Source organism: Pseudarthrobacter oxydans (genome assembly GCF_030812335.1).
GTDB lineage: Bacteria > Actinomycetota > Actinomycetes > Actinomycetales > Micrococcaceae > Arthrobacter > Arthrobacter oxydans_B.
This window is the reverse complement of record NZ_JAUSSN010000003.1, coordinates 341,496-399,048: the sequence shown is the minus strand read 5'-3', so window position 1 is coordinate 399,048 and position 57,553 is coordinate 341,496. Positions and strand designations below refer to the sequence as shown.

At 67.8% G+C, this 57,553-nt stretch carries 52 protein-coding genes and 1 tRNA gene (2 of these 53 only partly in view); 38 read left to right on the top strand and 15 right to left on the bottom strand.

Annotated elements, in window-relative coordinates; translation table 11 throughout:
- The 6 genes from J2W14_RS07070 to J2W14_RS07045 form a co-directional block, all read left to right on the top strand.
- Positions 1-437, top strand: the 3' end of a protein-coding gene (locus J2W14_RS07070) for a glycerol-3-phosphate dehydrogenase/oxidase (protein WP_307460363.1). 1,315 nt of this gene lie to the left of the window's left edge; the window shows 437 of its 1,752 coding nt (coding positions 1,316-1,752); the start codon falls outside the window, past its left edge; it ends in the stop codon at positions 435-437.
- 70 nt (positions 438-507) lie between these two features.
- Positions 508-996 carry a PTS sugar transporter subunit IIA gene (locus tag J2W14_RS07065; protein WP_307460361.1) on the top strand — a complete coding sequence of 163 codons (489 nt, stop codon included), beginning with the start codon at positions 508-510 and terminating at the stop codon, positions 994-996.
- An 80-nt stretch (positions 997-1,076) separates the two neighbouring features.
- Positions 1,077-1,955, top strand: a complete 879-nt coding sequence (locus tag J2W14_RS07060; RefSeq protein WP_307460358.1) for an SURF1 family protein — start codon at positions 1,077-1,079, stop codon at positions 1,953-1,955.
- Complete coding sequence (locus tag J2W14_RS07055) at positions 1,952-2,464, top strand: DUF3817 domain-containing protein (protein ID WP_307460355.1); 513 nt, start codon at positions 1,952-1,954, stop codon at positions 2,462-2,464. The genes J2W14_RS07060 and J2W14_RS07055 overlap by 4 nt, the downstream gene beginning before the upstream one ends.
- Positions 2,465-2,571: 107 nt before the next feature.
- Positions 2,572-4,161: a glutamine-hydrolyzing GMP synthase gene (gene guaA / locus J2W14_RS07050; RefSeq protein ID WP_307460353.1), complete on the top strand. Its 1,590-nt coding sequence runs from the start codon at positions 2,572-2,574 to the stop codon at positions 4,159-4,161.
- Between the two features lie 273 nt (positions 4,162-4,434).
- Positions 4,435-8,565, top strand: coding sequence for an AAA family ATPase (locus tag J2W14_RS07045; protein WP_307460351.1), 4,131 nt, complete (start codon positions 4,435-4,437; stop codon positions 8,563-8,565).
- A 79-nt stretch (positions 8,566-8,644) separates the two neighbouring features.
- Here the strand turns inward: J2W14_RS07045 and J2W14_RS07040 are convergent, their stop codons facing one another.
- The 3 genes from J2W14_RS07040 to J2W14_RS07030 all read right to left on the bottom strand — a co-directional run bounded on the left by J2W14_RS07040 (position 8,645) and on the right by J2W14_RS07030 (position 10,623).
- Entirely contained in the window at positions 8,645-9,244 is a 600-nt protein-coding gene (locus J2W14_RS07040) for an RcpC/CpaB family pilus assembly protein (protein WP_307460348.1), read from the bottom strand.
- Between the two features lie 341 nt (positions 9,245-9,585).
- Positions 9,586-9,837 (bottom strand): FmdB family zinc ribbon protein, encoded by a 252-nt coding sequence (locus J2W14_RS07035; RefSeq protein ID WP_024367438.1) that lies wholly within the window; start codon positions 9,835-9,837, stop codon positions 9,586-9,588.
- A 147-nt stretch (positions 9,838-9,984) separates the two neighbouring features.
- Positions 9,985-10,623 (bottom strand): 5-formyltetrahydrofolate cyclo-ligase, encoded by a 639-nt coding sequence (locus J2W14_RS07030; protein WP_307460341.1) that lies wholly within the window; start codon positions 10,621-10,623, stop codon positions 9,985-9,987.
- Between the two features lie 98 nt (positions 10,624-10,721).
- Here J2W14_RS07030 and galU point away from each other — a divergent pair, with 98 nt between their 5' ends.
- From galU to J2W14_RS07005, 5 genes are all read left to right on the top strand, one after another.
- Positions 10,722-11,639: a UTP--glucose-1-phosphate uridylyltransferase GalU gene (gene galU / locus J2W14_RS07025; protein ID WP_307460338.1), complete on the top strand. Its 918-nt coding sequence runs from the start codon at positions 10,722-10,724 to the stop codon at positions 11,637-11,639.
- Between the two features lie 5 nt (positions 11,640-11,644).
- Entirely contained in the window at positions 11,645-12,265 is a 621-nt protein-coding gene (locus J2W14_RS07020; RefSeq protein ID WP_307460336.1) for a GNAT family N-acetyltransferase, read from the top strand.
- Positions 12,266-12,381: 116 nt separating this feature from the next.
- The gene (locus tag J2W14_RS07015; RefSeq protein WP_307460333.1) at positions 12,382-13,368 is read left to right on the top strand and encodes a hypothetical protein; all 987 of its coding nucleotides are present in this window, start codon (positions 12,382-12,384) and stop codon (positions 13,366-13,368) included.
- 120 nt (positions 13,369-13,488) lie between these two features.
- On the top strand, positions 13,489-14,289 hold the full coding sequence (locus tag J2W14_RS07010; protein ID WP_307460331.1) for an SDR family oxidoreductase: 801 nt from the start codon (positions 13,489-13,491) through the stop codon (positions 14,287-14,289).
- Positions 14,290-14,335: 46 nt separating this feature from the next.
- Positions 14,336-14,411: transfer RNA gene (locus tag J2W14_RS07005), tRNA-Ala, on the top strand.
- 115 nt (positions 14,412-14,526) lie between these two features.
- On the opposite strand, the gene J2W14_RS07000 is transcribed toward J2W14_RS07005, so the two are convergent.
- The 3 genes from J2W14_RS07000 to J2W14_RS06990 all read right to left on the bottom strand — a co-directional run bounded on the left by J2W14_RS07000 (position 14,527) and on the right by J2W14_RS06990 (position 17,035).
- Positions 14,527-15,177: a hypothetical protein gene (locus J2W14_RS07000; RefSeq protein ID WP_307460330.1), complete on the bottom strand. Its 651-nt coding sequence runs from the start codon at positions 15,175-15,177 to the stop codon at positions 14,527-14,529.
- A gap of 309 nt (positions 15,178-15,486) precedes the next feature.
- Positions 15,487-16,662, bottom strand: coding sequence for a hypothetical protein (locus J2W14_RS06995; protein WP_307460327.1), 1,176 nt, complete (start codon positions 16,660-16,662; stop codon positions 15,487-15,489).
- A gap of 91 nt (positions 16,663-16,753) precedes the next feature.
- On the bottom strand, positions 16,754-17,035 hold the full coding sequence (locus tag J2W14_RS06990) for a hypothetical protein (RefSeq protein WP_307460326.1): 282 nt from the start codon (positions 17,033-17,035) through the stop codon (positions 16,754-16,756).
- Between the two features lie 515 nt (positions 17,036-17,550).
- Here J2W14_RS06990 and J2W14_RS06985 point away from each other — a divergent pair.
- From J2W14_RS06985 to J2W14_RS06960, 6 genes are all read left to right on the top strand, one after another.
- Complete coding sequence (locus tag J2W14_RS06985; RefSeq protein ID WP_307460324.1) at positions 17,551-18,096, top strand: PadR family transcriptional regulator; 546 nt, start codon at positions 17,551-17,553, stop codon at positions 18,094-18,096.
- 4 nt (positions 18,097-18,100) lie between these two features.
- Entirely contained in the window at positions 18,101-19,813 is a 1,713-nt protein-coding gene (locus tag J2W14_RS06980; RefSeq protein ID WP_307460321.1) for an ABC1 kinase family protein, read from the top strand.
- Between the two features lie 36 nt (positions 19,814-19,849).
- Positions 19,850-20,317 carry a GatB/YqeY domain-containing protein gene (locus tag J2W14_RS06975; protein ID WP_307460318.1) on the top strand — a complete coding sequence of 156 codons (468 nt, stop codon included), beginning with the start codon at positions 19,850-19,852 and terminating at the stop codon, positions 20,315-20,317.
- Positions 20,318-20,478: 161 nt separating this feature from the next.
- Positions 20,479-21,600, top strand: a complete 1,122-nt coding sequence (locus J2W14_RS06970; RefSeq protein ID WP_307460618.1) for a class I SAM-dependent methyltransferase — start codon at positions 20,479-20,481, stop codon at positions 21,598-21,600.
- A 58-nt stretch (positions 21,601-21,658) separates the two neighbouring features.
- On the top strand, positions 21,659-23,251 hold the full coding sequence (locus tag J2W14_RS06965) for an ABC-F family ATP-binding cassette domain-containing protein (protein WP_307460316.1): 1,593 nt from the start codon (positions 21,659-21,661) through the stop codon (positions 23,249-23,251).
- Between the two features lie 119 nt (positions 23,252-23,370).
- Entirely contained in the window at positions 23,371-23,685 is a 315-nt protein-coding gene (locus J2W14_RS06960) for a hypothetical protein (protein ID WP_307460314.1), read from the top strand.
- A gap of 122 nt (positions 23,686-23,807) precedes the next feature.
- Here J2W14_RS06960 and corA read toward each other — a convergent pair whose 3' ends face one another.
- The gene (corA, locus tag J2W14_RS06955; protein ID WP_307460312.1) at positions 23,808-24,803 is read right to left on the bottom strand and encodes a magnesium/cobalt transporter CorA; all 996 of its coding nucleotides are present in this window, start codon (positions 24,801-24,803) and stop codon (positions 23,808-23,810) included.
- Positions 24,804-24,878: 75 nt separating this feature from the next.
- Positions 24,879-25,376 carry an Lrp/AsnC family transcriptional regulator gene (locus tag J2W14_RS06950; RefSeq protein WP_307460310.1) on the bottom strand — a complete coding sequence of 166 codons (498 nt, stop codon included), beginning with the start codon at positions 25,374-25,376 and terminating at the stop codon, positions 24,879-24,881.
- A gap of 178 nt (positions 25,377-25,554) precedes the next feature.
- Here J2W14_RS06950 and J2W14_RS06945 point away from each other — a divergent pair, with 178 nt between their 5' ends.
- Positions 25,555-26,793 carry an MFS transporter gene (locus tag J2W14_RS06945; RefSeq protein WP_307460306.1) on the top strand — a complete coding sequence of 413 codons (1,239 nt, stop codon included), beginning with the start codon at positions 25,555-25,557 and terminating at the stop codon, positions 26,791-26,793.
- A gap of 50 nt (positions 26,794-26,843) precedes the next feature.
- Here J2W14_RS06945 and J2W14_RS06940 read toward each other — a convergent pair whose 3' ends face one another.
- Complete coding sequence (locus J2W14_RS06940; protein WP_307460300.1) at positions 26,844-27,350, bottom strand: Lrp/AsnC family transcriptional regulator; 507 nt, start codon at positions 27,348-27,350, stop codon at positions 26,844-26,846.
- A gap of 132 nt (positions 27,351-27,482) precedes the next feature.
- Here J2W14_RS06940 and J2W14_RS06935 point away from each other — a divergent pair, with 132 nt between their 5' ends.
- Positions 27,483-28,646, top strand: a complete 1,164-nt coding sequence (locus J2W14_RS06935; RefSeq protein ID WP_307460297.1) for a trans-sulfuration enzyme family protein — start codon at positions 27,483-27,485, stop codon at positions 28,644-28,646.
- A gap of 43 nt (positions 28,647-28,689) precedes the next feature.
- On the opposite strand, the gene J2W14_RS06930 is transcribed toward J2W14_RS06935, so the two are convergent.
- Entirely contained in the window at positions 28,690-30,033 is a 1,344-nt protein-coding gene (locus tag J2W14_RS06930; protein WP_307460294.1) for an MFS transporter, read from the bottom strand.
- 90 nt (positions 30,034-30,123) lie between these two features.
- Here J2W14_RS06930 and J2W14_RS06925 point away from each other — a divergent pair, with 90 nt between their 5' ends.
- Complete coding sequence (locus J2W14_RS06925) at positions 30,124-31,107, top strand: LysR family transcriptional regulator (RefSeq protein WP_307460290.1); 984 nt, start codon at positions 30,124-30,126, stop codon at positions 31,105-31,107.
- Positions 31,108-31,119: 12 nt separating this feature from the next.
- Here J2W14_RS06925 and J2W14_RS06920 read toward each other — a convergent pair whose 3' ends face one another.
- A complete protein-coding gene (locus J2W14_RS06920) occupies positions 31,120-32,166 on the bottom strand; it encodes a nitronate monooxygenase (RefSeq protein WP_307460287.1) in 1,047 nt (348 codons plus the stop codon).
- A gap of 36 nt (positions 32,167-32,202) precedes the next feature.
- Here J2W14_RS06920 and J2W14_RS06915 point away from each other — a divergent pair, with 36 nt between their 5' ends.
- The 9 genes from J2W14_RS06915 (at position 32,203) to J2W14_RS06875 (ending at position 41,236) form a co-directional block, all read left to right on the top strand.
- On the top strand, positions 32,203-33,135 hold the full coding sequence (locus J2W14_RS06915; protein WP_370871210.1) for an N-acetylglucosamine kinase: 933 nt from the start codon (positions 32,203-32,205) through the stop codon (positions 33,133-33,135).
- Positions 33,136-33,180: 45 nt separating this feature from the next.
- Entirely contained in the window at positions 33,181-33,633 is a 453-nt protein-coding gene (locus tag J2W14_RS06910; protein WP_307460285.1) for an NUDIX hydrolase, read from the top strand.
- Between the two features lie 315 nt (positions 33,634-33,948).
- Positions 33,949-35,115 carry a ribosome small subunit-dependent GTPase A gene (gene rsgA / locus J2W14_RS06905; RefSeq protein WP_307460612.1) on the top strand — a complete coding sequence of 389 codons (1,167 nt, stop codon included), beginning with the start codon at positions 33,949-33,951 and terminating at the stop codon, positions 35,113-35,115.
- A gap of 261 nt (positions 35,116-35,376) precedes the next feature.
- Complete coding sequence (locus J2W14_RS06900) at positions 35,377-36,471, top strand: ABC transporter ATP-binding protein (RefSeq protein ID WP_307460281.1); 1,095 nt, start codon at positions 35,377-35,379, stop codon at positions 36,469-36,471.
- On the top strand, positions 36,471-37,211 hold the full coding sequence (locus J2W14_RS06895) for an ABC transporter permease (RefSeq protein ID WP_307460278.1): 741 nt from the start codon (positions 36,471-36,473) through the stop codon (positions 37,209-37,211). Before J2W14_RS06900 ends, J2W14_RS06895 begins: the two co-directional genes overlap by 1 nt.
- A complete protein-coding gene (locus J2W14_RS06890; protein WP_307460274.1) occupies positions 37,208-37,951 on the top strand; it encodes an ABC transporter permease in 744 nt (247 codons plus the stop codon). Before J2W14_RS06895 ends, J2W14_RS06890 begins: the two co-directional genes overlap by 4 nt.
- Positions 37,948-38,910: an ABC transporter substrate-binding protein gene (locus J2W14_RS06885; protein ID WP_307460272.1), complete on the top strand. Its 963-nt coding sequence runs from the start codon at positions 37,948-37,950 to the stop codon at positions 38,908-38,910. Before J2W14_RS06890 ends, J2W14_RS06885 begins: the two co-directional genes overlap by 4 nt.
- A gap of 175 nt (positions 38,911-39,085) precedes the next feature.
- Positions 39,086-40,306, top strand: coding sequence for a pyridoxal phosphate-dependent aminotransferase (locus tag J2W14_RS06880; protein ID WP_307460270.1), 1,221 nt, complete (start codon positions 39,086-39,088; stop codon positions 40,304-40,306).
- A gap of 75 nt (positions 40,307-40,381) precedes the next feature.
- Positions 40,382-41,236 (top strand): PPK2 family polyphosphate kinase, encoded by an 855-nt coding sequence (locus J2W14_RS06875; protein WP_307460267.1) that lies wholly within the window; start codon positions 40,382-40,384, stop codon positions 41,234-41,236.
- 13 nt (positions 41,237-41,249) lie between these two features.
- Here J2W14_RS06875 and J2W14_RS06870 read toward each other — a convergent pair whose 3' ends face one another.
- Together J2W14_RS06870 and xseA are read right to left on the bottom strand one after the other, a co-directional pair.
- Positions 41,250-41,480, bottom strand: coding sequence for an exodeoxyribonuclease VII small subunit (locus J2W14_RS06870; RefSeq protein WP_307460264.1), 231 nt, complete (start codon positions 41,478-41,480; stop codon positions 41,250-41,252).
- A gap of 53 nt (positions 41,481-41,533) precedes the next feature.
- The gene (xseA, locus tag J2W14_RS06865) at positions 41,534-42,820 is read right to left on the bottom strand and encodes an exodeoxyribonuclease VII large subunit (RefSeq protein WP_307460261.1); all 1,287 of its coding nucleotides are present in this window, start codon (positions 42,818-42,820) and stop codon (positions 41,534-41,536) included.
- Positions 42,821-43,056: 236 nt separating this feature from the next.
- Here xseA and J2W14_RS06860 point away from each other — a divergent pair, with 236 nt between their 5' ends.
- Positions 43,057-43,899, top strand: coding sequence for a hypothetical protein (locus tag J2W14_RS06860; protein WP_307460258.1), 843 nt, complete (start codon positions 43,057-43,059; stop codon positions 43,897-43,899).
- A gap of 67 nt (positions 43,900-43,966) precedes the next feature.
- A complete protein-coding gene (locus tag J2W14_RS06855; protein WP_307460256.1) occupies positions 43,967-45,058 on the top strand; it encodes a 4-hydroxy-3-methylbut-2-enyl diphosphate reductase in 1,092 nt (363 codons plus the stop codon).
- A 67-nt stretch (positions 45,059-45,125) separates the two neighbouring features.
- Here J2W14_RS06855 and J2W14_RS06850 read toward each other — a convergent pair whose 3' ends face one another.
- Entirely contained in the window at positions 45,126-46,421 is a 1,296-nt protein-coding gene (locus J2W14_RS06850; RefSeq protein ID WP_307460252.1) for a DNA recombination protein RmuC, read from the bottom strand.
- Between the two features lie 119 nt (positions 46,422-46,540).
- On the opposite strand from J2W14_RS06850, the gene ychF reads away from it, so the two are divergent.
- The 4 genes from ychF to J2W14_RS06830 all read left to right on the top strand — a co-directional run bounded on the left by ychF (position 46,541) and on the right by J2W14_RS06830 (position 52,548).
- Positions 46,541-47,626, top strand: a complete 1,086-nt coding sequence (gene ychF, locus J2W14_RS06845) for a redox-regulated ATPase YchF (RefSeq protein WP_307460249.1) — start codon at positions 46,541-46,543, stop codon at positions 47,624-47,626.
- A 324-nt stretch (positions 47,627-47,950) separates the two neighbouring features.
- Positions 47,951-49,732, top strand: coding sequence for an ABC transporter family substrate-binding protein (locus J2W14_RS06840; RefSeq protein ID WP_307460246.1), 1,782 nt, complete (start codon positions 47,951-47,953; stop codon positions 49,730-49,732).
- A 180-nt stretch (positions 49,733-49,912) separates the two neighbouring features.
- Positions 49,913-51,454, top strand: coding sequence for an ABC transporter permease (locus J2W14_RS06835; protein ID WP_307460243.1), 1,542 nt, complete (start codon positions 49,913-49,915; stop codon positions 51,452-51,454).
- Positions 51,451-52,548: an ABC transporter permease gene (locus tag J2W14_RS06830; protein WP_307460240.1), complete on the top strand. Its 1,098-nt coding sequence runs from the start codon at positions 51,451-51,453 to the stop codon at positions 52,546-52,548. The genes J2W14_RS06835 and J2W14_RS06830 overlap by 4 nt, the downstream gene beginning before the upstream one ends.
- A 33-nt stretch (positions 52,549-52,581) precedes the next feature.
- Here the strand turns inward: J2W14_RS06830 and J2W14_RS06825 are convergent, their stop codons facing one another.
- The gene (locus tag J2W14_RS06825) at positions 52,582-53,211 is read right to left on the bottom strand and encodes a PH domain-containing protein (RefSeq protein ID WP_307460238.1); all 630 of its coding nucleotides are present in this window, start codon (positions 53,209-53,211) and stop codon (positions 52,582-52,584) included.
- A 79-nt stretch (positions 53,212-53,290) separates the two neighbouring features.
- Here J2W14_RS06825 and J2W14_RS06820 point away from each other — a divergent pair, with 79 nt between their 5' ends.
- The 3 genes from J2W14_RS06820 to J2W14_RS06810 all read left to right on the top strand — a co-directional run.
- Positions 53,291-55,120 (top strand): ABC transporter ATP-binding protein, encoded by a 1,830-nt coding sequence (locus J2W14_RS06820; protein WP_307460234.1) that lies wholly within the window; start codon positions 53,291-53,293, stop codon positions 55,118-55,120.
- Between the two features lie 251 nt (positions 55,121-55,371).
- Positions 55,372-57,057, top strand: a complete 1,686-nt coding sequence (locus J2W14_RS06815) for a peptide ABC transporter substrate-binding protein (protein ID WP_307460232.1) — start codon at positions 55,372-55,374, stop codon at positions 57,055-57,057.
- A 138-nt stretch (positions 57,058-57,195) separates the two neighbouring features.
- A protein-coding gene (locus J2W14_RS06810; protein WP_307460229.1) for an ABC transporter permease crosses the window boundary here: on the top strand, positions 57,196-57,553 show its start. Its footprint extends 572 nt past the window's final position; only the first 358 of its 930 coding nucleotides appear in the window; its start codon is at positions 57,196-57,198; its stop codon lies beyond the right edge, outside the window.

Genomic DNA, 57,553 nt, shown 5'->3' with positions numbered 1-57,553 from the left:
ACCGGATGGCGGAGGAAACCGGAGTGCACGTGGCGCGGATCGAGCACCTGCTCAACCGCTACGGTTCGATGGCCCGGGAGGTGCTGGCGCTCATCACCGAGAACCCGGAACTGGGCGAACCGCTGCCCGGCGCGGACGACTACCTCGCCGCCGAGGCCGTGTACGCCGCCACCCATGAGGGGGCCCGGCATGTGCAGGACGTGCTGACCCGCCGGACCCGGATTTCCATCGAGGCCTGGGACCGCGGTGTGTCCGCCGCACCGGTAGTCGCTAAACTGATGGGAGATGTCCTCGGCTGGAGCGATGCGCAGCGCGAGGGCGAGATCAAGCACTACCTGGCCAGGGTCGACGCCGAACGGCTCAGCCAGGAGCAGCCGGACGACGAATCCGCTGACGCCGCACGCCTGGGCGTCGAGGACATCGTTCCGCTGCGCTGACCGGCAGCGTCCGCCGGCAGCCTCGACCCGAGACTGCCGGCGCATTGACGCCACTTCGAAGGGATACCTCTTGGCGGAACCACTGGACCGGTATGACGCCGAGCTCACCACCCCGGAAATGGTGATCCTCGAGATGGACGCCACCGACAAGCTCGACGCCACGGCCCAGCTGGCGGAGCGGATGCACGCCGCCGGACGCATTTCAGATCTTCCGGGCTTCCTCAAGCACGTCAACGCCCGGGAACACCAACTGGCCACCGGTCTTCCCGGCGGCATCGGCCTGCCCCACGCCCGCAGCGAGTTCGTCTCCCGGACCACCATCGCGGTCGGCATCACCAAGTACGGCAGGGCGCTCGACTTCGGCGCCGCCGACGGGCCGGCGACTGTGGTCCTCCTGATCGCGACCCCGGCCAGCTCCTTCTCCGAGCACCTCGAAGTGCTGGCCACGCTGGCGAGGTCCTTGTCGAAGGAGTCGTACCGCGAATCGCTCCGCCGGGCCTACGACCCCGAAGTGATCGCGGAACTCATCAACTCCAGCCTGGTCTTCTTCGACCACTGAGATTGGGCAGGGGCTATCCTTTCTGCCCACTCTTATATCCCCGTTCGTTGTTCTACACGCCGACGAAGTACGGTTAAGGGGTGCTGAAAACTGCCCTCCAACCCCGCTGGATCGCCGGACTCGTGTTCGCGATCGTCGTGTCAGGGGTGTTTGTGCTGCTCAGCCAGTGGCAGTTCGGCCGCTCGACCACGCCTGAGGTGACGGTCTCCGCCACGACCGAGGATCCAAAGTCCCTCACCACGGTGCTCCAGCCCGGGGATTTCTTTCCCGGGTCGGTCGCTGACCAGGTCGTCACCGCCTCCGGCAGCTACGACCCGCAGAAGCAGGTCCTCGTCCCGGGACGGCTGAACGACGGCGCCACGGGCTACTGGATCGTTTCCGCCCTGGCCGTGGACGGCGCCCCCGTCCTGACCGGAGCCGGCGCTTCCCCGCAGACCTGGATCCCGGTCGCCCGCGGCTGGGTCGCCGACCCCGCGGACGTACCCGCCCCGCCGTCGGGCACCATTGAACTGACCGGACGGCTGCTGCCCTCCGAAGCCCCGCTGACCGGGACCGACGCCGGCCCCGGCCGGGCCAGCGCCGTCTCCGTCGCGGAGCTCATCAACATCTGGGAAGTCAGCAGCTACCCCGGCTTCGTCGCCGCGAGCTCCGAGGCCGCCGGCGGCAGCGATGTCAGCGCCGCCGCGTCCGGCGGCGAGGTCAAGCCGCTGAACATCGGACCGCAGCCTCCGGCCGAAAAGGTCAACTGGCTCAACCTGTTCTACGCCGCGGAGTGGGTCGTGTTTGCCGGCTTCGCGCTGTTCATCTGGTGGCGCCTGGTCAAGGATGACTACCGCCGCGGACTCGAGGACGCCCTCGACGAGGAGCACGACGCCGCGGCGCCGGAGCTCTCTGAACCGGGCCCCAACCAACCGGACCGCAACGAACCGCACCCCACCGAAACGAAAGTGCAATCATGATCGAGCCCCAGCCGGCCGTCCAGCCGCAGCAGTCCAACGCCCCGGGAAGCGGACGCGGCAAGAAGCGCCGCTTCGGCGGAACCGAGGCCCAGATCCGTTCGGCGCTGAAGTTCTACAAGGTGCTCGCGTACATGACCGGGACCATGCTGCTCCTGCTCTGCGCCGAACTGATCGCCCGGTACGCCTTTGGCCAGTACCTCTTCCTCGGCGGCACCAACGCCGTCACCGGTGAGCCCTTCGGCTTCGGATTCGCCGACGCCGAGCCCCCCGGCGTCGTCGGCGGCGTGAACCTCTCCGTCGCGGTCCTGATCGTGCACGGCTGGATGTACGTCGTGTACCTCATGTCCAACTTCCGCCTGTGGTCGCTGATGCGCTGGCCGTTCGCGAAGATGATCCTCCTGGCGCTCGGCGGCGTCGTGCCGTTCCTGTCCTTCTTCGTGGAGAAGAGGGTCCACGCCGAGGTGGAGGCGGAACTGGCCGCGAACCCGCAGGCGCCGCAGCGCTACTGAGCGCACGACGTCGGGCCCGTGTGAGTTCGCTTACCCGGCGGCCGTTCCCGGGCCCGGGCGGCCTTCTCAATGTGCGGGCGGACGGCGCCGCAAAGTAGGCTAGTACGGTGACTACTCCCTCTGCATCCCAGACGTCCCACAAGCCCGTGCTGGTTGTTGACTACGGTGCCCAGTACGCGCAGCTGATCGCCCGCCGCGTCCGGGAAGCGAACGTGTATTCGGAAGTGGTTCCGCATACCTACAGCACCGAGCAGCTCCTGGCCAAGAACCCCGCCGCGATCATCCTCTCCGGCGGCCCCGCGAGCGTCTACGCCGAAGGTGCCCCCGGCGTCGGCGCGGAGCTGTTCGAAGCCGGCGTCCCGGTCTTCGGCATCTGCTACGGCTTCCAGGCCATGGCCAACGCCCTCGGCGGCAAGGTGGCCCAGACCGGTCTCCGCGAGTACGGCGCCACCGAGACCACGACCATCGGCGAAGGCCGCTCCATCCTGAACGGCATGCCCCAGCACCAGAGCACCTGGATGAGCCACGGCGATTCGGTGCACGAGGCCCCGGAGGGCTTTGAGGTCCTCGCGACGACGGCCGGAGCCGAAGTTGCCGCCTTCGCCAACGAGGAGAAGCGCCTCTACGGCGTGCAGTGGCACCCGGAGGTGAAGCACTCCGCCTACGGCCAGCAGGTGCTGGAGAACTTCCTGTTCAAGGGCGCCGGGCTGGAACCGAACTGGACCGCCGGCAACATCCTCGAGGAGCAGGTCGACCGGATCCGCGAGCAGATCGGCGACGCCCGGGTCATCTGCGGCCTCTCCGGCGGCGTTGACTCCGCCGTCGCCGCCGCCCTGGTCCAGCGCGCCGTCGGCGAGCAGCTGACCTGTGTGTTCGTGGACCACGGACTGCTGCGCGAAGGCGAAGCCGAACAGGTCGAACGCGACTTCGTGGCCGCCACCGGCGTCAAGCTCTACGTTGCCAACGAGCAGGAGCGCTTCCAGGCGGCCCTGGCCGGGGTCAGCGACCCCGAGACCAAGCGCAAGATCATCGGCCGCGAATTCATCCGCGCCTTCGAGGAAGCCGAGCTGGCGATCATCGCCGAGGCGGCAGCGCACGGCGAGAAGATCAAGTTCCTCGTGCAGGGCACCCTGTACCCCGACGTCGTCGAATCCGGCGGCGGCGAAGGCGCGGCGAACATCAAGAGCCACCACAACGTGGGCGGACTGCCGGAGGACCTGCAGTTCGAACTCGTCGAACCGCTGCGCGCCCTGTTCAAGGACGAGGTCCGCGCCGTCGGCGCCCAACTGGGCCTGCCGCAGGAAATCGTGGGACGCCAGCCGTTCCCCGGACCGGGCCTCGGCATCAGGATCGTCGGTGAAGTCACCAAGGAGCGGCTGGACCTGCTGCGGAAGGCGGACGCCATCGCGCGGGCCGAACTGACCGCCGCCGGGCTCGACAACGAGGTCTGGCAGATGCCGGTCGTCCTACTGGCCGATGTCCGCAGCGTCGGCGTCCAGGGCGATGGCCGCACCTACGGCCATCCGATCGTGTTGCGCCCGGTCTCCTCCGAAGACGCCATGACGGCGGACTGGTCGCGGCTGCCTTACGATCTGCTGGCCAGGATCTCCAACCGCATCACCAACGAAGTGGACGGCGTTAACCGCGTCGTGCTCGACGTGACCAGCAAGCCGCCGGGAACCATTGAATGGGAATAGCCCGGTAACGGGTTAGTCGGGTGGCCGGTCTCCTGGGGAGGCCGGCCATTTTCGGTCTGTCCCGGGCTGCCCGGCCCGGACCCCGGCGGCAGCATTTGGCGCAGGCCGGCGATCATGTGAATTCGGTCGAATTTATGGTCCGCCAGTGTTGCGGAGCCTCACCGGGGCCGGATTCGGGCTACCCTCGAATGCATGCCGGTATTGTTCAGGACGTCCCGCGCGAGCACGGAAAACGTGAGCACAGTAAACGCGAGCACAGAAAAGAAGGCAGCAGTGTCAGTTGGTCAAGGCCACCCCGAGGGCTCCGAGGAGCTCAGGAAATGGCTGTCCGGGCTCAAACCCGTCACCGGAGCAGACACCATGCTGCGCTTCACCAAAACGCCTGAGGGCTCCATCGACCTGACCCACGCGCATCCGTCCGGACTGGCGCAGCTGATGGCCGGCCGCCGCACCCGGCTCTCCACCCTGATCCGCGACCAGCAGCAGTACGTCGTCGCCGCGAGGGCCTCGCGCAACCTGCGGTCCAAGATCTTCGAACTCGCCAACGACCGCGGCATCGACGCGGGCTACTTCTCGGCCGGCACGGTGGTCTGGACCTCCGCCGTTGGCGGCAAACCCCAGCGTGTGTCTGCCCCGGTCATGCTGGCCTCCATCTCCCTCACCGTGCGCCCCGGCGAGGACGACTACGAACTGCAGCTCACCGAGCAGGCCAGGATCAACCCTGCCCTGATCCGGCACCTGAAGACCATCCACGGGATCGTCTTCGACATCAACGCCGTCACCCGCATGGCGTACAGCACCGCCCGGTTTGACCCCCAGCCGGTCCTCGACCGCCTGGGCACCCTCATCCAGCCCATCCACGGCGCCGAGATCGAGCACAACCTCCTGGTCTCCACATTTGCGGACCTTTCCGGGAGTCTCGAGGATCCGTGGATCAACGAGAACCACCCCCTCGTCGGGGCGCTGGGGCGTGCCGCTGCCGGCGGGACCGTGGAGGTTCCCGAGCTCAAGGCCGGGCGCTTCCCGAGCACCGACGAGCGCGATCCCGCCGATGAGCTGCTGCTGCTCGACGCCGACGCCGACCAGCAGTACGTCATCGACGCCGTCCGCGCCGGTGACTCGCTCGTGGTCAGCAGCCCGCCGGGCACCGGCCAGACCCAAACAGCCATCAACACCATCGGCGCCCTCGTCGACCAGGGCAAGACCGTCCTCGTGGTGGGGGACCGGCGGGCCAGCCTCGGCGAGATCTCCGCAGAGCTGGACACCCTGGGGCTGGACTCCACCCTGCTCCAGCTCGCCGGCAACACCACCCCACTGCAGCTCAAGGGCCAGCTGGTCCGCGCCATCATGCGCAACGAAAAATCCCTGCAGCCGCAGCTCAGCAACCTGCACACCACCCTGACCGAGCACCGCCACGCCCTTCGGGACCACGTCGCGTCGCTGCACAACGTCCGCCAGCGCTGGGGCTGCTCGCCCTACGAAGCCATGCAGTCGCTGGCCGAACTGACGTCGCTCCAGCCTGCACCGGCGACCACCGTCCGGCTCAAGCGCAGCGTGCTGGACAACATCCGCGACCGCGAGGAACTCGCCGGGCGGCTCCACCGCGCCGCCGAACTGGGCAGCTTCAGCCGGTCCTCGACGGCAAGCCCCTGGCACGGCGCCCGCCTCCTGACCCGCAAGGAAACCCAGGAAGCCCAGCAGGTGGCCCGCACGGTGGCCGGCAAGCTGCCGCAACTGCGCGAACTGATGAACGGCGTCGCCGACCACGCCGAAATCCGCCTCGGACGCACCTTCGCCGAATGGGGCGACCAGGTCGAGCTGCTCGTCGCGGTCCGCGAAAGCCTCGACAAATTCACCGCCGACATCTTCGACCGCCCGGTCCATGACCTCATCTCCGCCACCGCCGCCTCCTCCTGGCGGCGCGAACGGAACATCGAGATGCCGTCCATGCAGCGTTCCCGCCTGCGCCGGGTGGCCAAGGAATATGTCCGACCGGGCGTCCACATCGCCGACCTGCACAGCTCCCTCGTTCTCGTCCAGGAGCAGCGGGCCGCGTGGTCCGGCTATGCCACGACGCAGCGCCACCCGGCGGTCCCGTCCGGCCTCGGCGAGATCATCGCCCTGTACCGCGAGCTGGAAGCGGAGCTTGCCGAGCTCGGCCAGGCCGTCCGGCACACCGCCGCGGGCGGCGAGCTGCACACCACGCCTTATGAAGAACTGATGGAGCGGCTGGAACGGCTGGTTGCCGACACCGGGACGCTCGAGACGCTGCCGGAGCGGACGCTGCTGGTGGAAAACATGCGCGAGCATGGGCTCGGCGAGCTGCTCGCCGACCTTGCCGAGCGTGAGGTGCCGGCCGAGTCGGTCGCCACGGAGCTGGAGCTCGCCTGGTGGCAGTCGGCCCTGGAAGCCATGATCAGCGGGGACGACTACCTCGCCATGTCCGACGGCGACGCCCTCCGCCAGCTCGAAGCCGAATACCGCCTCGCCGACAACGCCCACATCGCCAGCGGAGCGGCCCGGCTGCGCTGGCAGCTGGCCGAACGGTGGCGGGCGGCCATCGCGGAGCACCCGCGCCAGGCGGAGCTGCTGCGCAGCCTGCTCAAGGACGGCCGGGTAACGCTTCCGGCGCTGACCGGACAGGCCGCGGAACTGCTGCCCATGCTGGTGCCGGTGTGGTCGGTGAGCCCGTATCTCCTGACGGCGGTCCTGCCCGTGGAGCAGCGGTTCGACGCGGTTGTCATCCTCGACGCCGAAGCGACGTCGCTGCAGGCTGTCCTGCCGGCCATCGCCCGCTCCAAACAGGTCATCGCCTTCGGTGACGACCGGATCGCCAGCCCGCGGACCTTCACCGTGGGTGTGGAGCGGCTTGCCGCCGGCGAGAGCTCCCACCAGGGTGTGGAGAGCGCCTACCAGGCTCTGTCGACCGTGTTGCCCACCTGGAGCCTGCACACCGTCTACCGCGCCGTGGATGAAGACCTCGTCCGGCAGTTGAGCAAGGGCTTCTACGACGGCGGACTCCGCCGCCTGCCGGAAGGCCAGTCAGCGACCGGGCTGGACCGCGCCCTGACGGTGGAATACCTGCCGGACGGCACGGGACTGCCCAGCGCCGACCAGGACGGTGTCGAATCCGTCGTGGCAGAGGTCAACCGTGCGGTGGAGCTGGTCTTCGAACACGCCCGGCTGCGGCCGCGGACGTCGCTGGCTGTCGTCACCGGCAGCCTCCGGCACGCAGCCCGGATCGGCGAGTCCATCCGGCTGCAGCTCCCGAATTACCCGATGCTGGCCAGTTTCTTCACCGCCGGCGACGAATCCTTCCGGGTGGTGGACCTGGAACGTGCCCAGGGCCTGGTCCGGGACCATGTGATCTTCTCCCCGGGGTACGGACGCACTCCGCACGGGCGGGCCCTCCACAGCCTGGGACCGCTGTCCCTGGCCGGAGGACGGGCCAAGTTCGCCCTCGCCATGACACGGGCACGCCGGTCGCTGCACGTGCTGAGCTGCTTCCGCCCCGAGGACCTCGACGTGACCCGGTTGAACCACGGCGCGGTCGACTTCTACGAACTGCTGGACCGTGAAATCGCAGGCAACTCCGATCTCGGCAGCCCGGCATCGCGGGCCGCCGCCAGCGAACAGGCCCTGGGGGCTGACCCTCTCGTGGCGGACCTCGGCGACCGCCTGCGGGCCCGGGGTGCCCGGGTCTGGCACCAGTACGACGGCGCCCTGAATATGGTGGCCGCGGCCGACCCGTTGAGCACCCTCGGACAGGACGACGCCGAGATTCCCCGGCCCGTGGCGATTGAGTCCGACGGCACCGAGCAGTACCGGCGGCTGACCGTCCGCGAACGCAGCAGGCTCCGCCCGCAGCTCCTGGAACGACTCGGCTGGCGCTACATGCCACTATGGACCATAGAGGTCTTCACCGATCCGTCGGCCTGCGCCGACCGCATCGGCGGATATCTCGGCCTGGAAAAGCCGGCAGTGACGCACCGGAAACAGGCCGAGCCGGGATTCTTCGACGACGACTTCGAGAACCTCGCGGTCAGCGAAGCGCAGGCCTCGGAGCGGCGGGCCCCGGCCGGACCGCCGGACCGCGCGCATCAGGACAGAACAGATCAGGGCAGTAAGGAGGCCGGCGGCATGACTGCGGACGGCGATACCCACAACCACAGCGCTACTCGGAACCACAGCGATGACCAGAACGATCGCGGCAGCCAGACCAGCGGCGAAGCCCAGGACGGCAACGGGGACAATGCGACGCACCAGCCCGCACCGGCGGCAGCCGCGGCCGGTGTGCTGCCGAACAAGGCCGCTGAGGATGATCCGAGGCGCTGGGGCGACGAGCCGGGCGGCTACGACCACGACTCCTGGCTCGAGGAACAGAAGCCTCCGCACTGGGGCTAAGATCCTTCCCGGCCCGGACCACGCGGGCGTCGCCTTCCGAGAGGGCCCCTGCCACGGGATCACCCGCCGGGAGACCCGGCTAGTCATGGGCGGCCGCCACGAGGACAAAGAATAGCTTCCCCTGCGTGGAAGCACCGGCGAGGCGACCGGCCTGATCAGCGTCGGCAGCGACGACCAGGAGGCTGTCTGTCTCCCCGGTTGCCAGCCATTGGCCGGCCCCGTTGCCGTGCTCGGAGGTCCACAGCACCGGCACCGCGGCGGCCAGCACCTGCGTTGCTGCCGGCTGGTCAAAGCCGTTGCCGGTGGTCATCACGACGTTGACAAGTTGCCCGGGGGCGAGCAGCTGGATCGAGGCGGGATCGGCCATCCGGAGCGGCACGGCGGCAGATCCCGGAGGGCTTCCTGCCAGCAGGCCGGGACCAAGGAGCTGGGCGTCAGATAGTAGTTGGCCCTTGCGCAGGGCCACCGCCAGCTGTTTGCCCTGCAGGGACTCGGCGCTGCCGTAGCTGCCTTCGGGCACCAGCCCGCGCGGGACACTCAGCGCCGTCAGGTCATCCGGGCCCAGTGTTTGCCCGGCGGGGAGGTCCCGTGCGGCGGCGAAAGCGGAGACCGTAAAGGCCGGGGCCGGGGTCAGCTGCTGGACAGTAAGACCGGCCGCCACGCACAGCAGCAGCGCCACGCCCAGCCGGAGGTTGCGGGCCAGCCACCGGGCCAGCCGCCTGCGGGGAGATTGCCCAGCGGGTCCTGGCCGGCGCCGCGGACCTGAAGACGCCGACCGGACTGGGCGGCGCCTGCGGGCCCCGCCGTTTCGGAGAACCGACAAGGGGTGCCACGAGCCACGAAAAAATGCCCGGGGGCTGACCTCAGGGACGACGCCTACGGACAGGGCGGGAAGGGCGGGGATGGACATAGCCCGACACTACGCAGCGGCGCGGACACCGGACAGGCGTGCTGTGGGCTATGTGGACAAACAGGCCGGCAGGCACCGAACCGGAACGGGGGAGCAGCCCCCGGCAGGTCCTAGCTTGCGGAAGCGGCGGCGGGCGCCGGAGTTGCGGCCGGGGCGGGCGCCGGTGAGACGGTGCTGCCTTTGGCGTCGCGGGAGTCCGTCCGGTAGAAGCCGGAACCCTTGAAGACGACGCCGACGCTGTTGAACTTCTTGCGAAGGGTCCCCTGGCACTCGGGGCAGGACGTGAGGGAGCTGTCGGTGAACGACTGCACGATCTCGAAGGCGTGGCTGCAGTCCTTGCAGGCGTATGCATACGTGGGCACTGGAAATCCTCCTCTGGGACAAACGAGCAGGTCCCGTGCTGTCCGGTGGGGACCGCAGCCGACGTGTCCGTCTCCGCAATCCGTCCCTTAGCAGTCGCAGGGCCTGAGTGCTAATTCTATCACCCCTGCGGCGCGTCCTTTTATGAGCTACCCCTCCTGCAGCGTGAGCAGGCCCGCCGGGGTCAGGGCGGCGGCCACCTTCCGATCAAAGGGCTCTGCCGGGATGCTGCCGGCGGGCAGGACCTCGCCGTCGTACACAACCGCGGCGGTCGGCAGGGGCGGCAGCAGCCCGCCGTCGGCCGCCGGGGCCCCGGACCCGAGGAGGGCGGTCAGCGCCGCCAGGAACTTGTCGTAGTAGCCGCCGCCCTGGCCGATCCGGTTGCCGGAGAAGTCGACGGCGGTGGCCGGCAGGAAGATGCCGTCGGTGTGCTGCATGATGGCAGTGCCGTGGCGTTCCCCGGCAGGCTCCTGGATCGGCGCGTAGCGGCTCCGGATAAATTCCGAGGCCGGTGTCCAGTACACCCAGCTCAGCGCCAGGCCGGGCTCACAGACCGGAAGCAGAACCTGATGGCCGGCCTCATGCAGGGCTGCCAGCAGGGGAGCGGTCGGCGGCTCGGAACCCACCCCAAGATAGGCGGCAAAAGTGCCCGGGCTGCCACCGGTCAGGCCGGATGCCCAGGCAAGTCCGTGCCGGGCAATTCCGGCCCCGGCGCTTTCCAGCAGGTCCGGCCTGAGCACGGTACGCCGGGCGCGGTGGCTTTCCCGGATCTTTTCCTTCGACGCCATGCCCGTGTTCCTTAAGTGTGATGCGGCCCGGTAAACAGCTGTTCTCCCGGCGGCTCGAATAATTACCCAATGTTTGGTCCCTCCGTTAGATTAGTCGAGTGACTACACCCAACGCTCCCGTCCGCAAGGCCGTCATCCCCGCAGCCGGCCTCGGCACCAGATTCCTTCCGGCCACCAAGGCCATGCCCAAGGAAATGCTGCCCGTCGTCGACAAGCCGGCCATCCAGTACGTCGTGGAGGAAGCCGTCAAGGTAGGTCTGAACGACATCCTGATGATCACCGGCCGCAACAAGCGCGCGCTGGAGGATCACTTTGACCGCGTCCCCACGCTGGAAGCCATGCTTGAGGCCAAGGGAGACACTGCCAAGCTCGAGTCCATTCAGGCGGCCAGCAACCTGGGGGACATCCACTACGTCCGCCAGGGCGATCCGATGGGCCTGGGCCACGCCGTACTCCGGGCAAAGCAGCACGTGGGGTATGAGCCGTTTGCGGTCCTGTTGGGCGATGACCTGATCGATGCCCGCGACGACCTTCTCAGCACCATGATCGAGGTCCAGGCGAAGACCGGGGGATCGGTGGTCGCGCTGATCGAGGTTGAGCCTTCTGAAATCAGCGCCTACGGCTGTGCCGATGTCCAGGCGATCGGCGGCGAAGAGTACGTACGGATCAACCACCTGGTTGAGAAGCCTGACGTCAAGGACGCGCCGTCGAACCTGGCCATCATCGGCCGCTATGTCCTCCACCCGGCGGTCTTCGAGGTGCTGGAACGCACGGCGCCGGGCCGCGGCGGCGAAATTCAGCTCACCGACGCGCTGCAGGAGCTCGCCGCCGGTGACGGCGAGGGCTACGGCGTGTACGGCGTCGTCTTCCGTGGCCGCCGCTACGACACCGGCGACAAGCTCAGCTACCTCAAGGCCTGCGTCCAGCTGGCCTGCGACAGTGACGATCTGGGTCCCGGCCTGCGGGAATGGCTGCCGGGCTTCGCCGCGAGCCTGGCTCCCAGCCTGACCAAGTAGCCCCGGTGGGGGGCAGCTTCCACTGGCCGGTGACGCTCGAAAGCGGCGACCTTGTGCTGCGCCCGATCCGCTACCGGGACCGCAAGGAATGGACCGAGGTCCGTTCCCGCAACAGCGAGTGGCTGGCCCCCTGGGAAGCGTCCAACCCCGTTCCCGGGGGTGGCCTTCCCGACTACCGCCACATGGTGCGTTCCCTCAAGGCGCAGGCCGCCCAGGCCACGGCCCTGCCGTTTCTGATTACAGAGCGGGCCCCGGGCTTCCGGGAGCCTGTCATCGTGGGACAACTGACGGTCTCCTCCATCGTGTGGGGCTCGGCCATGATGGCCACACTCGGTTACTGGGTGGACAAGGACCGGGCAGGGCACGGGATCGCGCCGACCTCAGTGGCGCTGGTGACGGACTACTGCTTCCAGAACCTTGGGCTGCATCGGATGGAAATCAACATCCGGCCCGAAAACGGGCCCAGCCTCCGGGTGGTCGAGAAGCTCGGCTTCCGCGACGAGGGCTACCGGCCGAGGTTCCTGCACATCAATGGCGAATGGGCCGACCATCGGACCTTCGCGCTGACCGCTGAAGAAGTGCCGGAGGGGCTTCTGGCGCGGTGGCAGCAGAGCCGCCCCGCGTAGCCGTCAGACCCGTCCTGACCAGCGCTTACGTCATCAATCCCGCCAATTGACAGTTCCCCCGCGACACACCGGGGACAATGCGGCCCCGGACCCCGTATTGCTCATACGGTTTTGGTGTGGATATCCCTCTTAGCAGCTCTGTGATCCTTGTCATTGCTGTTGCGCTCTGGATTGTGTGGGTTGCCCCCTACATGCTCCGGAACGGACGCCACCACCTGCAGCCCGCGGGCGAGCTTGCAGCGGACTTCATCGATCTCGAAACAGCAGCCCCCCAAGCCGGGAACGTCATGAAGATGGCGGCCCAGCAGGAGAAACCCATGACCAGCACCCAGCGCACCGAGTCCGCCCCGGGAACCACCGGACACGACGGCGGCCCCACGACGGCAGTGACCGGCCCGGCGTTCAGAATCCGCTACGGCCGGTTGGCCCTCGCCCTGGCCGGTCTGCTTTCCCTGCTGACCGGCGTCGTCTCAGCGGCCCTGCGAATCTTCGGCCTCGGTGCACCCTGGCTGCCGTTCGTTGCGTTGTTGGGCGCCGTCGCCGCGGTCTTTATGCTGCGCTGGCTTGCCGTCCGGGACCGCCGCCGAAAAATGAACGCCGCGTTTCGCGCGGCCATGAGTGCACCGGCCCGCCCGGCCGAAACCGCCCCGGAGCGCGCCCCGCTGCGGGAGCCGGCGGGCCTGCCCCGCGAACGCGCCGAGAGCCCGCTCTTTGACGCCCAGGCCGACGCCGTCGAGCGGAAGCCGGCACCGAGGCCCCTGACCGCCCAGGAACTCCGCCAGGCGGCGCTGGCGGAAGCCATGGCCTCGGGCGACACGTCCGTCCGCGGCGCCGCGGGCGCCCGGCCCGCCGAAGGATCCAGCTGGGAACCGGTGGAAGTCCCCAAGCCGACGTATGTGGAGGCTCCGAAGGCCGAGCGGGCCGCCCCTGAGCCGCTCGATCTGCCGGAAGCGCCGAAGGCAGTCGGAAAACCGTCGCTGAAGCAGAGCCTCCCGCAGACGCCGGCTGTCAGCCTCGGTGCGGACGCCGAGCAGAAGCCGATGGGCAAGGCCCAGAGTGCCCTGAGCAACCTGGACGACGTCCTGCAGCGACGCCGGGCCTGAATCCCGTCCCCCCAGCCCCGGGCAGCCAGCAACGGCCGCCCGGGGCTTTTTTGTGCCCGGCGGATCATGGCCGGCGGTCCACTGCGGCGCAGAACCCGGCGGGGGCGGTAGCCTCAGGGCATGACTCGAATTTGCGTTGCCGGGGGAACCGGCCAGGTGGGCCGCGAGGTGGTGCGGCAGGCCGTCGCGGCGGGGTCCGGGGTGGCGGTCCTCTCCCGGAATCCGCCTCCTGCCGGGGACCCCGCCCGGACCGCCGGCGCGGAGTACTTTCCGGCCGACGTGACTACCGGGGCGGGGCTGGCCGCGGCGCTGGCCGGGGCCGACGTCGTGATCGACTGCCTGGAGGGGCGGTCCGGGAAGGCGCTGAAAGACTTCGCCGACGGCGGCGCACGGCTGCTTGCCGCCGCCCAGGACGCCGGCGTGCCCCGGGCCGTGGTGCTGTCCATCGTCAACTGCGACCGGAGCAGCTTCGGCTACTACGCCTCGAAGGCAGCCAAGGAGCTGGTCTACGAGCGGTCCGGACTCGAGACCGTCGCGCTCCGGGCGACGCAGTTCCATTCACTGCTCGCGACCACTTTCGCCGCCGGCTCGAAACTGCGGATCATCCCCGTGGTCGCAGGCGCCCGTTTCCAGCCCATTGCACCCGCCGATGTCGCGGCCGCCCTGCTCGAGGAGGCCCTGAAACCGGCAACGGGACGGCGGCACAGCGTCAGGACCGTCGGCGGCCCCGAGATCCACGGGATGGGGGAGTTCGCCCGGCAATGGAAGGCAGCCACCGGCTCCCGTGCACGGCCGGTGCGCCTGCCGCTGCCCGGGGCGATGGGAAAATACCTGCGCGCGGGCCTGAACCTGGCCCCGGAGGAACGCCACGCCGGTGAGACTTTCAGCGGCTGGCTGGCAAAGAAGGCGGATAGTTTGTAGCCTAGGGACACCGGCAACGCCGTTCCTTCGGGACCGGCGTTGCTTCGGGGCTATAGCTCAGTTGGTAGAGCGCTTCGTTCGCATCGAAGAGGTCAGGAGTTCGAATCTCCTTAGCTCCACCATTTGCAGGGGGTTCCTGACCACCGGACTCCTGAATTAAACTCTTAACGAAGAGTCTTCATGTTCATGTGTGCGGAGGGCCCGACTCAGCTCCCCCGAACCGTGCACCGATGCTGCCTAAGGGAAAATCACCGGGATCAGTTCATCCAGTGGCGTTTTGGTGCGACGGGCCCAGGCGCCCGCGGCGGCGGCCAGCGCCAAGGCGGAGCCGAACAGGACCCGAGATGCACCGTGGCGACTGACCAGCTCTGTCGCCGAACGCGATGCCCGTCTCTTCCCTGCCAGGGCCAGGACCTCAGTTGCCGCCTTCTCGCCGTTCCAGTGACCCGGCGGAAGGGTGCTGTCTTTGACGGGGTCCCCAGGTACCCAATCCGAGGCTCCGGCGAACCAGCTATCCAGCAGACCAAGGGCCGCACCGATGCAGCCGGCTACGGTCGGCGCTGTGCCGTCCGGCGATTCGGGCGGTATGTCTTCAAGTAGATCAGTGGCGTATCCGGTGGCGCCGCTGAGCATGGCGCCGACGACCTCCCGCAATATGTCAATCGCCAGGTCGCGCGAAGTGCCCACCGGGCTGAATAACTCCAAGTTGCGGCGTTCACTTGCGTTGGCCATCGCTCGATGGAGCTCTTGCATATCGACGGGCTGTCCGCCGCGGTAATCGATATCTTCAGCTGCAAACAACGACTCAAGTTCTGCCATCCCCGGTGCTTGATTAATCTCAGGGATTCCGTCCGGTTCCGCGTCGCGCCGTTTGTAGCCGTCCGTCATTCGTCCATCGTGCCAGCATCGAAAGAACAGCGACAGGCCAACACACAAATCCGTACGGCGGCCTTCTACTGCGAACTCTTCCCACGGAAGTCCGCTACATGAGGATGTCTGTCGGCACCTGGCCGCTTGTCGCGATCATCGTCCTGACCACAATCATCGCGGTCGTTGCCGTCGCAGCCGCCAAGGAATCGAAGGACCTTGACCTGGACACCATCGGCAAAACACCGAAACAACCGGCAGCGCGTCGCGTCAGTCAAGGGGCCGCCTGGCGACACGTGGGGCCGCCATCCGGCCACGGCTCCCTGAGTGTTACCGATTTTGTTGGTAGCCCCAGCTGAGGGCGTCCCGCACGCAGCGGGTACTGAAACCGGGGTGATCCGCCGTGAGCCGTTCCACTTGCTCGGTAGTTTCGGACGGTGTCCAGGCGTAGCGGGATCCGTCCCCGATGAGTTTCTCGGCCTTGGCCATCGCATCGTCGAGGTCGGCCCGGGAGTGGAGATCGCCGAGCGTTCCATGGATAGGGATGGCCCCGAGGAACTGCCCTTTGGAGAACCGCCTGTTGAAGTAGAAAAGGGCGAACACTCCGTCGAGGAGATCGGCGGATCGCGCTGATGCGATGAGTTCTTTCCGGCGCCGCTTCTCTGCGTCCCGGTTGCCCTGGATCATAAAGGTTCCGTAGGCGAGGGTCCGGCGGTAGGTGTCGCGAGAGAAGCCCGGGGCATCGCTTTTCATCCGGCTCAGCACGGACTCGACGGTTTCGCCGTCGAGGTGGGCCGTGCCGTAAGTCGACGCATGGAACAAGAGCCGGTCTGCCCGGTTTTCCAGATCTTCCAGTTCAGCGGGCCGCACGTTTGGGAAAAGTCCAGGGACCGAGAGCTTCATGTATGCGTTGTGGCGAAGCACGGCACGTCGACGATTGTGTAGCACAATGACGAAGATGGAGTCCGGCAGGTCCAACCCCCATGACTCTTCGACCGCTTGCCGGCGAATGGACGCCTCGGCCCAATCAAGCCGGCTGTGAAAGTTGGGCGGCCTCGACGCTCCCTGGTAGCCGAACGAGGACAGCGTGTATGACTCATTCCCGCCATCTATGACGTCCTTAACAACGAAATGACCGTCCTGGAACGACAGGCCGTCGTACCACGACCCGAAAACGAGCAAGGCTTCGGCGGCCAGGCGATGGGCAAGAATCCGGTCCGATTCCGACAATGTCGACGCGTTCAGTCCACTGTTCCTCGCGTATCGGCTATCACCCAAGGACCGGATATGAACGTGGACCTGGTTCTGGCCCAATTCGCGGTCGACCGCGTTTTGGCTGAACGCGACGATCGGTATCAGGCGGTCCTGCCATGTCAGCAGGAAAAGGTCTCCGCCGGTTTGCGCGGCGCCGTTGATCAGTTCCAGCCGGGCCCGGCGGTCCTGGTCAACAATGCGGCGCCGCGCGCCACACATGTAGCCGTCCGGCTGGTCCCCAATTGTGAACATTTATCCCCCCGAAATGCGGCCGAAGCCAGCCTCTTACACATGCATCATAGGGGTGGGTGGTCCGCGTCCCCGCGCACTTGTCCGGATGCTTCTATTTCCAGGCTCTGACGTAGTCGACCTTCACGGTGGAGGCTTTCCCGTCCACGGTGCTGGTCTTGGCCTTGCCGATATTCAAGACGAGGTACTGCGGGGCGTTGCCGTCGTCGGTGCGGAAAGACTTGACCTTGACGCCGTCCACGTAGACCTCGGAGAGGTTGTCCTTGCGCCAGAGGCCGTGGGTGTGGAACTTGTCGCCCCAATAGCCCGGAATCGGTCCTTGGTTGTGCGTACGGGAGCTTGAGTGGTCATTGGACGTCAGCTTTCCCTCGAGCACGCTGTCGCCGCGCAGGCAGCATCCCCGGACACGCCGTCAACCGCCAGTCCGGGCACCCACGACTGCCCGTCCACTGACGGCGGCGTGCCGCCCTGCGAACCCGGCCTTGCGGCAGCCCCCGCTGCCGCTGCGCAACTTGCTTCGACCAGTCCGCGCCGGTGCCCGTGGGGGTCCCCGGCGCGTGGACCCAGGCCGAAGGACGCGGTGATGGACAGCGCGGCCCCCGCCGCCGTTCCGGAAAATAACGTGGTGAGTTTCTTCATGACTACTCCCGGAGCTCGCGTTCGGTTGCTGGCGTCATCCCGCGGTGCAAAGGGCGCGGGGCAAACAGAAATACGCCTTTTTCTATGGTGGCACCGAACCGGTGAAGTGGCCGGAAATAGTGCGGCCGAAGATTTATGCGTCCGCGGTGGAGCGGGCCCTTGAGCGGGCCGGCGCCGCTCTTGGTTTCGTGAGAATTTCGGATGTATCGTTAACTATCGTTGTATATCGTTCGCGATCTTCCAGAGGAGAGCATGTTGCACAATTCATTCCCGGCAGGCGGATTCCGCGGCAACAATGTCGACAGCATGTGGCAGGCCGTTGAGGAGTTGCGTTCGAGGTTCGAGAAGCGCTCGGGTTCCCGTGCGGGGCGGGGTGAGGTGCGCTCGGCCGTGCTGGCACTGCTTGCCGAGCGGCCGATGCACGGCTACCAGATCATTCGTGAAATCGAGGAGCGCAGCGGTGGCAGCTGGAAGCCCAGCGCGGGCTCCGTCTATCCCACGCTCCAACTGCTGGCCGATGAGGGCCTGATCCGTGCCGAGGAATCCAACGGCCGCAAGATCTATTCCCTGACGGAAGCCGGCCGGGAGTCTGTCGCGGGTGCCGATGCGTCAGCGCCCTGGGACTCGGCGGCACCGGCGTCGGGCGGCGGTTTCGCGGCGCTGCCCAAGGCGGGCGTCGAGCTCGCCCAGGCCGCGTCCCAGGTGGGCCGCACCGGCACGCCGGAGCAGGTGCAGGAGGCCGTGGCGGTGCTCGACGACGCGCGCCGCCGGCTGTACGCGATCCTCGCCAAGGGCTGACGGGGTGACGTCGGTTCGCCCGGAGCGCGCAGATCCGCTTCCCCACGGCCGGGCCTACCGTGCCCGGTACCGTCGCATCCTGCGCTTCGCCGCGTGGCATCTCGCGGTGACCTGGTGGTTTGAGCTGTTCCTCCCGCGCCTCGGGCTGGTCCGGGTTGCCGAGCGCACCAGGGCGAAGAGGATGCTGCTCTTCGCGCAGCGTTTCCATGTCCTGGCAGTGGACCTCGGCGGCCTGATGATCAAGGTCGGTCAGTTCCTGTCCTCCAGGCTCGACGTGCTCCCGCCCGAGATCACCACGGAACTGGAGGGGCTGCAGGACGAGGTGCCCCCGGTGTCCTTCGCCGCGATCCGCACCCTCGCCGAGGCCGAGCTGGGCGCGCCGCTGGAGCAGTTGTTCGACTCCGTGGAGGAGACACCGATCGCCGCGGCGTCGCTCGGGCAGGCCCACCGGGCCAGGCTTCGCCCGGGCGACGCCGCCGACACCGGGCTTGATTGTGTTGTGCTGAAGGTCCAGCGGCCGGGCATCGACGCCATCGTCGACGTCGACCTGGCGGCATTGCGCAAGGTCGGCGGCTGGCTCAGCCGGGTGCGCCTGGTGTCCGACCGGGCCGACATGCCCGCCCTGGTTGAGGAGTTTGCGCAGACCAGCCTGGAGGAGATCGACTACCTGCATGAGGGGGCAAACGCGGAGCGGTTCGCGGATGAATTTGCCGATGACGGCCGGGTGGGCGTGCCCGACGTCGTCTGGGAGCGGAGCACCCGCCGCGTGCTCACGCTCGAAGACGTCACGGCGATCAAGATCACGGACTCGGCAGCGCTGCTGGCCGCGGGCATCGATCCGGCGCAGGTTGCCCCGGTTTTCGCCTCGGTCATGTTCGACCAGATGTTCACGACCGGGTTTTTCCACGCCGATCCCCACCCCGGCAACATCTTTGTCACGCCGGATAACAGTCCGTCCGCGGAGCGCCCCTGGAAGCTGACGTTCATCGACTTCGGCATGATGGGCGAGGTTCCGGCGAGCACGCGCAGCGGGCTGCGGAAGCTGCTCATCGCGGCTGCCTCGCGGGACGGCGAGGGGCTGGTGGCCGCCATCCGGAACGTGGGCGTGCTGGTGCCCTCGGCCGACACGGTGGAGCTGGAGCGGGCGATGACGCACCTCTTCGCCCGGTTCGGCGGGATGGGCTTCGCCGAGCTTCGCGAGGTGGACCCGCGGGAGTTCCGGGACTTCGCGGTGGAATTCGGCGACGTGGTCCGCTCCCTGCCGTTCCAGCTGCCGGAGAATTTCCTGCTCATCATCCGGGCCATGTCGCTGACCTCGGGAGTGTGCAGCTCGCTGGATGCCCGGTTCAATCTCTGGGACTCGGTGGAACCCTACGCGGCGCAGCTGCTGCGCGACGAGCGGGGCAACATCGCCCAGGACGTGGCCCAGCAGGCGATGGACGCCGCAGGGCTGGCCCTGGGCCTGCCGAAACGGCTGGACCGGCTCCTGACCCGGCTGGAGGACGGTTCGCTGGCGGTTGCCACTCCCCGTCTTGAGCAACAGGTCAAGCGGCTGGACCGCACGGGGCAGCGGTCGGCGTCGGCCCTGGTCTTCGGTGCCCTGCTCATTGCCGGTTCCGTGGCGCGCGCGGATGACATGGTGCTCGGCAGTGTCCTCATGCTCGTGTCGGTGGTTCCGCTGCTGCACGGACTGTGGGCGGGGCGCGGCGGCCTCTGACAGCCCGATATCCTGTCAAGTGAGACGAGGAGAATCATGACCACCCTGAAAGAACGACTGCACGCCGACGTCGTCGGCCACATGAAGGACCGCAACAAGGTAGCACTCACCACGGTGCGCAACGTCCTGGGCGAAATCGAAACCCGCGAGAAGTCCGGCAAGACCCCGATCGTGCTCGACGACGCCCAGGTGACGTCCCTGCTGCAGAAGGAAGCCGCCAAGCGCCGCGACACCGCCCGCATCTATACCGAGGCGGGAGAGGCCGAACGGGCCGCCGCGGAAATCGCCGAAGCCGAGATCATCGAGGCGTACCTGCCGAAGGCACTGACCGCCGCCGAGGTGGAGGCGATTGTCGACGGCGTGATCGGTGACCTCACGGCCGACGGCACCGAACTGACGATGCGCCAGCTGGGCGCGGTGATGAAGCCGGTGACCGCCAAGGTCGCCGGACGCTTCGACGGCAAAGCCGTCAGCGAGATCGTACGCAGCCGCATCGCGCAGTGACCGGGCGCCCGCCTGTATCCTGAGTAGGTGCGTTCCGCCGCACACGTCAGTCTCCGATCCGCCCCTCGGACTCTGGGATTGGAACTCTTATCGCTACCGCCGTGCCGGACCAACCCCTGGCCATCCCGACGCCCTCCCGTACGCACCCGCAGGCAGCCGCGGTGGACGAGCCTGCGGTCGTGACATGGGCAGAGGGCGGCCACAGCAGGACCGCCCGCTGGCGGTCGGCGAACGGCAGGCCCGCGCCCGCCCGCGTCGAAGTGGTCACCGACTCCCTCACCGCCGATGAGGCGAACCGGTTGGCGTCCCAGGGCACCGCGATGCTTTGGCAGGGTGACTTCCACAACGCGCGGCAGATCCTCAACGCCCTGGACCGGCGGGTGGGCGCCGGGAAGAAAAAGGCCGCCCCCACCCCTGCCGATGAGTTTTATCGGCACCGCCAGTCCCGCTCGCACCGGGCACGCATTCTCGGCCTGCTGCTGATTCCGCTTGACCCGGGACCGGTGGTGCCGCTGCGGCGCGCCCCGGACATCCGGCAGGCCGCCGAGGAGGCGTACGGGGACATCGGCGAGCCTTCGGTGGTGTCGCTCCACGAGCTCGTCGGGGCCATCGGCGCGCACGAATGGCGAAAAAACGGCGTCTACGTCGAGGCCCTGCAGGGCCGCATCCACCCGCACTACGGCACGTTCTTCCCGACCCGCAGTGAGTACGTCGATCTGGTGGCAGCCGCGCCGCTGCCCTCCGACAGGCTGGCGTTCGACGTCGGCACCGGCACCGGCGTGCTCGCTGCCGTGCTCGCCCGCCGCGGCGTCCGCCGTGTGGTGGCGACGGACAATGAACCCCGCGCGATTGCCTGCGCCGGCGAGAATTTCCGGAATCTGGGCGTCCAGGACAGGGCAGAGGCGGTCCTGACCGACATGTTCCCGCCCGGCCGTGCGCCGCTCATCGTGTGCAACCCGCCGTGGATTCCGGCCACGCCGCATTCCTCGCTGGACAATGCCGTCTATGACCCCGGCAGCCGGATGCTCTTCCGTTTCCTGAACGAGCTCGCCGAGCACCTGGAACCGGGCGGTGAGGGGTGGCTCGTGCTCTCCGATCTGGCCGAGCACCTGGGGCTGCGGTCCCGTGATGACCTGCTGGGCGCCATCGAGGCCGCCGGGCTGAAGGTGCTGGAACGGTCCGGCACCAAGCCAACCCACCCCAAGGCATCCGACCGGAACGATCCTCTGTTCGGGGCCCGGTCGGCCGAAGTCACCTCACTGTGGCGGCTCGTGCCCCGTTAGTGCCGCGCCCCGCCGTGTGCCCCCGCCGTTCAGACCCCAAATCGAAAGAGAAACACCCATGAGCCTGATCCGGCTGCAAGACGTCAGCGTGCGCTTCGACAACACCCAGATTCTCCGGGAAGCGTTCTTCCGCCTCGAGACGGGCGACCGGGTCGGCCTGATCGGCAAAAACGGCTCCGGCAAGACAACCATCCTCAAACTGGTCCTCGACCAGGTGACGCCGGATACCGGCACGGTCACCCTGGAACTGGGCACCAAGGTGGGCTACTTCTCCCAGTTCTCCGAGCTCAACGGGGACGCCACCATTCTTGAAGTCCTCGACGCGCTGTTTACCGAGATCAAGGCGATCGAGGCCGAGCTGGCCGCCATCGACGCCGCCATCGCCGCCGACCCGGCGGACGCCGAACTCGACCGCCTCATCAGCCGCCAGGCCGAGCTGTTCGAGGACATGGAACGGCTCGACGGCTGGGACTACCCGCGGCGCATCGACACAGTCCTCACCACGCTGGGCTTCGACGAGGCCCACCGGAGCTGCGCGATCGACGAGCTGTCCGGCGGCTGGCGCAACCGTGCGGCCCTGGCCAAAATCCTGCTCGAAGGCCCCGACGTTCTGCTGCTCGACGAACCCACCAACTTCCTGGACGTGGCCGGCGTCGAATGGCTCGAAAGCTGGTTCCGGGACTTCAAGGGCGCCGCGATCATCGTCTCGCACGACCGGAAATTCCTCGACGCCGTCGTCACCCGGATCATCGAGGTGGAAAACTTCCACCTGCACGAATACCCGGGCAACTTCGGCGAATACGTGGTGCAGAAACAGTTCCGCCTCAAAACCCTGGAGCAGCAGTTCGTGCACGAATCGGAGCTCCTGGCCTTCGAAGCCGAAGGGATCTCCGACCGCCGCGAGGCGGCCAAGGCCGCCAGCAGCGGGCTCGGGAACCAGCTGGCCAAGATCAAGAAGTCCCGCACCCCCCGCCCGGTCGACCAGATTGTCACCGAGATCTACGGCGGCCTGCACGTCAAGGACGTCCTCTGCCGGATCGAGGGGCTGGGCAAGTCCTACGGCGAAAAGCTGCTGTTCGACGGCCTGAGCTTCGAGATCCGCCGCGGCAACCGGATCGTGGTCCTCGGTTCCAACGGCAGCGGCAAGTCCACACTCCTGAAGGTGCTGACCGGCGAAGAGCGCGCCGACTCCGGCGAGGTGGCCTGGGCCAAGGGGCCAGGCTTCGTCTCCTACAACCAGATGCTCGAGGACCTCGACGACGCCGACACCGTCTCGCACGCGGTCAACGCGCTGCCTGACAGCCTGGCGTTCAGCGCCACGAAGAAGTCCGTCAACCGGTTCCTTGCGATGTTCCAGTTCTCCGAGGCGGACCTCAAACAGAAGATCGGGAACCTCTCCGGCGGGCAGAAGGCGCGCGTCGCGATGGCGCAGTGCCTCCTCTCCGGTGCCTCGGTCCTGCTGCTGGATGAGCCGACCAACCACCTGGACATGTCCAGCACCCAGGTCATGGAACGCGCGCTGGTGCACTTCCCGGGCGCCGTCGTGGTGGTCAGCCACGACCGGTTCTTCAGCGAAAAAATCGCCAACCGCCACCTGGTGTTCGGCGCGGACGGCGCCGCGCCGGGCGAAATCGACGTCCGCGCCGCCTAGAGGCCGTTAACCCCAGACCGGCCGGCGGGGAGCTGAGAGCGAGGACGGTCCCGTCCGGGGTCCGCAGGTAGGACGACCCCCGGACCGCCGGACCGCCGTGTCCGCGGGATAATGGAAGCATGACCGAACAGGACCAGGACCGCGACCCGTGGGAGGAGTTCGACCGGCTCAACCCGGCGGCACCCGACCGGGTGGCGGGCTACCCCGGGGGTGAACCCGTGGGCTTCGGCTTCCGCACGGGCGTCCGCAGCGCGAAGGTGGCCATCGGGTTCGCCGTCTATGCCTTGGCGCTGGGAACGATCCTGGTGGTGGTCGGCGCCGTCGTCTTCATCGGCGAAAGCCAGTGGCTGCTGTTCGGGCTGATGGTGCTGATCGAGGCGGTGTTTGTCCTGGCGTTCAGCCGGCTGGTCGCGCAGGCCCGGCTGCGCCGCTGAGCACCGGCGCCGCTGACAGCCCAGGCGTGACGCGGTCGCGCTATCTCCGGTGCCGGGAGGTCAGGGCCAGGTAGACCCCCAGACGCCGGACTACACACGGGTCCGCCGGACAGATCCGCCCGTCAGAGCCAGCCCTTCCGCTTGAAGATGCCGTACATCAGGGCGGCGGTGGAGCCCATCAGCCCGATGGCCATCGGGTAGCCGTAGCTCCACTGCAGCTCCGGCATCCCCTCAAAGTTCATGCCGTAGATGCCCGCCACAATGGACGGGGCGAAGAAGATGGCCGCCCAGGACGAGATCTTCTTGACCTGCTCATTCTGCTCGGCGCTGGCCTCGTTCTGCCGGTTGGCCGTCAGCGTCCCGTCGAGGGTGAGGGCGTTCTGCAGGAGGTCCCGGAAGGAATCGGCGCGGGAGATCAGCCGCTCCACGTGGTCTTCGACGTCGCGGAGGTTGTGCTGAAGCTCGGGTTTCACTGAATATTTCTCGAAGCCGCCCCGGAGCAGCTGCATCATGGCCGGGAGCGGATGGATGGCGCGCTGGAACTGGATGACCTCGCGGGCCAGCTCGTAGATCCGCCGCGAGACCGTGGAGTCGCCGCTGAACAGCTGGTCCTCGATCTCGTCGATGTCGTTCTCCAGCCCCGCCACGACGGGCACGTAGTCGTCCACCACCTGGTCCATCAGGGCGTAGAGCACAGCCTCCGGGCCGTGGCACAGGAGGTCGGGGCGCTTCTCCAGCTTTCGCCGCACCTGTGCCACCCCGCCGGTTTCGGCATGCCGGACGGTGACGACGAAATTCTTCCCGGTGAACACGTGGAGTTCGCCGAATTCCACGGTTTCCGTCGCGTCAAGGTAGCGCGCGGGCCGCAGCACCGTGAAGAGGATGTCGTCGTAGCGTTCGAGCTTGGGGCGCTGGTGGGCCGAAATGGCGTCTTCCACGGCGAGGCTGTGCAGCCCGAACTCCGCGGCGACGGCGGCCATTTCATCCTCCGTCGGCCGGTACAGGCCGATCCACGCCATCCCGCCGTGCCGGCTCAGGGTGTCAAAGGTCTGTTCGAGGCTTTGCGGCTCGGCGCTGCGCACGCCGTCAACGTAGACGGCGTTATCGATGATAGTCACGGGCTCATTATCCAGTCTTCTGTAGTCATGGCCGCGCGGGGCCGGCCGCCCCCGCCCGGCCACCGGGCAGCAGGGTCACTTCGCCTTGGCGGGGGCCAGCGAGCTGCCCTGGGCCAGCCGGCTGATCAGCGGTTCGGTGCGGTACTGGATGTGGGTGTACAGGGCAAGAACGGTCTCGGTCCGGATGACGCCCTTGATCCGCAGAATGGAGCGCAGGGCGGCCTGCAGACTGTGGGTGTCGGTGGCCACCACGCGGCACCACACATCGCCGCGGCCGGAGATCTCGTGGACCTCCAGGACCTGCGCGATCAGGCGCAGGGCTCCCACCACACCGTCGAGTTCCCGGTGGTTGACCTCGATCGTCACGAAGGCCACGACGTCGTAGCCCACCGCTTCAAGATCGATCTCGCGGCCGCCGTCGTGCAGCAAACCCGAACGCTGCATGCGCCGGACGCGGGACTGCGCGGTGTTGCGGGCAATGCCCAGTTTTTCGCTGAGGTCGCCGATCTGGACCCGCGGGTCCCGGATCAGTTCCAGCAGGATTTTCAGGTCGGTGGGGTCCAGGCTGTTCAAAACGTCACTTCGGTTCACTGTGAGGGCGGATGATTGATTGTTTTGATCAATTTTGGCATGGAATTTAGCTGCACGGAGCAGCAATGCACCACTCTGGAGTATCGAATCAGAACGGGCTGGCGATTCCCCACCAGGGGGAACACGCGGCCCGCTTCCATGCAAGGGCAAGGGCAAGGTCATGACGGTCTTCAGCGAACTTCGCATGCGCCCCGCCACGGCAGACCGCTGCGGCTGGGACGCTTCCACCACGGCACGGCTGGTGATGGCCGGCGTCGTGATCTTCACGCTGCTGGTCGGCGCGAATCTTGCCACGCCGCTGTACCCGCTGCTGCAGGCCAAACTGGGCATTACCGCCTTCGGCGTCACGGTGGCCTTCTCCGCGTATGTCCTGGCGCTGGTGGCGACCCTGATCCTGGCCGGCCACTGGTCCGACCACATCGGACGCCGGGCCGCGCTGGTCCTTGCGGTGCTGGTGGGCCTCGCAGGCGGCTCCGTTTTCGCCGCGGCGGACAGCATGTTCGCGCTGTGTGTCGGCAGGGCGCTGCAGGGCATCGCGGTGGCACTCGCCACCGGCGCCAGCTCGGCGGCCCTGCGGGAGCTGCTGCCCAGCCGCCCCGAGTGGGCCTCGCGGTTCACCCTGCTGGCCTCCGCCGGGGGCGTGGCGGCCGGCCCGGCCATCGGGGGAGTGCTCTCGCTGCTGCCCGGGCCCACGACCACGCCGTACTACCTGCATTCCCTGGTCCTGGCCGCGCTGCTGGTCCCGCTGTACCTGCTGAAGGCCCGTCCGGCCATCACCTCGGTCGCGGGTCCGCAGCCGTTGCGCGTACTGGCGCCCCGCCGCCCGTCGGTGTCCAGTGAGGCGCGCGGCGCCTTCTGGCTGGCGTCTTCGGTGGGGTTCCTCAGCTTCACCGTCTTCGGCTTCTGCCTTTCCCTGGCGCCCAGCTATTTCGCCCAGATCGTCCACGCCGATTCGAGGCCGCTGATCGGCCTGCTGGCGGGACTGACGCTCGCGTCCTCCGCGCTCAGCCAGCTCCTCGCCGTGCGGGGACGCTTCGTGGTGCCGATCGGACTGGGCATGCTCGCCGTGTCGGTGCTGCTGATCGCCGCGGCCGCCGCCTGGAACAGTCCCTGGCTGCTGATCCTCGCGAGCATCACCGCGGGCCTGGGCCAGGGTGTGTCCTTCCGGACCGTCTTCAACGATGTGGCCGGCAAAGTCGAACCTTCCCGCCACGCCCAGATCATCAGCACGGTCTACGTCATCACGTATCTCGGCAGCGCCTTTCCCGTCATCGGGCTGGGGCTCGCCGCCGGCGTGGTCGGCCTGCAGACGGCGGTCGCCGGCTTTGTGGTGCTCTGTTCGATCGCCTCGGCCACCCTTGCCGCCGTCACGCTGCGCGCGGCGCTGCGCCGCGCCTGACTGCCCCGTCGGAGCCGAAGCGGCGCCGAAGTTGAAGCGGCCCGGACCCGCTAGTCGGGCAGCGGGCCCTGGTTGCCCTGGATGTGGTCGAACACGAGGGTGGTCTCGGTGTGCCCCACCACCGGATCCGTGGCCAGATTGTCCAGCACCCAGTCGCGGAGGTCCTCGGTGGTGGCGACGGCGATGTGCAGCAGGTAGTCCACCGAGCCCGAGGTGTGGAAGGTCGAGAGCACGGCCGGGAGCTTCGGGACCCGGGCCGTGAAGCGGTCGATCTGTTCCCGGTCGTGGGCGCGGAGCCTGACGGCGATGAGGGCCTGCACGGAGCGGCCGATCGCGGAGAGGCTCAGCTTCGCCTCGAAGCCCTGGATAATCCCGCGCTCGGAGAGCGCCCGGGTGCGCATCAGGGCCGTGGACGGCGCGATGCCGACCAGCTCGGCCAGCTGCTTGTTGGAGATTCGGGCATCGGCCACGAGTGCCGCGAGCAGGCGCTCGTCGATAGCGTCCAGCGGCTCGCCGGCACCCGCTCCCGGCCGAAGATTCTTCGCACTGCTACTCACGGATCCTCCTTGATGGGTTGTCAGTTCATCATAAACGGCGCATTCCGACACTTCCATTCGCGGGCCCTACAAAACTCCGAATTATTGCCAGATACTTGCGGAATTCAACGGTGAATATTCATAAGGAGCAAGGTGCTTTCTCAAGACTCGCTGGCCGTCCACGCCGGCCGAAACGGACTCACTGAACTGGGCGTGCACGCCGTGCCGATCGACTTGTCCACCACGGCGCCCCTGCCCTCCGTGCACGACGGCGGGCTCGCCTATGAGCACATGGCCACCGGCGGCACCCACGTCGATGGCCAGAGCACCGTCTACCAGCGGCTCTGGAATCCCACCGTGGCGCGGTTCGAGGAGGGCGTCGCCGTCCTCGAGGACACCCCGGAGGCCGTGGCGTTCGCCACCGGCATGGCCGCGCTCAGCGCCGTGCTGCTCGCCGTCGTCGCCACCGGAAAGAAGCACGTCGTCGCGGTGCGGCCGCTCTACGGCGGCAGCGACCACCTGCTGGCCTCGGGCGTGCTGGGCAACGACGTCACGTTCACAACCGCGGAGGGCGTCCGCGCCGCGCTCCGCCCCGACACCGGCCTGGTGATCCTGGAGACGCCCGCCAACCCGAGCCTGGAGCTGGTCGACATCGCCCGCGTGGCCGCCGCGGCGGACGGCGTCCCGGTCCTGGTCGACAACACCTTCGCCAGTCCCGTCCTCCAGCAGCCCTATCTGCACGGCGCCGCGATGGTGCTGCACAGCGCCACCAAATTCCTCGGCGGACACGGCGACGCCATGGGCGGCGTGGTGGCCGCGGCTCCCGAATGGACCACCAGGCTGCGCCAGATCCGGGCCGTCACCGGCGGCATCCTCACACCCTGGCCCGCCTACCTGCTCCACCGCGGGCTGGCCACGCTGCCGGTCCGGGTGCGTGCGCAGCAGGCGAGTGCGCAGAAGGTCGCCGCCGCCCTGGCCGGTCACGGGCTCGTCCGGCGCGTCTTCTACCCGGGGCTGCCCGAGTGCGATCCGCAGGGGCTGATCGGAACGCAAATGTCCGGTCCCGGCTCGCTGCTCGCCTTCGAGGTGGGCAGTGCCGAGCATGCCGAAAGGATCCCGTCCGCCGTCGGCATGATCACGCATGCGGTCTCGCTCGGCGGCATCGACACCCTGATCCAGCACCCGGCCGGGCTGACCCACCGGCCCGTTGCCGCCGATGCCAAGCCGCACGCCAGCCTGCTGCGCGTGTCGGTGGGCCTGGAGGACCCGTCCGACATTGTGGCCGACCTCGTGCAGGCCATCGAAGCGACCTGCTGACGCCCTCCGCGCGTCGCCTCGGCGGCTGGCGGCAGCTGCAGTTTCAGCTGCCGGCGTCGGCCGGCGCTTCGGCCGACGCGCGGGCGGGATGCACGACGGCGGTGATCACCGCCGTCGTGCAGGCCAGCCCGATCACGGTCAGCGCCAGCGCGGTCCAGCCCAGCGTCTGGAAAACCAGCCCGCCGGCCCAGCCGATGACGCTGGACCCGAGGTAGTAGGCGAGGTTGTAGAGCGAGGCGGCCTGGGCCCGGCCGGTCGTGGCGATCGCCCCGGTCCAGCCTGCGCCGACGCTGTGCGCCGCAAAAAAGCCGGCGGTGAACAGCAGCAGGCCCGCCAGGATGAGTCCCAGCAGTTGCGTCAGCGTCAGGGCCAGGCCCGCCGCCATGAGCACCGTCCCCGCAATCAGCACCGTGCGCCGCCCGAACCGCTCCGTCAGTCCGCCGGCCCAGCGGGACGAGACCGTGCCGGAAAGGTAGGCCAGGAAGATCAGGCTGATGATGGTGGCCGGGAGGCTGAAGGGTTCACCGGAGAGCCGGAAGCCAAGGTAGTTGTAGACAGCCACGAAGCCGCCCATCAGCAGGAACGCCTGGACGTAGAGAGCCAGCAGCCGCGGATTCCGCCCGTGGCCCGCCAGCGTCCGGAAGGCCCCGCGGAAGCCGCCGGCCGCCGCGGCCGTGAAGCCCCGGGCCTGCGGCACCAGGACCACGAACAGGGCCGCGGCCGCGGCGGCCAGGATCGAGACGGCCAGGGCCGCGGCCCGCCATCCCCAGAGTTCGCCGACAAAGCCGGCCAGCAGCCGGCCGGCGAGTCCACCCAGGGTGGTGCCGGCGACGTAGGTTCCGGCCGCCAGTGCGGCGTGGGCCTTGTTGACCTCCTCGTTGAGGTAGGCGATGGCGATGGCGGGGATGCCGCCCAGTGCCATGCCTTCGAGCATCCGCAGGCCCAGCAGCATCGGGAAGCTCGAGGCCAGCGGGACCAGCAGTCCCAGTACCGTGGCGGCCGAGATGCCCCACATCATGGCCCGGACCCGGCCGATCCGGTCGGCCAGGAACGACCACGGAAGCACCGTCGCCGCCAGCCCCACCGTGGCGAGGGAGATGGTGAGCGCCGCCTCGGCCGCCGTGATCTGCAGATCCGCCGCCATCATCGGCAGCACCGCCTGGGTGGAGTAGAGCTGGGCAAAGGTGGCGACGCCCGCGAACGCCAGGCCGGCCAGAATCTTCCGGTAGGCCGCGGACCCCTTCGGATGCCCCGGCCAAACAGCAAGGGTGCCGCCGGCAGGGTCCGGCTGGACCTGGCCGTGGACCTGGACCTGGGCCTGGGCCTGGGCCTGGACTTGGACCAGGCCGCGGGCAACGGGGCGGCGGAGCAGTGGAAGGCGGGGCATCTCCCCAGAATAGGCCTCCGAAAGACATGCTTCCAATGCATGATTCTCATAGAATCAATAGCAAATACGGAACGATCTGGAGGATGGGTCATGGACGTGGAACACAAGCAGCTGGTCCAGCTGCTGCCGCTGCTGCCCCTGCTGGCTGAACTCGGGCGCACCCAGCACATCACCGAGACCGCCGAAGTGCTGGGACTGCCCCAGTCGACGGTCAGCCGGGGAATCGCCCGCGCCAGCAGCATCATCGGGACGGAACTGCTGATCCGTGACGGCCGCGGCGTGCGGCTGACCCCCGCCGCGAAGGCGCTCCTGCCGCACATCGAGGCCGCGCTGGGCGAGTTCCAGACCGGGCTGGACCTGGTCCGGCACGAGTCGGAGGTGGTGCGCGGCCGGATCGCGGTGACGTTCCAGCACACCTTCGGTGAGGCGATGCTGCCGCTGCTGATCAGCGCCTTCCGCAGCCGGCATCCGCAGCCGGCCTTCGACCTCAGCCAGGGCGCCCGGGACGGCTGCCTGGCGGAACTGGCCGCCGGCGACGCGGACCTGGCCCTGACCGCACCGGTCGCTGCGCCGAGCCGGCTGATTTCCTCCGCCGCCCTCTACCGGGAACCGCTGCGGCTCGTGGTCCACCACCGGCACCCCCTGGCGAAGCGCCGCAGCGCGGGCCTCGCGGAAATCCGGCAGGACCCGTTCGTGGCGATGGGCGCAGGCTACGGCATGCGCTCGCTGACCGACGCCCTGTTCCGGGAGGCGGGTTTCCGGCCCCGCATCGCCTTCGAGAGCCAGGATTCCCACACGGCCAGGGGCCTCGTCTCGGCAGGTCTCGGCGTGAGCATCCTCCCGCCCGGCGGCCCGGCCCCCGGACGCCGCACTCCCGGGCAGTCCGGCGGCCTTGGCTGGGTGGAGCTCGCCCTGGATTCCGGACTGGCCTTCCGGGAGATCGGGCTGGCCTGGCGGGAACGCCGTGGCGGGGCGGACACCGAACCGGACCCGGTACGGCTGTTCCGGGAGCTGGTGCTCAGCGAAGGCCCGGCGCTCCTGGCCGGTTTCGTCCGCGGCCGCTCCGGCACCTGAGCAGGCCGGCGGTCAGTCCAGCAGTTCCGCCATCACATCGGCGACGGAGCCGGGCCGCGCCCGCTGCCAGCCTGTCCCGGCCCAGAGGTTGAGCCGTTCCGCATCCCCGGCGGCAGCCGCGGCCGCGCGCAGCGGAGCGGTGAGGTGGTGCACGGCCGGATAGGACTCCGGCGCGTCGGGGTGGTCCCGGACAAACTCGTTGACCAGCGCCCGGGCGGGCCGTCCGGTGAACGCTCGCGTCAGCCGGGTCAGCGTAAAGTGCGGGCTGGCGAGGGCGTCCTTGTGCAGCTGCCGCGCCCCGCTTTCGTGCGTGCGCAGGAACGCCGTCCCCAGCTGGGCGGCCTGTGCCCCCGCGGCCAGCACCTCCTCCAGCCCCGCCCGGTCCATCACGCCGCCGGCCGCCAGCAGCGGGAGCCCGACGGCCGCCCGCACCCGGGCGAGCAGCTCCGCCGTCGTGCCCGGCCGGCTGTCAGCGCGTCCGGCACCCCGCGCCGCAGCACCCGGCTGGAACGCCGCGCTGTGGCCGCCGGCGCTTCCGTGCTGCACCACGAGCGCATCCACGCCCCGCCCGGCGGCCTCCAGCGCCTCGTCCACCGTGGTGACCGTGGCGAGCACGGCGGAGCCTGAGCGCTGCAGCGCCCGGACAACATCGGTCCCGGGCAGCCCGAAGGCAAAACTGACCAGTTCCACCGGATCGGCCAGCAGCGCGTCGATCTTGCCCTGCCAGTGATCGTCGTCGTCGAGCCGCAGCGGCGGGACCTCCACCCCGTACCGCACGGCATCCGGCCGCAGCCGGGCGCGGTAGTCCTCGAGCTGCGCCCGCACCGCGGCGGACGGCGGGAGCTGGGCGGGATCGGGAACGAAGACGTTCATGCCGAATCGGGTCCCGGCGGCGCGGGCGCTGCGGATCTCCGCCTGCATGGCATCCACGCTCTTATAGCCGGCGGCCAGGAAACCCAGACCCCCGGCATCATGCACGGCCGCCACGAAGGCCGGTGTGGAAGTCCCGCCGGCCATTGGGGCGGCAATAATGCGGGTACCAAAGATGTCGTACGACATTGCTCACTCCTGGAGAGGATTCAGTAGGCTGTTCCGGTGACTCATTCTGACATCCCGCCGGCGGCGGACCCCGTCGCCCCGACCGTACCCGCCGCCGTGATCGGCCTCGATATCGGCGGGACCAAGACCCGCGGCGTCCGCTTCGAGGACGGCACGGTCATGGCCGACGAATCGGTGGGCAGCTCCAACGTCCAAAACGTCAGCCGCGAGGAGGCGGCCCTGCACCTCGCGGAGCTCTTCGCCCGGATCGGCGGCGGAACGGTCGCCCGGGTCTACGCGGGAGCCGGCGGCATCGATACCGACGAGGACGCCGCCGCGCTCGCTGCCCTGATCGCGCCGCACGTGCCGGGCGCCCGGATCACGGTGGTCCACGATTCGCGGCTCCTGCTGGCGGCCGGCGGCGCTAGCACCGGCGTCGCCGTCATCGGCGGAACGGGCTCGGCCGCGTGGGGCCGGAACAGCCGTGGCGAGGAGGCGCGCGCCGGCGGCTGGGGCTATCTGCTCGGCGACGAAGGCAGCGGGTACTGGCTGGGCCGAGAGGCGGTGCGCCACAGCCTGCGGCGGATGAATCAGGGGCTGGAACCCGACGGGCTCACCACCGCCCTGCTGGCCTCCTGCGGTGTGGATGACCCCAACAAGCTGATCGCGCTCTTCCATTCACCGGACACCGGACGCCGGTACTGGGCCGAACGGGCCCGGCTCGTGGTCGACGCGGCCGCCGCCGGCCACACCGCCAGCCAGGCACTCGTGGACCAGGCCGGACGGGACCTGGCAGCCCTGGCGCTGCAGACAGTCCGGAAGCTCGGCATCGACGGCCCGGTGATCCTGGGCAGCGGACTGGGCATGAACGTCCCCCGCCTGCAGGAATCCTTCCGCGCCGCCCTCGCCGCCGAGGGCATCACCGACGTCCGCGTCCTGGAGCAGGACCCCGTCTTTGGTGTGCTCCAGCTCGTGGCCGAGCAGGACTGACCCGGCCCGCCGGGCTACTGCGCCGTCGGCCACTACGCTGGAGGAATGAGCCTCAACTTCGACACCCGGCCCGCCGCCTACGCGGTCATCATCCGCGACGGCGCCATCCTCCTGGCGTACTGGAAGCAGGGCGGCAAGGAAGGCTGGACCCTGCCGGGCGGCGGCCTGGACCTGGCCGAGCACCCCGTCGATGGCTGCCGCCGGGAAATCTACGAGGAAACCGGGTACCACGCGGAGGTCGGCGCCATGCTGGGGATCGACGTCGGGCACTGGCCCGCGGAGATCCGGATCGACGGCGGCGAACGGGACTTCCAGTCCCTCCGGCTCATCTACGAGGCAACGATTACCGGCGGGGAGCTGCGGCACGAGGTGGACGGCAGCACCACACACGCCGACTGGATCCCGCTGGAGGACGTACCCAGGCTCAACAAGGTCTCGCTCGTCGACGCCGCACTCCGGCTCCACCGCGAGCGGCCCCTGAACGGGCAGCTGTCCTGACCCCCCCCAGCTGTCCTGGCCGGCCAGACTTTCCAGCCGGATTCCTAGCCAGGCACGGGGCATCCGGCTATTCTAAAAACCGGCAGACAAGCCGACAGCGGGAACGGGGAGGTGGAGACGATGACTGCAACAGTCCGGTGCGCACTGCGCGCCAACATCAGCCAGCCCATCATTCCTGCCCCGGCCATCAGCACCCACTAGCCGCAACCCCTGCCAGGTTCCACCCGCAGCGCGGCACGTGCACCGGGGCCCACCAAAGGGTTTTCGTTGACTACTTCCTGTGCACATCCGGGCGCCTCCGGCGCCACCAACCTCATCCCCAACAACATCCCCGACAACCTCCCCGCGGGCCCGGCAGGGTACGGCTTCACCGCCGCCGTCGCCGCTAGGTTCGCGGCCCAGCCCGTGCCCGGCGGCACCGGCGCGGGCCGGGTCATCCGCGTGGACCGCAACCTCGTCCTGATCGCCACACACGATACGACGCTCCATCTGCCGTATCCCGGCACCGGGGAGCTGCCCGCCACCGGCGACTGGGTCTGGCTCGGATCCAATACCGCGGGGGAGCCCGCCATCGCGGGGATACTGCCGCGGCACTCGGAACTGAGCCGCAAACGCGCCTTCGACGCCTCCTCGGAGGCGCAGGTCCTCGGCGCCAACATGGACATCGTCGGCGTCGTGGTGCCCGTGGACCGGCCGCTCACCCACAACCGGCTCGAACGCACCCTCGTCGCGGCCTGGGACTCGGGAGCCACCCCGCTGGTCATCATCACCAAGGCGGACCTCGCCGACCTCGCGGACGACGTCGTCGGCAAGGTGATCCTCCAGGCCGCCGGCGTCGCGGTGGTCACCACCTCCGCGGAACACCGCGACGGCCTCGACGAACTGCTGGGCCACCTCCCGCCCGGCGGCACCCTCGTGCTGCTGGGTCCCTCCGGGGCCGGCAAATCCACCCTGATCAACGCCCTCGCCGGCGCGGAGGTCCAGGATACGGGGGAAGTCCGGGCCGGCGACGGCAAGGGCAAACACACCACCACCTCCCGCGAACTCGTGCCCCTGCCCGGGGGCGCCGTGCTGATGGATACCCCCGGGGTGCGCGGCTTCGGGCTGTTCGACGCCGACAGCGGGATGGCGGAGATGTTCGGCGACCTCGAGTACCTCTTCGCCGAGTGCCGGTTTTCCGACTGCGCCCACGGCCGCGAGCCCGGCTGCGCCGTGCAGGCCGCGCTCGCGGACGGGTCCCTCGATGACCGCCGCTGGGAGAGCTACCTGAAACTCCAGCGCGAACTCGCCGCCCTGGCCCGGCGGCACGATGCCGCCGCCCGCCGCGCCTACGCGCGCGAGTGGCACCAGCAGATTTCGGCCGCGGGCAAGAGCCAGCGCGCGGCCGAACGGGACAGCTACGAGGCCGCAGCCAACGAGGGTGCGAAGCGCGGCAGGAAGGGCCGGGGCGGGTCCAAAGGGGGCGGCCGGCAGACCCGCTGACCCGGCCCGGAGGTAACAAGCAACAGCGCCGCGGGGCTGCGGAGGGGCGCTGCGGGAAAGTATTTCCGCGCGGCACCCATCCAAAGCCGCCTGCGCTACGAATGACTACGTCAGCCACAGCGCCCTCGACGATATCCCTGACATTGTCAGCCGCGCTGGTTAGGCTGAGTTCTACCTGCTTTACAGCCAAAAATCAGCGTGTCTATGATCAGTTGGCTGGACCGTCCGTTGTTGCCGCCAAGAGTAAGGTAAGCCCCGGAAATGGCTGAAGCCATGATCGAGTTCCAGAACGTCACCAAGCGGTACCAGGGCGGCCAGCCCGCCGTCGATGGCCTGACCATGTCCATCGACAAGGGCGCCATCACGGTCTTCGTCGGGCCCTCGGGCTGCGGCAAAACCACCTCGCTGCGGATGATCAACCGCATGGTCGAACCGACCTCGGGAACCATCACCGTGGACGGCCAGGACGTCACCGCGGTGCCGGCGGCGAAGCTGCGCCGGTCCATGGGCTACGTCATGCAGTCCTCCGGGCTGATGCCGCACCGTTCCGTCCTGGACAACATCGCCACCGTTCCCCGGCTCAACGGCGTCTCCAAGGCCGAGGCGCGGAAACGTGCGCAGGAACTGCTCGACGTCGTCGGGCTGGCCTCCGCGCTGGGCAAGCGGTACCCCTCACAGCTGTCCGGCGGCCAGCAGCAGCGCGTCGGCGTGGCCCGGGCGCTCGCCGCCGACCCGCCCGTGCTGCTCATGGACGAACCCTTCAGCGCCGTGGACCCCGTGGTCCGCGATGAACTGCAGCAGGAACTCCTCCGGCTCCAGCGCGATCTGGCCAAGACCATCGTCTTCGTCACCCACGACATTGACGAGGCCACGGTCCTCGGCGACAAGGTGGCGGTCTTCGGCCTCGGCGGCAAACTGGCGCAATACGCCACTCCGGAGGAAATCCTTCGCGCCCCGGCCACCGACTTCGTGGCGTCCTTCGTGGGCCGGGACCGCGGCTTCCGGCACCTGGCCTTCAGCCCGTCCGACGGCGTGACCGTGCACCCGGCGCAGACGATCACCCCCGATGAACTCGACCGGGCCGGCAACGCCTCCGGCGAGTGGCAGCTGGTCGTGGACGAAAGCCTGCGTCCGCTCGGCTGGTCCGGTCCGGGCCAGGGCACGTCGACTGTTCCCGGCGGATCCCTCTTCCGGAAGGGCGACACGCTCCGCCGCGCCCTCGATGCGGCCCTGTCGTCGCCCTCCGGTCTCGGCGTTGCCGTGGACGCGGACGGCCGCGTCGCCGGGGTCATCACCGCCGGGGAAGTCCTCGCCGTCATAGAGTCGGACCGCCACGTCCGCCAGGGCGCGCGCTGATGGAGTGGTTCCTGGCCAACAGCGAACAGGTCTTCAGCCTCGCGGGCCAGCACCTTGTCCTGGCCATCCTGCCGATGGTGTTCGGGGTGCTCATCGCCGTCCCGCTGGCCCAGGTCGCCCGGCAGAACCGCGGACTCCGCTCTGTGGTCCTCACGGCTTCGTCTTTGCTCTACACCATCCCGTCCCTGGCGCTGTTCATCATCCTGCCGACCATCCTCGGAACCCGGATCCTGGACCCCGTCAACGTGGTTGTGGCCCTGACCATCTACGCCGTCGCCCTCCTGGTGCGCGCCACCCTGGACGCCTTCGACTCGGTGGACGAGGACCTCCGGCAGGCCGCCGTCGCCATGGGGTTCAAACCCCTCGCACGGTTCCTGCAGATCGACCTGCCGCTGTCCCTGCCGGTGCTGTTCGCCGGGCTGCGGGTGGTCTCGGTCAGCAACATCTCCCTGGTCAGCGTCGCGGCGCTGCTCGGCATCGGCAACCTCGGCATGCTGTTCACCTCCGGCCTGCAGCGTGATTTCATCACCGAAGTGGTGGTGGGCATCATCGCCATCCTCATCCTCGCGCTGCTGATGGACGCCGTACTGGTCCTCCTGGAACGGCTGCTGACCCCCTGGACCCGCGCGGCCACCGGCGCGGGCGCCAGCGCAGACTCCGGCGCCGGCCAGGGCAAGCGCGGCCCCGCTGACGCGGCGCTGCGGCTGTCCGATGCGCAGACCGCCAGCGGTGCCTCGTGAGCGTCGTCAACGACACCTTCGCCTGGCTCGCCGACCCGGAGCAGTGGTCCGGCAGCGCCGGAATCCCCGCCCGGCTGGCAGAGCACCTGCTCTACACCGGGCTGGTGATGCTGATCGCCACGGCCATCGCCGTCCCCATCGGCCTGTACGTGGGGCACACCGGCCGCGGGCGGGTCGCCGCCGTCGCCGTCGCCGGAGCCCTCCGGGCCCTGCCGACCCTCGGCCTGCTCACCCTCTTCGTGCTGCTGGCCGGCATCGGGCTGATGCCGCCGATCTGGGCCCTCGTGATCCTGACGGTGCCGCCGCTGCTCGCCGGCACCTATGCCGGCATCGCCAGCGTGGACCGGAACGTCGTCGACGCCGCCCGGGCCATGGGCATGACGGAACTCCAGGTGCTGTTCCGCGCCGAGTTCCCCAACGCCCTGCCCGTGATGTACGGCGGGTTCCGGACCGGTGTGCTCCAGGCCATCGCCACCGTCTCGGTGGTGGCCTATATCAACCTCGGCGGCCTCGGCCGGTACCTCTTCGACGGACTCGTGCTCTCGGACTTCCCCCAGATGCTGGGCGGGTCCCTGCTCATCGCCGGACTGGCCATCGCCGTCGACCTTGTCCTTGCCCTCATCCAGAGGCTGTTCCTGTCCCAGGGAGCCTCAACCAAGCCAAACCGGAGCCAGCAGGCTGCGGTTGATCTCACAGACCCCGTGCCCGCGGGGACTGTTGTTCAAGGAGGTACGTCATGAAGGAAACCCGCCAACGAGCATTCGGCAGGCGCGCATTCGGCGGCCTGGCCGCCGGCGTAGGCCTGGCCATGGCACTGTCCGCCTGCGGAGGCTCATCCGATCCGCTCTCCACGTCCCCCGCCACCGGCGGGGCCGCCTCCGGTTCGGGCTCGGCCCTCGTGATCGGTTCCGCCGACTTCACCGAGAGCCAGATCATCGCCGAGGTCTACGCCGGGGCGCTGAACGGAGCCGGCGTCACGGCGAGCACCAAGCCGAACATCGGTTCCCGCGAGGTCTACTTCAAGGCGGTCCAGGACGGGTCGGTGGACATCATCCCCGACTACAGCGGCAACCTGCTGCTGCACGTCAGCAAGGACGCCACGGAGGTCTCGGCCGAGGACATCTACAAGGCGCTGCCGGGCAAGCTGCCCGAGGGGCTGGCGGTGCTGGAGGCATCCAAGGCCGAGGACAAGGACGCGATGGTCGTCACGAAGGCCACCGCGGAGAAGTACCAGCTGAAGTCGATCGAGGACCTCGCCAAGGTCTGCAGCGAAATCGTCGTGGGCGCCCCGGCGACGTTCGCCGAACGCGCTTACGGGCTCCCGGGCCTGGAGAAGAACTACGGCTGCGTGCCCAAGAAGCTGGAGCCGTTCAGCGACGGCGGCGGGGCCGTGACGCTCAAGGCCCTGCTCTCGGACCAGGTCCAGGTGGCCGACATCTACACCACCACGCCGTCCATCGCGGACAACGACCTGGTGGTGCTCGAGGACCCGAAGAACAACTTCATCGCCCAGCAGGTCCTCCCGCTGTACAACACCGCGAAGATGACGGACAAGGCGAAGGAAACCCTGAACGCCGTGTCCAAGGTCCTCACCACCGAGGACCTGATCAACCTCAACCGCGCGGTCAGCGGCAGCCAGAAGCAGAACCCCAAGGACGCTGCGGCGGCCTGGCTCAAGGAAAAGGGGCTGGTCCAGTAAGCGGCCCGTCCGGACCGCGCTGACGTACGACGGCGGCCGCCGGACTCCTCGGGTTCACGGGGGAGTCCGGCAGCCGCCGAAGCCTTTTACAGGCGTGTGCTGCCTGTGACGGCGGGACACCCCCTGTGAGACGGATCTCGGCGGAAGTACATCCTCCATATGGCATATTTGATGAATGGCAGAATTCAAGCAGTCCACCAAGCTTCATAATGTCCTTTACGACATCCGTGGACCGATCCTCCTGGCCGCCCAGCAGATGGAGGCGGAGGGTCACCGCATCCTCAAGCTCAACATCGGAAACCCGGCGCCGTTCGGGTTCGAAGCGCCGGACGCGATTCTGGTGGACATGATCCGCCACCTGCCGCATGCGCAGGGCTACAGCGATTCCCGCGGCATCTTCTCGGCCCGGACCGCCGTGTCGCAGTACTACCAGACCCGCGGGATCCAGAACATCCACGTGGATGACATCTACCTGGGCAACGGCGTCAGTGAGCTGATCACGATGTCCCTCATGGCACTGCTGGATGACGGCGACGAAGTCCTGATCCCCACCCCCGATTACCCGCTGTGGACCGCCTCCGTCGCCCTGGCCAGCGGCCGTCCCGTGCATTACCTGTGCGACGAGGAATCCGGCTGGCAGCCGGACCTGGAGGACCTCGAAGCGAAGATCACGCCGCGCACCAAGGGCATCGTGGTGATCAACCCGAACAACCCCACCGGCGCCGTCTATCCGGAAGACACGCTCAAGAAGATCGTCGCCCTGGCCGAGAAGCACGGGCTGGTCCTCTTCGCCGACGAGATTTACGAGAAGATCCTCTACGAGGACGCGGTCCATGTGAACATGGCCAGCCTGACCGGCGACGACGTCCTGTGCCTGACCTTCAGCGGACTGTCCAAGGCGTACCGTGTGTGCGGCTACCGGGCCGGGTGGATGGCCATTTCCGGGCCGAAAAAGGATGCCGCCGACTACCTCGAGGGCATCAACCTGCTGGCGAACATGCGCCTGTGCGCCAACGTTCCGGCCCAGCACGCGATCCAGACGGCGCTCGGCGGGTATCAGAGCATCAATGACCTCATCCTGCCGGGCGGGCGCCTGCTCGAGCAGCGGAACAAGGCCTACGACATGCTCAACGCGATTCCCGGGGTCAGCACCCAGCAGGCCCGGGGCGCCATGTACCTCTTCCCGAAGCTCGATCCCGAGGTCTACCGCATCCGCGACGACGAGAAGTTCGTCCTGGACCTGCTGCGCGAGCAGAAGATCCTGGTCTCCCACGGCCGGGCCTTCAACTGGGTTCGCCCGGACCACTTCCGGATGGTCACCCTGCCGCTCGTGAAGGACCTGGAAGAGGCAATCAACCGCATGGCGGACTTCCTGAGCCGGTACAAGGGGAACTAGCCTAAGCTCAGCAGCGCGGCGGGCGGTGGTCCGGCGGTCCGCATGGAGGCTGCCCGAACCGGAAAGAGGCAAGGCATGTCAGACGTCGTGGGATTCACGGAGCGCCCCTCTGAGATTTTGAGGGCGGGCACAGGCTTCAGCCTGAAGGACACGGACCCGGACTCGACTCCGGGCTATCCGGGGGACAAGAACGACGGGGAGGTACTTCTCGACGACCTCGACGACAACCTCACCCTGTTCCAGGAACAGCTTTTCGCCGAATCCCGCTTCGGAGGCACCAAGCGGGTCCTGCTGATCCTGCAGGCCATGGACACGGCCGGCAAAGGCGGAATCGTGACCCACGTCATGGGCGCGATGAACCCGCAGGGTGTCCAGATGAAGTCGTTCAAGGCTCCCACTTCGGAGGAGAAGTCCTACGATTTCCTGTGGCGGATCGAGAAGGAAGTGCCCGCTGCCGGCATGGTGGGAGTCTTTGACCGCTCGCACTACGAGGACGTCCTGATCCACCGCGTCCACCGATGGGCGGATCCGAAGGAACTGGAGCGCCGCTACAGCGCGATCAACGAATTCGAGGCCAGGCAGGCAGCCGCGGGCACCAAGATCGTCAAGGTCATGCTCCACATCAGTCCCGACGAGCAGAAGGAACGGCTGCTCGCGCGGCTGGATGACCCGGCGAAGCTGTGGAAATACAGCAGCAATGACCTGAAAGAGCGCGCGTTCTGGAACGACTATATGGACGCGTACCAGAAGGCCATCGAGAAGACGGCCACCGAGATCGCCCCGTGGCACGTGGTCCCGGCCAACAAGAAGTGGTATGCCCGGATCGCCGTCCAGCAGTTGCTGCTGGACGCGATGGAGGGCCTCAAGCTGCGGTGGCCGGTTCCGGACCTGGATGTCGCGCTGGAACGGGATCTGGTCGAGCGTTCCTGACCGGCCGGAGCGGCTAGCCGGCCTGGGCGGGCTGGTCGCGCGCCGCGGCCAGCCGCTTGCGGGCACCTTCCAGCCACTGTTCGCAGCGCTTGGCCAGCGCCTCGCCGCGTTCCCACAGCGCCAGGGACTCCTCGAGGCTCGCCCCGCCGGTTTCGAGCCTGGTGACGATGCCGACGAGCTGCTCGCGGGCCTCCTCGTAGCTGAGGCCCTCGATGTCGGCGTTGGGCTTTGTTTCTGCTGTCATGGCGTGCTGCTCCTTGCTGTCCCGCGGGACGGGTCGTTCGGGTGGGTGGTTTGTCAGTCGTCGGCGGGTTCCTGGCCGCCGGTCGACTCCGCGGCGAACCGGCCTCCGGCCACCCGGACGGTCAGCGGCGTGCCCGACGGCGCCTGGTCAGGGTGCCGGACGACGTCCCGGCGGGTCCCTGGAGCCGTGTCGCCGCCGGCGAGCTGCACGACGGCGTACCCCCGGTCCAGGGTCTTCTGCGGCGAAAGTGCCCGGACCTGGGCCTTGAGGTGGACCAGCTGGTCGGCGGCCCGGACGACGGCGGTCGTGACCGCCGCCCGGGAGCGGCCCTTGAGCCGTTCGACGTCGTCGTGGCGGTTGTTGACCATGACTTCGGGGGACGCCAGCACTGGCCGGGAGCGCAGCGAGGCCAGGCGGTCCGTCTCACGTTCCACCAACCGGGTGACACCACGCCGGAGCAGGTCGCGGGCCTGACGGACGCGGGCGAGCTCTTCCACAACGTCCGGGACGATCCGCTTGGCGGCGTCGGTCGGTGTGGAGGCACGCAGGTCCGCGACATCGTCAAGGATCGGCCGGTCCGCCTCGTGGCCGATCGCACTGACCACCGGCGTGGCAGCGTCCGACACGGCCCGGATGAGTTCCTCGCTGCTGAAAGGCAGCAGATCCTCCAGGGCCCCGCCGCCGCGGGCGATGACGATCACGTCCACCTCGGGATGCGCATCCAGCTCGCGCAGCGCGGCGATGACCTGCGCGACGGCGGTGTTGCCCTGGACGGCCACTTCGCGGATTTCGAATTCGACGGCGGGCCAGCGCAGCGCCGCGTTGCGCAGCACGTCCTTCTTGGCGTCCGAGTTGCGGCCGGTAATCAGGCCGATCCGGTGGGGGAGCAGGGGCAGCCGTTTCTTGCGGGCGTCGGAGAACAGCCCTTCCGCGGCGAGGGCATGGCGCAGGCGCTCGATCCTGGCGAGCAGGTCCCCGAGGCCCACCGGCCGGATGTCCTTCACGGACATGTTCAGTCGGCCCGTCTTGAGCCAGAATTCGGCCTTGATCAGGGCCACCACCCGGGAGCCGCGCTCCAGCGGGGTCTCCTGGCGGTCCAGCACGTTGGTCCAGACGGAGGCAGGGAGGGAGATCTCAGCATCGATATCCCGCAGCGTCAGGTAGGCGTTCGTGCCCCGCCGGTTCAGTTCGATGACCTGGCCTTCGACCCAGGCGGAGGGTGCGCGGTCGATGTGCATCTTGAGTTTCTGGGACAGCAGCTGCAGCGGCCAGGGGTTGTCCGGGCTGGTTTCAGCCGCCGTGCCAGGAACCGTGGTGGCGGCCGCAACGTCCTCAGACATGCCCGTGTCCCGGGGCTGAAATGGCCTGGTGCATATGCGTCGGTGTCCTTTGCCGGGGCGGGGATGTCAGCAGGTGCGGCCCCGGCGACTGCGCGTCAGGAAAGGCCACCGGCCGACAACTCGAACTTGTCGGTTTCAACTCTATCCATAGCTCTATCATCGGGGGCCGACTTTATCGTTCCGCAGGCCGCCCCCCGTAGGATGGGCACTACCCACCAACCACCTAGGACTTTCTTGTGCGCACTTTTGTCTCGGCCGTAGCGGTACTTATCGGGCTTGCCCTGGCGGCTGTCGCTGTTCCGGCCATGTGGGTGGACCGGAACATCGTCCAGCAGGACGGCTTCGTGGCGTTCACTGCGCCCCTGGGCAAGGATCCTGTGTTCCAGGAGCGGCTGGCCGCGGCCGCCGTCGGCAGTCTGGGCGCGGAGCGGATCCCGGCCGCGCTCAGCGGACTGGTCACCCCGATCCTGGAAAGCGCGGCCCGGTCGCTGACAAGCATGCCCGGCTACCCGGAGGCCTGGACCGAAACGCTGCGCAAGAGCCACCAGCTGAACTTCGCCGACCCCGGCGCACCGCCAGCCGAGACCGGCCCGGCCACGTCGCTGACCCTGGACCTGGCTCCCCTCGTCGGTCTGGTGGCCAAGCAGGTGGCGGACGCCACCACCCTGCCGCTGGAGGCCCCGGAGCAGTTGCTGATCACGATCGGGCAGCCCGAGCACCGGCAGCTCCTCGACCGGGTATCCGCTTTCGCGCCGATGGGCTACGCCCTGGCCGTCGGCGCCCTCATCGCCTTCGCGCTGGCCTTTGTGGCCGCCCGGCGGCGCTGGACCGTCCTGACCGGCATTGGGGTCGGAGGCCTGGTGCTCGCCGGCGCCTGGAAGCTCGCCGCCGACGCCGTCGCGGGTGCCGTGACGGCAACGAGCAGCGGCAACGAGGTCGCAGAGATCTTCAAGAGCGAGTTCGTCGCGGCCGCCGGCTCAAGTTTCGGGCAGTGGACCCTGGTGGCCGCCGTGGCCGGCGGCGTCCTGCTGGCAGCCGGACTCGTGCTGCGCGTCGTCGGCGGGCGCCGAGGCGCCTGAGCGCCCGGCGCCGCGCCTGCGGCCGCGGCCAGATCGGCGGCCCGTCCAACACCGGTAGCATTGGGGCATGACTTCCACTGCTGTTTCCATTCCGATGCCAACCGTTCCGCGCCGGCGGCGCACGCCGGAAGAAGTCCTGGCCGCAGCCCCCGTCGGCGGCCCGAAAAAGGTCCTGCTCGCGGCCCCGCGCGGTTACTGCGCCGGCGTCGACCGTGCGGTCATCGCGGTGGAAAAAGCGCTGGAGCACTACGGACCGCCGGTCTACGTGCGCAAGCAGATCGTCCACAACGTGCATGTCGTCAGCTCCCTGGAGGAAAAAGGCGCCATCTTCGTTGACGAGACCGACGAGGTCCCCGAGGGCGCCCTGGTGATCTTTTCCGCCCACGGCGTCTCACCCGCCGTGGTCCAGTCCGCCGAGGACCGGGGGTTGCGGACCATCGACGCCACGTGCCCCCTCGTGACCAAGGTGCACAAAGAGGCGGTGCGCTTCGCGAAGGACGACTTCGACATCCTGCTGATCGGCCATGACGGCCACGAGGAAGTCGAAGGGACCGCGGGCGAGGCGCCCGAGCACATCCAGATCATCAACGGCCCGCACGAGGTCGACAAGGTCACGGTCCGGGACCCGGAGAAGGTTATCTGGCTCTCCCAGACCACCCTCAGCGTGGACGAAACCATGGAGACCGTGCGCCTGCTCAAGGAGCGGTTCCCCACCCTGCAGGACCCGCCCAGCGACGATATCTGCTACGCGACCACCAACCGCCAGGTGGCCATCAAGAAGATCTCACCCCAGGCGGAGCTCGTGATTGTGGTCGGATCGGCGAACTCCTCGAACTCCGTCCGGCTCGTGGAAGTGGCGCTGGAATACGGCGCGAAGGCCTCGTACCGCGTGGACTTCGCCAATGAGGTGGACGAGTCCTGGTTCGAGGGTGTGGCGACCGTCGGGGTGACCTCCGGTGCCTCGGTCCCGGAGGTCCTGGTCAAGGACGTCCTGCGCCTGCTCGCCGACTACGGCTACGGCGCGGTCGAGGAAGTCGTCACGGCCGAAGAGGACCTGCTGTTCTCGCTGCCGAAGGAGCTCCGCGCCACCCTGAAGCAGGCCGGCGACGTCACGCGTGCCCTCGGGGGCCGCGGGACACGCCCCGCCCAGACCTCCTAGACGGGGCGCACACGTCCGTCCAACTAGGCAGGGCGGACAATGTCCGTCCAAACGCACAACGTCCGTCCTAGGCGGCGGACTCCTGGTCCTCGTCGAGTGAATCGTTCGGGGCTGCGTCCGCTGGCTGCCCGGACCCACGTTCCGGCGCGTTCCCGGGCTGGAGTTCCGGGGCGGCCACGGAACGCGGCGTCACCTCGACGGCCGCGGGGGTGGCCAGCCCGGTGGCGTCCAGGGCGTTGAGCTTCCGCGCTGTCGGCAGCACCCGGGCCTCCAGTGTGCCCACCATGGAGTTGTAGCGGTCCACAGAGGTCTTGAGGGAGGCGCCGAGCTTGGTGACGTTCTCGCCGAGCGTCCCCATCCGCTCGTAGAGCTGGTGGGCCAGTTCGAAGAGCTCGCGCGCGCTGTCCGTGAGGACGTCCTGGCGCCAGGTGAAGGCGACGGATTTCAGGACCGCCAGCAGGGTTGAAGGCGAGGCCAGCACCACATTCCTGGACAGGGCGTAATCCAGCAGGGCCGGGTCCGCCGAGAGCGCGGCGGCCAGGATCGACTCGGCCGGCAGGAAGCAGACCACCAGCTCCGGGGAGTTGCCCGGGATGTCCCAGTACTTCTTGTTGCTCAGCGCGTCCACATGGGCCTTGAGGGCCTTGGCATGGGCCAGCAGGTGGGCCTGCTGGCCGCTCAGGGACTGCGCGTGGTGCGGCCCCGGGGCGGACGCTCCGAGTTCCTGCGCCGCAAGATAGGCCGCCAGCGGCACCTTGGCGTCGACCACGAGCTGCTTCTGGCCGGGGAGCTGCACAACGAGGTCAGGCCGGATGCTGCTCTCCGTCCCGGCGCCGTGCTGCTGGCCGCTGTGCACCTGCTCGTGGAAATCGACGTGGCGCAGCATCCCTGCGGCCTCGACCACCCGGCGCAGCTGGACCTCCCCCCACTGGCCGCGGGCGCTGTTGGACCGCAGCGCGGACTCCAGGGCATGGGTTGAGCGCAGCAGCTGTTCGTCGGACAACCGGGCTTCCTGCAGCTGCTGGGCCAGTTGTCCGTACTGCTCGAGGCGGTCGCGCTCCAGCAGCGACACCTGATGCTGCACGGCGGTGAGCTTCTCGGCCACCGGCGCCAGGGCCCGCAGCACGCTGCCGTCCTGGTTGCGGGACTCGCCAAGGTCCCGGTTCTGGGCCGCCAGCAGGCGCCGCTCGGCGTCGGCCGCGGCGAACTGCGCGCTGACCTCGGAGAGCCGGGCCGAGACGGCGTCGAAATCCTGCTCCACCGCAAGGGTGCGGCGCCGGATCAGCAGAAAGACCACGGCGGCGCCGGCGACCGCGCCGACGAGCAGCATGAGCAGGGCAAGAATCAGTGCAAAAGCGTCCATGTCTTCACTGTGGCATGCCCCTCCGACAGTTTCCCGCCGACGCCCTGCCGGCGGCCTAACCATCCTTCCAACCGGGCCCCCGCAGGGGACCCCGGCCGCAGCAGGTAGAATTAGTACTCGTGGCTCTTACTATTGGCATCGTCGGACTGCCCAACGTCGGCAAATCAACTCTTTTCAACGCACTGACCCGCAACCAGGTGCTCGCAGCGAACTACCCGTTCGCCACGATCGAGCCGAACGTCGGTGTAGTCAACCTGCCGGACCCGCGGCTGGCCAAGCTGGCCGCCGTCTTCGGATCGGCGCGCCTGCTGCCCGCCCCGGTGTCCTTCGTCGACATCGCCGGGATCGTCAAGGGTGCCTCGGAGGGCGAAGGACTGGGCAACAAGTTCCTCGCCAACATCCGCGAGGCCGAGGCCATCGCCCAGGTTGTCCGCGTGTTCGATGACCCCGACGTCATCCACGTCGACGGCAAGGTGGATCCCCGCTCGGACATGGAGATCATCAACACCGAGCTGATCCTGGCCGACCTTCAGACCATTGAAAACGCGATTCCCCGGATCGAAAAAGAAGTCAAGATCAAGAAGCGGGACGCCGCCGAGCTGACTGCGATCAAGGCCGCCCAAGCCGTCCTCGAACGCGGCGACACCATTTTCGCCTCGGTCAAGCGCGACAAGCTGGAGATGGAGCACCTCAGGGAGCTCAGCCTCCTGACCGCCAAGCCCATCATCTACGTCTTCAACGCGGACGAGGGCATCCTGGGCAGCCCGGAGAAGCAGGAGGAACTGCGCGCCATGGTGGCCCCGGCTGACGCCATCTTCCTCGACGCCAAGCTCGAATCGGACCTCGTCGAACTGGACGAGGAAGAGGCCCGCGAAATGCTGGAGATGAACGGCCAGGACGAATCCGGCCTGGACCAGCTGGCCCGCGTCGGCTTCCACACCCTCGGGCTGCAGACCTACCTGACCGCAGGACCAAAGGAAACCCGGGCGTGGACCATCCACCAGGGCGACACGGCCCCGCAGGCGGCCGGCGTCATCCACTCCGATTTCCAGCGCGGCTTCATCAAGGCCGAGGTCGTCTCCTTCGACGACCTCATCGACGCCGGGTCCATGGCGGAGGCGAAGTCCCGCGGCAAGGTCCGGATCGAAGGCAAGGAATATGTCATGGTCGACGGCGACGTCGTGGAGTTCCGCTTCAACGTGTGACGGATTGATGAATTCATCAAGTAATTAAGGATTAACTCGAGAAGCCCCGATGTGAGAATCGGGGCTTTTCCTGTGCCCGGGAACATTAGCGCCGGGCGTGCGGGACGTCAATAGACCGTGATGAATTCGACCCGGGAAACGCCGCACAATGTTGCAGCTCTGTAACGAACTTTACAGTCGGTCAACTTTCATCGCCCGGCGCTGAATTTCGGGCTTACGCTACATCCCATGTGAGACGGACCACACTGCCGCTGGGGGAGTGTGGACGTCTGCCCGGTGCCTACGGCCTCGGTCTCAACCACACCACAGAAACAAGGAGGCGGAATGCGCTTCGGTCGTATTTCCAAAGCAGTGGGCGTGGCAGCAGCAGCTGCCCTGGCCCTCAGCGCCTGCGCGGGCAACAGCGGCGGGACAACCCCGACCACTGCTGCGGCAGCAAGCAAATCAGGCGGATCTGCAACAGTCGTGGAGGTGAACGCCTTCAACACGTTCAACCCCAACACGGCTGATGGCAACACAGACATCAACTCCAAGATCAGCTACGCCACCCACTCGGGCTTCTTCTACATCGACAACAAACTGAACGTTGTCCGCAACGAGAAGTTCGGCAAGATGGAAAAGGTCTCGGACAACCCGCTGACAGTGAAGTACACCATCAACGACGGCGTGAAGTGGTCCGACGGCACCCCCGTGACCGCAGCCGACCTCGTCCTGCAGTGGGCCGCCTTCTCCGGCTACTACGACGATGCCGACGCCGAGGCAAAGACCGGAACGTCCTACTTCTCCTACGCCGGTGATCCGACGGGCATCGCTCTGACGGACTTCCCGGAACTCGGCGAAGACGGCCGCTCCATGACCCTGACGTACTCCAAGCCGTTTGCTGACTGGGAAATCGCCATTGGCGGCCCCGGTATCGACATTCCGGCCCACGTCCTGGCCAAGAAGGCGGGCCTGGCGGATGCGAAGGCATTCGTTGACCTGCTCAAGGGCATGCCGCGCGGCGACGCCGCGGCACCCCAGCCGGCCAACGCCCAGCTCCAGGCCATGGCGGAGATGTGGAACACCGGCTTCGACTCCAAGACCCTGCCGGCGGACCCGAACCTGTACCTCTCCAACGGCCCCTACATTGTCAAGGGTGTCAACCAGGACCAGTCCCTGACCATGGTCAAGAACAAGGACTACAACTGGGGTCCGGAAGCCAAGCTGGACGAAATCACCGTCCGCTACATCGGTTCCGCTCCGGCCCAGGTCCAGGCGCTCAAGAACGGCGAGGCCGACATCATCGCACCGCAGGCTTCGGCTGACACGGTGGAGCAGCTCAAGGCCCTCGAAAGCCAGGGCGTCACGGTCGAGGTCGGAAACCAGCTTTCCTACGACCACATCGACCTCAACTTCAGCGGCGTCTTTGCCGAGAAGAATGTCCGCGAAGCGTTCATGAAGAGCGTCCCGCGCAAGGACATCGTCGACAAGATCGTCAAGAAGCTGGACCCCGAGGCGAAGCCGCTCGACTCCCAGCTGTTCGTGCCGGACCAGGCCCTCTACACCGAATCCGCCACGGCCAACGGTTCGTCCGCCTACCAGGATGTCGACATCGAAGGTGCAAAGTCGCTCCTCGCCGGTGCCACCCCTGAAGTCCGCATCATGTACAACAAGGACAACCCCAACCGTGCGGACATGTTCGCCCTGATCAGCGAGTCCGCCACCAAGGCAGGCTTCAAGATCGTCGACGGCGGCCTCGGCAAGTCGGACTGGGGCAAGGCCCTCGGCGACGGCAGCTACGATGCCACCATCTTCGGCTGGATCAACTCGGGTGTCGGTGTCTCCGGCGTCCCGCAGATCTTCAAGACGGGTAACGACTCCAACTTCAACCAGTTCAGCGATCCGGAAGCCGACAAGCTGATGGACGAACTGATTGTCACCACCGACAAGGGCAAGCAGGATGAGCTGATCAAGCAGATCGACCAGAAGATCTGGGCTTCCTCCTACGGCCTCCCGATCTTCCAGGCAGTTGGCGTGGACGCGTACAGCGACCGCATCACCGGTGTGAAGTACATGCCGAACCAGACCGGTGTCTGGTGGAACTTCTGGGAGTGGGCACAGAAGTAGCCGACGACCGCAAGTGATACTTGCTAGCTAAAGGCGTCGGAACCGGGCATTCTGGTTCCGACGCCTTTCTAGCGACACCCCCAAACGATGGCGGGCCCTAGCCCGTCATCCGCGGGGAAAAGGCCAAACTCTGCGACCGGTCCGGGCAACCCCTGGCCCCGAATACCGAGGTTCTTTCCCATGGTGACCTACATAGTCCGGCGGCTCATCACTGCCGCCCTCATACTTCTCGGCGCATCCTTCCTGGTGTATCTCCTGACAGCGGCGTCAGGCGATCCCCTGGAGGAATTCCGTGCCAGCAGCGCCCCCAACAAACAGCAGCTCATGGACGCACGCACCGAGCTGCTGCAGCTGGACACGCCGGCCCCCATCCGGTATTTCCACTGGCTCGGCGGTGCGGCACAGTGCCTCATCCCGTTCGCCAACTCCTGCGACCTGGGCAAGAACATCGCGGGCCAGCCCATCACCGATGCCCTGGGACACGCACTGGTGCAGACCCTGACCCTGGTCACCGGGGCCACCGTGCTGGCGATCCTGATCGGCATCACGCTGGGCATCATCACCGCCCTGCGCCAGTACAGCACGCTGGACTACGGCGTAACGTTCATGGCCTTCCTCTTCTTCTCCCTCCCGATCTTCTGGGTCGCGGTGCTGCTGAAGGAGTATGGCGCCATCGGGTTCAACAACTTCCTCCGGAATCCCGAGATACCGATCCCGGCAGCCCTCGCCATCGGCGCCGTCATCGGCGTCCTGACGGCCGTGACCGTCGGCGGCGAGATGAAACGCCGGCTGCTCATCGGCGGCGTCGCTTTCCTGTTCGCGGCCGCCGTGCTGATGTACTTCTCCGCCACCGAGTGGTTCAAGACCCCGGGGCTGGGCCCGGTGGTCATCGCGATTGCCGGCGTCGGCATTGCGTTCGCCGTGACCCTGCTGTCGGCGGGGCTCAAGAACCGCAAGGCCCTGCAGTCAGCGCTGATCGCCGTCGGCGTCGGACTGGTCGTCTACTTCGTCATCCAGCCGCTGCTCAACGAGGCCACCATCCTGATGATCGTGCTCCTCGCGGTCGCGGCGGTCCTGGTCGGGCTGGGCATCGGCTTCCTGATGGGCGGCTACGACCGCGGGCAGTCCATGCGGGCCGCCGCGCTCACCTCGTTCCTGGTCGGATTCCTGATCCTGCTGGACCGCTACATGCAGGCGTGGCCCACATACTTCAACAACAGCCGGGTCCGGGGCCGCCCCATCGCCACCATCGGTGCGAGCACCCCGAACATCGAGGGCGATTTCTGGATCATGAGCCTGGACTCCTTCACGCACCTGATCCTGCCGACCATGGCACTGATCCTGATCTCGCTGGCCGGCTACACCCGCTTCACCCGGGCCTCGATGCTGGAAATCATGAACATGGACTACATCCGGACCGCCCGGGCCAAGGGCCTGTCCGAACGGACCGTCGTCATGCGCCACGCCTTCCGCAACGCGCTGATCCCGATCGCCACCATCGTGGCCTTCGACATCGGCGGGCTGATCGGCGGCGCCGTCATCACAGAAACTGTCTTCTCGGTCCGGGGGATGGGCTTCCTGTTCCTGGACGGCATCTCGCACGTCGACCCCAACCCCGTGATGGGCGTCTTCGTCTGTGTCGCCATCACAGCCATGGGTTTCAACCTCATTGCGGACCTTGCGTACTCCGCACTTGATCCGCGCGTAAGGGTAAAAGCATGAGCCAGCCAAGTCAGCAGGACGAAATCATGGCCGAGGACGCCGGGCTGCCGGCGGCCGGGGTCGAGCCCATCCTCGAAGCCAAGGGCCTGAGCCAGGGGCAGATCGTCCGGAAACGGTTCCTGGGCCACTCCGGCGCCATCATCGGTCTCGTCGTGTTCGCCATCATCTTTGTCACGGCCTTCACCTCCGTCGGCTACTGGGGCATCCCCGGCTGGTGGAAGTACAGCCACGACCAGGTCACCCCCCTGGTCAACGACGGCGTGCCCACCGCCTCGCTGTGGCCGCTGGCCTGGGGCGACCACCCCTTCGGCCAGGACCGGATCGGCCGCGACCTGTTCGCCATGACCATGCGCGGCGCCCAGCAGTCCATCACCGTCATGCTGGTGATCGGACTCATCGCCGGTCTGATCGGCGTCGTGGTCGGGGCCCTGTCCGGCTACTTCCGCGGCTGGACGGAAGCGATCCTGATGCGCCTCACCGACGTCATCATCATCATTCCGGCGCTCCTGCTCGCCGCCGTGATGGCACAGATGGCCGGCCGGCGGGACTCCGGCAGCTGGTTTGCCACCTTCGCCAGCAGCAACGGCATCCTGGCGCTGGGCATCTTCCTCGGCCTGATTACCTGGGTTGGGCTCGCACGGCTGATGCGCGGCGAGTTCCTCTCGCTGCGCGAACGCGAATTCGTCGATGCGGCCCGGATCTCCGGGGCCAGCAACGCCCGGATCATCTTCAAGCACATACTGCCCAACGCCATCGGTGTGCTGATCGTGAACATCACGCTGACCATGTCCGCCGCGATCCTCACCGAAACGGCCCTGAGCTACCTCGGTGTCGGCGTCAAGGCTCCGGACACATCGCTCGGGCTCCTGATTTCGCAGAACCAGGAGGCCTTCGCTACGCGGCCGTGGCTGTTCTGGTTCCCTGGCCTGTTCATCGTGCTGATCTGCCTGAGCATCAACTTCATCGGTGACGGCCTGCGGGACGCGTTCGACCCGCGCCAGAAGAAGTTCAACGCCAAGAAGGCCAAGGACCACGGCAAGCATCCCCTCGAGGCGACACCCGTCACCGCGTTCGACGGAACCAAGGACGACTAGATGCCGGCCTCCCGTAGTGCCCGCACGGATGAGCTACTGCGCGGCAACGCTCCAGTAGCTGGCCGCGAGCAACAGCACGACGACGGCGGCCGCCGCCCAGCGGTAGGTTACTTTGACCGGTGTGGTGGCGGCATCGCCGGCGGCCAGTTCGCCGCTTTCCACCAGTTCATGCCAGCGCTCCCGCACCAGCCGGGCCGCCTGGCCGGAGTCCGTGGACTTCAGGTCCCCGGGCCGCACGGACTGGCCGGGACCGTACGTGGTTGCCGGCAGGCCGCGGAGGTCCTCCGGGCGGGCATTGCGCCCGCCCCAGATGCCCGGCGCCGGTGCGGCCCAGGCCACGTAGCTCTTGCGGGCCGTGACCAGGGTGAGGGCGAACCGGGTGTCGACATGCACCAGGGCCTCCCAGGGCACCAGGACCGACCGGAACGGGTTCTCCAGGGTGACCCCGCCGTCGTGCACCACCACGGCGGGCATCCAGAACAGTTGCCAGCCCAGGAACGCGACCAGCAGCAGCGGTGCCGTTCCGGCCAGCGCCGCCGGTCCGGCGGTGATCCCCGTGACGGCGATGCCGAGAGCGGCGACCGCCCAGCACAGCCAGGCGAACCAGGCGTTCGTTCGGGCCTTGAAGATTTCAACGGTACCGGCATGCGGCGCAGAGCTCATGCCCCCAATAATTCAGTATTCCGAGCCGCAGCACTAATCCCCGGTGGACCGGCGGCCCGGGTGGAAGGAAAGCCCCATCATGACTGACTTCATCACCCTCGATCCAGCCGTCGCCCCGGCTCCGGGCAGGAGCGAACCCGTACTGGAGGTCCGCGACCTCAGCGTCGACTTCGGCGTGGACAAAAAGTGGGTGCCTGCCGCCATCGGCCTGAACTACGAGGTGCGCGCCGGTGAGGTGCTCGCGATCGTGGGGGAGTCCGGCTCGGGCAAGAGTGCCAGCTCGATGGCCCTGCTGGGTCTGCTGCCGAGCAACAGCCGGGTAACCGGGAGCGTCAGGCTCGCCGGAAAGGAGCTGCTGGGCACGGACGAAGCGAACATCCGGGCCGTCCGCGGCAAGGAAGTGGCCGTGATTTTCCAGGAGCCCATGACCGCTTTGAACCCGGTGTACACCGTCGGCGCCCAGATCGTGGAGACCGTCCGGCTGCACAGCGAGGTCTCGCCCGACGAGGCCCGGCTGCGCGCCCTGCGCATGCTCGAGCTCGTGGAGCTGCCGGACCCGGAGAAGGCCTTCCGGTCCTACCCCCACCAGCTCTCCGGCGGCCAGCGGCAGCGTGCCATGATCGCCCAGTCGCTGTCCTGCGATCCCAAGCTCCTGATCGCCGATGAGCCGACCACGGCCCTCGACGTGACGGTTCAGGCCGAAATCCTGGACCTCATGCGCAACCTGCGGAACAAGCTCGACAGCGCGATCGTCCTGATCACCCACGACATGGGCGTCGTCGCCGACCTCGCGGACCGGATCGCCGTGATGCGCCGCGGTGTCATCGTGGAAACAGGGACCGCAGCCGAGATCTTCCACAACCCCCAGCACGCATACACCAAGGCCCTGCTGGCAGCCGTTCCCCACCTCGGCCAGGGCGGCGCGGACAGCGCCGCGGAAGTGGACGTCACGGCAGCCCTCGCCGCCGCCACCCACGCCGAACTCACCTCCATCCCGGAAGAGCAGCTGCTCCGGCGCGAGCGTGAAAACGCCGCGGCGCTGGCAGCCGCGGCAGCGGCCAAGCCGCAGGGAGAGCCTGTGCTGGAGCTGACGGACGTGGCGATCGAATACCCCAAGCAGGGCCGCGTGCCCGCGTTCCGCGCCGTCGAGGGCGCCAACCTGGTGATCTACCCGGGCCAGGTTGTCGGTCTGGTGGGGGAGTCCGGGTCCGGCAAGACCACCATCGGCCGCGCCGCCGTCGGGCTGCTGCCGGTTGCGGCCGGCACCATGAAGGTCGTCGGGCAGGATATTTCCGCCGCCAAGAGGAACGGCCGGCAGCTTCACGAGATGCGCCGCCATGTTGGCATGGTGTTCCAGGACCCGTCGTCGTCGCTGAACCCGAGGCTTCCGATCGGCGAGAGCATCGGTGAGCCGATGTTCCTGGCCGGAGTGGCGAAAGGCGCCGAGCTGCAGCAGCGGATCGAGGCGCTGCTGGATCAGGTGGAGCTCCCGCGGAATTACCGCAACCGGTACCCGCACGAGCTCTCCGGCGGGCAGAAGCAGCGGGTGGGCATCGCCCGGGCGCTCTCACTCAAGCCGAAGCTGATGGTCGCCGATGAGCCCACCTCGGCGCTGGACGTGTCCGTGCAGGCCAAGGTGCTCGACCTGTTCCAGAACCTGCAGAAGGAACTCGGCTTTGCCTGCCTCTTCGTCACCCACGACCTCGCCGTCGTCGACGTGCTGGCGGACCGGATCTGCGTGATGCAGCGCGGGCGCATCGTCGAGCAGGGCACCCGGGACCAGATCCTGCGCAACCCGCAGGAGCCCTACACCCAGCGTCTCCTTGCCGCCGTGCCGCTGCCGGACCCGGAAAAACAGCGGGAGCGCCGCGAGCTGCGGGCCCAGCTTTTGGCCGCCGGACCGAGTTAACCCGCCATAACCGGGATCGCCCGGCGGCGAATACTACCAGCCGGTAGCGTGTGACCTGAAATACACCGCACTTGACGTTTCAGTCACGCTTTTTGTCGGGTCACGGTTTGGCAACAGAGTTCCACCATCTGGACAGTCTGGGGTTAGGCTACTCGTATATGTAGGCCACGTCACAGGGGATACCCCTGTGCCTGCCTGCGGGGAAGCATAAGTTTTTCCCTCACGAACTCCCACAACTCATAGGAGGCGGAATGCGTTTTTCGCGCACTTCCAAAGCACTGGGCATGGTGGCTATCGCCGCTCTCGCCCTGACCGGATGCGGCGCCGGAGGCGGCACCTCAAACGGTGCCACCCAGGCTGCCGGCGACCCCAACAAGGTCATCACCGCTTACAGCAACGAACCGCAGAACCCCCTGATGCCCGCCAACACCGGCGAGGTCTACGGCGGCCGCGTCGTCGAACTGCTCTTCGAGGGCCTGACCAGCTACGACCCCAGTGGCAAGTCGGTCAACGCCCTGGCCGAGTCCATCGAATCACCGGACGGCCAGAACTACACGATCAAGGTCAAGCCGGGCACCAAGTTCACCAACGGCGAGGAAGTCACCGCCAAGAGCTTCGTTGATGCCTGGAACTTTGCCGCGCTGAGCACCAATGCGCAGGGCAACAGCAGCTTCTTTGAGTCCGTCGAAGGCTACGACGCCGTAAGCGCCACCACGAAGCAGATGGGAGCCGACGGCAAGGAAACCGAGGTTCCCGCCCCCACGGCCGAGACCCTTTCCGGCCTCGCCCTGAAGGACGATTCCACTATTACGGTCAAGCTGACGCAGCCGGAAGCCGACTGGCCGCTGCGCCTGGGCTACTCGGCCTTCATGCCGCTGCCCGCCGACGCCATCAAGGACCCGAAGGCGTACGGCGAGAACCCGGTCGGCAACGGCCCGTACAAGATGGAGAAGGAAGGCGCCTGGCAGCACGACAGCCAGATCGCCCTGGTCAAGAACCCTGACTACAAGGGTGCCCGCGAAGCCAAAAACGGCGGCGTGACCTTCAAGTTCTACACCGATCCGGCCCCGGCCTACACGGACATCCAGGCCAACAACCTGGACGTCACGGACGTTCTGCCCACGAATGCCCTGAAGACCTACACCACGGACTTCCCGGAGAACAACCTGAACAAGCCGTACGCCGGCAACTCCACCCTGAACATCCCGGGCTACCTGCCCGAGTTCCAGGGCGAAGCGGGCCAGCTGCGCCGCCAGGCTCTCTCCATGGCGATCAACCGCGACGAGATCACCAAGGTCATCTTCTCCGGCACCCGCATCCCGGCCAAGGACTTCACCTCCCCGGCTGTTGACGGCTACAACGAAAACGTTGCCGGCTCCGAGGTCCTGAAGTTCGATGCCGCCAAGGCGAAGGACCTCTGGACCCAGGCTGACGCGATCAGCCCGTGGCCCGCAGACAAGACCCTGCAGCTCGCGTACAACACCGACGGCGGCAACAAGGAATGGATCGACGCCGTTGCCAACAACTTCAAGAACAACCTGGGAATCAAGGCCGAAGGCCAGCCGTTCGCCAAGTTCGCTGAAATCCTGAAGCTGCGCACCGCCAAGGAGCTGCCGGGCCTGACCCGCGCCGGCTGGCAGGCCGACTACCCGTCGCTGTACAACTTCCTCGGCCCGCTCCTGAAGACCGGTTCCAGCGCCAACTACGAGGGCTACTCGAACCCCGAGTTCGACAAGCTCCTCAACGAAGGCCTCGGCGCCCAGTCCACGGACGACGCCAACAAGAAGTTCACCCAGGCGCAGGAGATCCTGTTCAAGGACCTCCCCAACCTGCCGCTGTGGTACTCCGCACGCCAGGCTGTCTGGAGCGAGAATGTCAGCAACGTTGACTCCGGCTGGAACGGCGTTCTGCAGTACTGGGCCATCACGGCCAAGTAGTTCCTGAGTTCTGCGGAACTCATTTCCACATCACCAAAGCTTGGGGGTCCGGCCTAGCCGGGCCCCCACATGCTTGAAACCGGCAGGAAGCTGTCCCATGATTCCCCTTCGTTCCACCATCTCACCGGAGGCGCTGCTGTGATCCAGTTCATCCTCCGGCGCCTGCTGCAGGTCATTCCGGTATTCCTCGGAACCACCCTGCTCGTCTACTTCATGGTCTTTGCCCTTCCGGGCGACCCCATCCGCGCCCTCTTCGGCGACCGCCCGCCGAGCGAGGCGGTCATCGCGCAGCTGCGCCAGCAGTACAACCTGGACGAGCCCTTCTGGGTCCAGTACGGGCTGTTCCTGAAAAACCTCTTCACCTTCAACCTCGGCGTCGACTTCACCGGCAAGCCGATTGCCGACACCCTGGCACGCGTCTTCCCCGTCACGGCGATGCTCGCGATCGAGGCCCTCATTATCCAGGGCGTCTTCGGCATCGCCTTCGGCCTCGTCG

Excerpts from the sequence above, each read along its gene's own strand:
- J2W14_RS06870 (WP_307460264.1), bottom strand. The coding sequence starts at position 41,480 with ATGACAGCAGAAACAAAGCCCAACGCCGACATCGAGGGCCTCAGCTAC.
- J2W14_RS06830 (WP_307460240.1), top strand. The coding sequence starts at position 51,451 with ATGAGCCAGCCAAGTCAGCAGGACGAAATCATGGCCGAGGACGCCGGG.
- J2W14_RS06815 (WP_307460232.1), top strand. The coding sequence starts at position 55,372 with ATGCGTTTTTCGCGCACTTCCAAAGCACTGGGCATGGTGGCTATCGCC.
- J2W14_RS06930 (WP_307460294.1), bottom strand. The coding sequence starts at position 30,033 with ATGCCCCGCCTTCCACTGCTCCGCCGCCCCGTTGCCCGCGGCCTGGTC.
- J2W14_RS06985 (WP_307460324.1), top strand. The coding sequence starts at position 17,551 with ATGTTGCACAATTCATTCCCGGCAGGCGGATTCCGCGGCAACAATGTC.
- J2W14_RS06995 (WP_307460327.1), bottom strand. The coding sequence starts at position 16,662 with ATGTTCACAATTGGGGACCAGCCGGACGGCTACATGTGTGGCGCGCGG.
- J2W14_RS06825 (WP_307460238.1), bottom strand. The coding sequence starts at position 53,211 with ATGAGCTCTGCGCCGCATGCCGGTACCGTTGAAATCTTCAAGGCCCGA.
- J2W14_RS06960 (WP_307460314.1), top strand. The coding sequence starts at position 23,371 with ATGACCGAACAGGACCAGGACCGCGACCCGTGGGAGGAGTTCGACCGG.
- J2W14_RS06880 (WP_307460270.1), top strand. The coding sequence starts at position 39,086 with ATGGCAGAATTCAAGCAGTCCACCAAGCTTCATAATGTCCTTTACGAC.
- J2W14_RS07010 (WP_307460331.1), top strand. The coding sequence starts at position 13,489 with ATGACTCGAATTTGCGTTGCCGGGGGAACCGGCCAGGTGGGCCGCGAG.
- J2W14_RS07030 (WP_307460341.1), bottom strand. The coding sequence starts at position 10,623 with ATGGCGTCGAAGGAAAAGATCCGGGAAAGCCACCGCGCCCGGCGTACC.
- J2W14_RS07055 (WP_307460355.1), top strand. The coding sequence starts at position 1,952 with ATGATCGAGCCCCAGCCGGCCGTCCAGCCGCAGCAGTCCAACGCCCCG.
- J2W14_RS06850 (WP_307460252.1), bottom strand. The coding sequence starts at position 46,421 with ATGGACGCTTTTGCACTGATTCTTGCCCTGCTCATGCTGCTCGTCGGC.
- J2W14_RS06875 (WP_307460267.1), top strand. The coding sequence starts at position 40,382 with ATGTCAGACGTCGTGGGATTCACGGAGCGCCCCTCTGAGATTTTGAGG.
- J2W14_RS06895 (WP_307460278.1), top strand. The coding sequence starts at position 36,471 with ATGGAGTGGTTCCTGGCCAACAGCGAACAGGTCTTCAGCCTCGCGGGC.
- xseA (WP_307460261.1), bottom strand. The coding sequence starts at position 42,820 with ATGTCTGAGGACGTTGCGGCCGCCACCACGGTTCCTGGCACGGCGGCT.
- J2W14_RS06840 (WP_307460246.1), top strand. The coding sequence starts at position 47,951 with ATGCGCTTCGGTCGTATTTCCAAAGCAGTGGGCGTGGCAGCAGCAGCT.
- J2W14_RS07000 (WP_307460330.1), bottom strand. The coding sequence starts at position 15,177 with ATGACGGACGGCTACAAACGGCGCGACGCGGAACCGGACGGAATCCCT.
- J2W14_RS06975 (WP_307460318.1), top strand. The coding sequence starts at position 19,850 with ATGACCACCCTGAAAGAACGACTGCACGCCGACGTCGTCGGCCACATG.
- J2W14_RS06925 (WP_307460290.1), top strand. The coding sequence starts at position 30,124 with ATGGACGTGGAACACAAGCAGCTGGTCCAGCTGCTGCCGCTGCTGCCC.
- J2W14_RS06855 (WP_307460256.1), top strand. The coding sequence starts at position 43,967 with ATGACTTCCACTGCTGTTTCCATTCCGATGCCAACCGTTCCGCGCCGG.
- J2W14_RS06835 (WP_307460243.1), top strand. The coding sequence starts at position 49,913 with ATGGTGACCTACATAGTCCGGCGGCTCATCACTGCCGCCCTCATACTT.
- J2W14_RS06965 (WP_307460316.1), top strand. The coding sequence starts at position 21,659 with ATGAGCCTGATCCGGCTGCAAGACGTCAGCGTGCGCTTCGACAACACC.
- J2W14_RS06910 (WP_307460285.1), top strand. The coding sequence starts at position 33,181 with ATGAGCCTCAACTTCGACACCCGGCCCGCCGCCTACGCGGTCATCATC.
- J2W14_RS06885 (WP_307460272.1), top strand. The coding sequence starts at position 37,948 with ATGAAGGAAACCCGCCAACGAGCATTCGGCAGGCGCGCATTCGGCGGC.
- J2W14_RS06820 (WP_307460234.1), top strand. The coding sequence starts at position 53,291 with ATGACTGACTTCATCACCCTCGATCCAGCCGTCGCCCCGGCTCCGGGC.
- J2W14_RS06945 (WP_307460306.1), top strand. The coding sequence starts at position 25,555 with ATGACGGTCTTCAGCGAACTTCGCATGCGCCCCGCCACGGCAGACCGC.
- J2W14_RS06920 (WP_307460287.1), bottom strand. The coding sequence starts at position 32,166 with ATGTCGTACGACATCTTTGGTACCCGCATTATTGCCGCCCCAATGGCC.
- J2W14_RS06900 (WP_307460281.1), top strand. The coding sequence starts at position 35,377 with ATGGCTGAAGCCATGATCGAGTTCCAGAACGTCACCAAGCGGTACCAG.